This window comes from Kitasatospora sp. NPDC127116 (assembly GCF_042677365.1).
Lineage (GTDB): Bacteria > Actinomycetota > Actinomycetes > Streptomycetales > Streptomycetaceae > Kitasatospora > Kitasatospora lactacystinica.
The window spans coordinates 1-51542 of sequence record NZ_JBHXTL010000072.1 but is presented as its reverse complement, the minus strand read 5'-3'; the positions used below and the strand labels follow the sequence as shown (position 1 = coordinate 51542).

The 51542-nt window shown below is 73.6% G+C and carries 49 protein-coding genes, 1 tRNA gene, 1 rRNA gene and 1 pseudogene; 28 read left to right on the top strand and 24 right to left on the bottom strand.

Annotated elements, in window-relative coordinates; translation table 11 throughout:
* A 5S ribosomal RNA gene (gene rrf, locus ACFVHV_RS26585) occupies positions 1 to 83 on the top strand; the annotation flags it as partial.
* Between the two features lie 133 nt (positions 84 to 216).
* Here the strand turns inward: rrf and ACFVHV_RS26580 are convergent.
* Together ACFVHV_RS26580 and ACFVHV_RS26575 are read right to left on the bottom strand one after the other, a co-directional pair.
* Entirely contained in the window at positions 217 to 417 is a 201-nt protein-coding gene (locus ACFVHV_RS26580; RefSeq protein ID WP_359899878.1) for a DUF397 domain-containing protein, read from the bottom strand.
* Positions 418 to 429: 12 nt separating this feature from the next.
* Positions 430 to 1311, bottom strand: a complete 882-nt coding sequence (locus ACFVHV_RS26575) for a helix-turn-helix transcriptional regulator (RefSeq protein ID WP_359899876.1) — start codon at positions 1309 to 1311, stop codon at positions 430 to 432.
* A gap of 182 nt (positions 1312 to 1493) precedes the next feature.
* On the opposite strand from ACFVHV_RS26575, the gene ACFVHV_RS26570 reads away from it, so the two are divergent.
* The 6 genes from ACFVHV_RS26570 (at position 1494) to ACFVHV_RS26545 (ending at position 4311) form a co-directional block, all read left to right on the top strand.
* A complete protein-coding gene (locus ACFVHV_RS26570) occupies positions 1494 to 1859 on the top strand; it encodes an ATP-binding protein (protein WP_359899874.1) in 366 nt (121 codons plus the stop codon).
* Positions 1856 to 2107 (top strand): hypothetical protein, encoded by a 252-nt coding sequence (locus ACFVHV_RS26565; protein WP_359899872.1) that lies wholly within the window; start codon positions 1856 to 1858, stop codon positions 2105 to 2107. The genes ACFVHV_RS26570 and ACFVHV_RS26565 overlap by 4 nt, the downstream gene beginning before the upstream one ends.
* 44 nt (positions 2108 to 2151) lie before the next feature.
* Positions 2152 to 2496: a hypothetical protein gene (locus ACFVHV_RS26560; RefSeq protein WP_380354021.1), complete on the top strand. Its 345-nt coding sequence runs from the start codon at positions 2152 to 2154 to the stop codon at positions 2494 to 2496.
* A 43-nt stretch (positions 2497 to 2539) separates the two neighbouring features.
* On the top strand, positions 2540 to 3496 hold the full coding sequence (locus tag ACFVHV_RS26555) for a GNAT family N-acetyltransferase (protein ID WP_380354018.1): 957 nt from the start codon (positions 2540 to 2542) through the stop codon (positions 3494 to 3496).
* Positions 3497 to 3652: 156 nt separating this feature from the next.
* The gene (locus ACFVHV_RS26550) at positions 3653 to 3988 is read left to right on the top strand and encodes an antibiotic biosynthesis monooxygenase family protein (RefSeq protein WP_380354016.1); all 336 of its coding nucleotides are present in this window, start codon (positions 3653 to 3655) and stop codon (positions 3986 to 3988) included.
* A gap of 65 nt (positions 3989 to 4053) precedes the next feature.
* Entirely contained in the window at positions 4054 to 4311 is a 258-nt protein-coding gene (locus tag ACFVHV_RS26545; protein ID WP_359899864.1) for a hypothetical protein, read from the top strand.
* 134 nt (positions 4312 to 4445) lie between these two features.
* Here the strand turns inward: ACFVHV_RS26545 and ACFVHV_RS26540 are convergent, their stop codons facing one another.
* Positions 4446 to 5117, bottom strand: coding sequence for a DsbA family oxidoreductase (locus ACFVHV_RS26540; protein ID WP_380354013.1), 672 nt, complete (start codon positions 5115 to 5117; stop codon positions 4446 to 4448).
* A 121-nt stretch (positions 5118 to 5238) separates the two neighbouring features.
* Complete coding sequence (locus ACFVHV_RS26535) at positions 5239 to 6585, bottom strand: tetratricopeptide repeat protein (protein WP_380354012.1); 1347 nt, start codon at positions 6583 to 6585, stop codon at positions 5239 to 5241.
* Between the two features lie 51 nt (positions 6586 to 6636).
* Here ACFVHV_RS26535 and ACFVHV_RS26530 point away from each other — a divergent pair, with 51 nt between their 5' ends.
* The gene (locus ACFVHV_RS26530; protein WP_359899858.1) at positions 6637 to 7506 is read left to right on the top strand and encodes a hypothetical protein; all 870 of its coding nucleotides are present in this window, start codon (positions 6637 to 6639) and stop codon (positions 7504 to 7506) included.
* On the opposite strand, the gene ACFVHV_RS26525 is transcribed toward ACFVHV_RS26530, so the two are convergent.
* The gene (locus tag ACFVHV_RS26525; RefSeq protein WP_359899856.1) at positions 7476 to 7925 is read right to left on the bottom strand and encodes a MerR family transcriptional regulator; all 450 of its coding nucleotides are present in this window, start codon (positions 7923 to 7925) and stop codon (positions 7476 to 7478) included. The genes ACFVHV_RS26530 and ACFVHV_RS26525 overlap by 31 nt on opposite strands.
* Positions 7926 to 7995: 70 nt before the next feature.
* On the opposite strand from ACFVHV_RS26525, the gene ACFVHV_RS26520 reads away from it, so the two are divergent.
* Positions 7996 to 8985: an SDR family NAD(P)-dependent oxidoreductase gene (locus ACFVHV_RS26520; protein WP_380354009.1), complete on the top strand. Its 990-nt coding sequence runs from the start codon at positions 7996 to 7998 to the stop codon at positions 8983 to 8985.
* A 19-nt stretch (positions 8986 to 9004) separates the two neighbouring features.
* Here ACFVHV_RS26520 and ACFVHV_RS26515 read toward each other — a convergent pair whose 3' ends face one another.
* Complete coding sequence (locus tag ACFVHV_RS26515) at positions 9005 to 9232, bottom strand: hypothetical protein (protein WP_359899852.1); 228 nt, start codon at positions 9230 to 9232, stop codon at positions 9005 to 9007.
* Between the two features lie 120 nt (positions 9233 to 9352).
* Positions 9353 to 10069: a chitinase gene (locus tag ACFVHV_RS26510; protein WP_359899850.1), complete on the bottom strand. Its 717-nt coding sequence runs from the start codon at positions 10067 to 10069 to the stop codon at positions 9353 to 9355.
* A 235-nt stretch (positions 10070 to 10304) separates the two neighbouring features.
* On the opposite strand from ACFVHV_RS26510, the gene ACFVHV_RS26505 reads away from it, so the two are divergent.
* A complete protein-coding gene (locus ACFVHV_RS26505) occupies positions 10305 to 12278 on the top strand; it encodes a tetratricopeptide repeat protein (protein WP_380354006.1) in 1974 nt (657 codons plus the stop codon).
* A gap of 74 nt (positions 12279 to 12352) precedes the next feature.
* Here the strand turns inward: ACFVHV_RS26505 and ACFVHV_RS26500 are convergent, their stop codons facing one another.
* Positions 12353 to 12619 carry a DUF6011 domain-containing protein gene (locus ACFVHV_RS26500; RefSeq protein ID WP_359899846.1) on the bottom strand — a complete coding sequence of 89 codons (267 nt, stop codon included), beginning with the start codon at positions 12617 to 12619 and terminating at the stop codon, positions 12353 to 12355.
* Positions 12620 to 12679: 60 nt separating this feature from the next.
* Here ACFVHV_RS26500 and ACFVHV_RS26495 point away from each other — a divergent pair, with 60 nt between their 5' ends.
* A complete protein-coding gene (locus tag ACFVHV_RS26495) occupies positions 12680 to 13447 on the top strand; it encodes a TetR/AcrR family transcriptional regulator (RefSeq protein WP_359899844.1) in 768 nt (255 codons plus the stop codon).
* Here the strand turns inward: ACFVHV_RS26495 and ACFVHV_RS26490 are convergent.
* Positions 13431 to 13832: a helix-turn-helix domain-containing protein gene (locus tag ACFVHV_RS26490; protein ID WP_359899842.1), complete on the bottom strand. Its 402-nt coding sequence runs from the start codon at positions 13830 to 13832 to the stop codon at positions 13431 to 13433. The two genes, ACFVHV_RS26495 and ACFVHV_RS26490, sit on opposite strands and share 17 nt — an antisense overlap.
* A 101-nt stretch (positions 13833 to 13933) precedes the next feature.
* Between ACFVHV_RS26490 and ACFVHV_RS26485 the strand changes: the two genes are divergently transcribed.
* Entirely contained in the window at positions 13934 to 14782 is an 849-nt protein-coding gene (locus ACFVHV_RS26485; RefSeq protein WP_359899840.1) for an SDR family oxidoreductase, read from the top strand.
* A gap of 218 nt (positions 14783 to 15000) precedes the next feature.
* Positions 15001 to 16005 (top strand): EamA family transporter RarD, encoded by a 1005-nt coding sequence (gene rarD / locus ACFVHV_RS26480; RefSeq protein WP_380354002.1) that lies wholly within the window; start codon positions 15001 to 15003, stop codon positions 16003 to 16005.
* Here rarD and ACFVHV_RS26475 read toward each other — a convergent pair.
* Genes ACFVHV_RS26475 through ACFVHV_RS26465 form a run of 3 tightly spaced genes read right to left on the bottom strand, consistent with a single transcriptional unit; the run spans position 15995 to position 19223 of the window.
* On the bottom strand, positions 15995 to 16888 hold the full coding sequence (locus ACFVHV_RS26475) for an ABC transporter permease (protein WP_359899836.1): 894 nt from the start codon (positions 16886 to 16888) through the stop codon (positions 15995 to 15997). The two genes, rarD and ACFVHV_RS26475, sit on opposite strands and share 11 nt — an antisense overlap.
* On the bottom strand, positions 16875 to 17969 hold the full coding sequence (locus ACFVHV_RS26470) for an ABC transporter ATP-binding protein (RefSeq protein WP_380354000.1): 1095 nt from the start codon (positions 17967 to 17969) through the stop codon (positions 16875 to 16877). Before ACFVHV_RS26470 ends, ACFVHV_RS26475 begins: the two co-directional genes overlap by 14 nt.
* 3 nt (positions 17970 to 17972) lie before the next feature.
* On the bottom strand, positions 17973 to 19223 hold the full coding sequence (locus tag ACFVHV_RS26465) for an outer membrane lipoprotein carrier protein LolA (protein ID WP_380353998.1): 1251 nt from the start codon (positions 19221 to 19223) through the stop codon (positions 17973 to 17975).
* Positions 19224 to 19406: 183 nt separating this feature from the next.
* Between ACFVHV_RS26465 and ACFVHV_RS26460 the strand changes: the two genes are divergently transcribed.
* Positions 19407 to 21995, top strand: a complete 2589-nt coding sequence (locus ACFVHV_RS26460) for a bifunctional FO biosynthesis protein CofGH (RefSeq protein WP_380353996.1) — start codon at positions 19407 to 19409, stop codon at positions 21993 to 21995.
* Between the two features lie 161 nt (positions 21996 to 22156).
* On the top strand, positions 22157 to 23272 hold the full coding sequence (locus ACFVHV_RS26455; protein WP_380353993.1) for an ADP-ribosylglycohydrolase family protein: 1116 nt from the start codon (positions 22157 to 22159) through the stop codon (positions 23270 to 23272).
* Between the two features lie 106 nt (positions 23273 to 23378).
* On the opposite strand, the gene ACFVHV_RS26450 is transcribed toward ACFVHV_RS26455, so the two are convergent.
* The 3 genes from ACFVHV_RS26450 to ACFVHV_RS26440 form a co-directional block, all read right to left on the bottom strand.
* Positions 23379 to 23594, bottom strand: a complete 216-nt coding sequence (locus ACFVHV_RS26450; RefSeq protein ID WP_359899826.1) for a DUF397 domain-containing protein — start codon at positions 23592 to 23594, stop codon at positions 23379 to 23381.
* A complete protein-coding gene (locus ACFVHV_RS26445) occupies positions 23591 to 24454 on the bottom strand; it encodes a helix-turn-helix transcriptional regulator (RefSeq protein ID WP_359899824.1) in 864 nt (287 codons plus the stop codon). The genes ACFVHV_RS26450 and ACFVHV_RS26445 overlap by 4 nt, the downstream gene beginning before the upstream one ends.
* A gap of 627 nt (positions 24455 to 25081) precedes the next feature.
* The gene (locus tag ACFVHV_RS26440) at positions 25082 to 25822 is read right to left on the bottom strand and encodes a GPP34 family phosphoprotein (RefSeq protein WP_355268249.1); all 741 of its coding nucleotides are present in this window, start codon (positions 25820 to 25822) and stop codon (positions 25082 to 25084) included.
* A gap of 298 nt (positions 25823 to 26120) precedes the next feature.
* Between ACFVHV_RS26440 and ACFVHV_RS26435 the strand changes: the two genes are divergently transcribed.
* Positions 26121 to 28730, top strand: a complete 2610-nt coding sequence (locus tag ACFVHV_RS26435) for a D-alanyl-D-alanine carboxypeptidase family protein (protein WP_380353990.1) — start codon at positions 26121 to 26123, stop codon at positions 28728 to 28730.
* A gap of 143 nt (positions 28731 to 28873) precedes the next feature.
* On the opposite strand, the gene ACFVHV_RS26430 is transcribed toward ACFVHV_RS26435, so the two are convergent.
* On the bottom strand, positions 28874 to 30412 hold the full coding sequence (locus tag ACFVHV_RS26430; RefSeq protein WP_380353988.1) for a glycosyltransferase family 39 protein: 1539 nt from the start codon (positions 30410 to 30412) through the stop codon (positions 28874 to 28876).
* 177 nt (positions 30413 to 30589) lie between these two features.
* Here ACFVHV_RS26430 and ACFVHV_RS26425 point away from each other — a divergent pair.
* Positions 30590 to 30662 (top strand) — tRNA-Arg (locus ACFVHV_RS26425).
* A gap of 312 nt (positions 30663 to 30974) precedes the next feature.
* Positions 30975 to 33446, top strand: a complete 2472-nt coding sequence (locus tag ACFVHV_RS26420) for an FtsX-like permease family protein (protein WP_380353985.1) — start codon at positions 30975 to 30977, stop codon at positions 33444 to 33446.
* 92 nt (positions 33447 to 33538) lie between these two features.
* Here ACFVHV_RS26420 and ACFVHV_RS26415 read toward each other — a convergent pair whose 3' ends face one another.
* Positions 33539 to 34429 carry a carbon-nitrogen hydrolase family protein gene (locus tag ACFVHV_RS26415; protein ID WP_359899816.1) on the bottom strand — a complete coding sequence of 297 codons (891 nt, stop codon included), beginning with the start codon at positions 34427 to 34429 and terminating at the stop codon, positions 33539 to 33541.
* 124 nt (positions 34430 to 34553) lie between these two features.
* Positions 34554 to 35402 carry a phosphatase PAP2 family protein gene (locus ACFVHV_RS26410; protein ID WP_359899814.1) on the bottom strand — a complete coding sequence of 283 codons (849 nt, stop codon included), beginning with the start codon at positions 35400 to 35402 and terminating at the stop codon, positions 34554 to 34556.
* Between the two features lie 424 nt (positions 35403 to 35826).
* Between ACFVHV_RS26410 and ACFVHV_RS26405 the strand changes: the two genes are divergently transcribed.
* Both ACFVHV_RS26405 and ACFVHV_RS26400 read left to right on the top strand, forming a co-directional pair.
* On the top strand, positions 35827 to 36798 hold the full coding sequence (locus tag ACFVHV_RS26405; RefSeq protein ID WP_359899812.1) for a sigma-70 family RNA polymerase sigma factor: 972 nt from the start codon (positions 35827 to 35829) through the stop codon (positions 36796 to 36798).
* Between the two features lie 202 nt (positions 36799 to 37000).
* Positions 37001 to 37222 carry a hypothetical protein gene (locus ACFVHV_RS26400; protein ID WP_380353982.1) on the top strand — a complete coding sequence of 74 codons (222 nt, stop codon included), beginning with the start codon at positions 37001 to 37003 and terminating at the stop codon, positions 37220 to 37222.
* Between the two features lie 35 nt (positions 37223 to 37257).
* Here ACFVHV_RS26400 and mscL read toward each other — a convergent pair whose 3' ends face one another.
* The 5 genes from mscL to ACFVHV_RS26375 form a co-directional block, all read right to left on the bottom strand.
* On the bottom strand, positions 37258 to 37677 hold the full coding sequence (mscL, locus tag ACFVHV_RS26395) for a large conductance mechanosensitive channel protein MscL (protein WP_359899808.1): 420 nt from the start codon (positions 37675 to 37677) through the stop codon (positions 37258 to 37260).
* 30 nt (positions 37678 to 37707) lie between these two features.
* Entirely contained in the window at positions 37708 to 37992 is a 285-nt protein-coding gene (locus ACFVHV_RS26390) for a hypothetical protein (protein WP_359899806.1), read from the bottom strand.
* A gap of 358 nt (positions 37993 to 38350) precedes the next feature.
* On the bottom strand, positions 38351 to 38668 hold the full coding sequence (locus ACFVHV_RS26385) for an FmdB family zinc ribbon protein (RefSeq protein WP_359899804.1): 318 nt from the start codon (positions 38666 to 38668) through the stop codon (positions 38351 to 38353).
* Between the two features lie 126 nt (positions 38669 to 38794).
* A complete protein-coding gene (locus ACFVHV_RS26380; protein WP_380353979.1) occupies positions 38795 to 40168 on the bottom strand; it encodes an MFS transporter in 1374 nt (457 codons plus the stop codon).
* A gap of 406 nt (positions 40169 to 40574) precedes the next feature.
* Entirely contained in the window at positions 40575 to 42059 is a 1485-nt protein-coding gene (locus ACFVHV_RS26375) for a potassium/proton antiporter (protein ID WP_380353977.1), read from the bottom strand.
* Between the two features lie 239 nt (positions 42060 to 42298).
* On the opposite strand from ACFVHV_RS26375, the gene ACFVHV_RS26370 reads away from it, so the two are divergent.
* Positions 42299 to 45019 carry a penicillin acylase family protein gene (locus tag ACFVHV_RS26370; RefSeq protein ID WP_359899800.1) on the top strand — a complete coding sequence of 907 codons (2721 nt, stop codon included), beginning with the start codon at positions 42299 to 42301 and terminating at the stop codon, positions 45017 to 45019.
* A 63-nt stretch (positions 45020 to 45082) separates the two neighbouring features.
* On the opposite strand, the gene ACFVHV_RS26365 is transcribed toward ACFVHV_RS26370, so the two are convergent.
* A complete protein-coding gene (locus ACFVHV_RS26365) occupies positions 45083 to 45673 on the bottom strand; it encodes a 5-formyltetrahydrofolate cyclo-ligase (protein ID WP_380353975.1) in 591 nt (196 codons plus the stop codon).
* Between the two features lie 63 nt (positions 45674 to 45736).
* On the opposite strand from ACFVHV_RS26365, the gene ACFVHV_RS26360 reads away from it, so the two are divergent.
* From ACFVHV_RS26360 to ACFVHV_RS26330, 7 genes and pseudogenes are all read left to right on the top strand, one after another.
* Positions 45737 to 46672: a GGDEF domain-containing protein gene (locus ACFVHV_RS26360; protein ID WP_359899796.1), complete on the top strand. Its 936-nt coding sequence runs from the start codon at positions 45737 to 45739 to the stop codon at positions 46670 to 46672.
* 50 nt (positions 46673 to 46722) lie between these two features.
* On the top strand, positions 46723 to 47643 hold the full coding sequence (galU, locus tag ACFVHV_RS26355) for a UTP--glucose-1-phosphate uridylyltransferase GalU (RefSeq protein WP_359899794.1): 921 nt from the start codon (positions 46723 to 46725) through the stop codon (positions 47641 to 47643).
* Between the two features lie 34 nt (positions 47644 to 47677).
* A complete protein-coding gene (glp, locus tag ACFVHV_RS26350; RefSeq protein WP_359899792.1) occupies positions 47678 to 49015 on the top strand; it encodes a gephyrin-like molybdotransferase Glp in 1338 nt (445 codons plus the stop codon).
* A 127-nt stretch (positions 49016 to 49142) separates the two neighbouring features.
* Positions 49143 to 49583, top strand: a complete 441-nt coding sequence (gene moaC / locus ACFVHV_RS26345; RefSeq protein WP_380354026.1) for a cyclic pyranopterin monophosphate synthase MoaC — start codon at positions 49143 to 49145, stop codon at positions 49581 to 49583.
* Positions 49580 to 50128 (top strand): MogA/MoaB family molybdenum cofactor biosynthesis protein, encoded by a 549-nt coding sequence (locus ACFVHV_RS26340; protein WP_359899788.1) that lies wholly within the window; start codon positions 49580 to 49582, stop codon positions 50126 to 50128. Before moaC ends, ACFVHV_RS26340 begins: the two co-directional genes overlap by 4 nt.
* Positions 50125 to 50751 (top strand): GNAT family protein, encoded by a 627-nt coding sequence (locus ACFVHV_RS26335; protein WP_359899884.1) that lies wholly within the window; start codon positions 50125 to 50127, stop codon positions 50749 to 50751. Before ACFVHV_RS26340 ends, ACFVHV_RS26335 begins: the two co-directional genes overlap by 4 nt.
* Before the next feature lie 150 nt (positions 50752 to 50901).
* Positions 50902 to 51542, top strand: a pseudogene (locus tag ACFVHV_RS26330) (hypothetical protein); the annotation flags it as partial.

Below are 51542 nucleotides of genomic sequence, written 5' to 3'. Positions count from 1 at the left end.
ACATTCCGAACCCGGAAGCTAAGCCTTACAGCGCCGATGGTACTGCAGGGGGGACCCTGTGGGAGAGTAGGACGCCGCCGAACAATTATTCAGAAGAACCCCCATCCGGGATCCGGATGGGGGTTCTTCGCGTTTCCGGGACGGTCGAATGCCTCGGAACAGGCACTGCGATGAGGACCGCCCGCTCGCCGGAGCGGCGAGCGGGCGGGGCCGGGTTCAGACGAGGTGGTCGAACTCGCCGGCCTGGGCGCCGAGGAGAAAGGCGCGGAGCTTGGTGGTCGTGGTGGTCAGGACGACGGAGGGGTCGTCCGATTCGCGAACGTGGCGGAGATCGTCGGTGCCATGGGCTAGTTCCAGACAGGAATTGCCGGCATCGCCGCCACTGAACGATGACTTCTGCCAGGAGAATCCAGCCATCCGAGGTGCCTCTCAGGTATGTAGGGTGTAGAGGAGATGTTGAAGAATTCCCCAGGAGTTTCGCGAGCTGGTCGGCGCCGTTGCATCGACGGCTGGCAGTGAGATCTCGCTCAACTGTTGGAACTTCCATCCGTACGCCGCAATGGTCTCAGGGGAGCCATGGTGCTCGGCGCGCCCGGGCACATCCAGCAGGATGGTTGCGAGGTCAACGCATCCGGGGTCGCACAGTACGAAGGGGCCTGATTGGGGAGGCTTCCTCGTAGCCGTGAAGGGGAGGACCTGGATGGTGATGTTGGGGCGTTCGGCCAGGCTGACCAGGTGGTCCAGCTGAGCCCTCATGACTTCCACGCCAGGGAAGAGCATCCGCAGGGCCGCTTCATGGATGACGAATCGAAACTGCCGTTGCTCTTCGTTCTCCAGGATGCGCTGGCGATCTATGCGGAACTGGATGGCTGTCGCCAGATCCCAGCGCCCGTTGCGGTAGGCGTCCTTGTAGATGGCCTCGGCGTATTCGGGTAGTTGGAGCAGCCCGGGAATGTACAGGGTCTCGAAGTTGTCCAGACGGGCAGTTCGGTCTTCGAGCTCGGCGAGATCGAGCGATAGGTCGGGAACCTGGCCCTTGTACTTGCTCCACCAACCCTTGCCGCTACTGGCTCCAAGAGCGTGTAGCAGCCCGGCGTAGGTCTCATCCGTGCACCCATAGCCACCGAGCAAGACCGAGAGTCGCTCCGGGTCGAGTGCCGTTCGAGCCGCCTCGATGTGACTGAGCTGTGGGCCTGCGATGCCGATGAGGGCGCCGGCGTCCTTGACTGCCAGGCCCGCAGCCTCGCGCAACCTCCTCAGCTCAGCGCCGAACCGCCGCTGTCGCTCGCTGATTTGGGTCCTGAGTGCCAAGGGGGATTCCTTCCGTGTCGGGCCAGTCTCCACCCACACGAGTGAGCTTAGCCAAGTTGGGCGAGGTATCTCGGCGATCTGGTTGCACGCGTAACACCTATCGCCCTACTCTCAGTGTTGCACCGATCACATGACGGAGTGTCTGCTTCGTCGATTCCCCTCTTCCTCCCCTGGGGTGTCTCATGCGTGCTTGCAACCTTCCCGACTGGTCCAGCGCTCGTACCGAGCTCTCCGACCTGCTCACCTCCGCGGGGTGGCGACCGTCCGTCATCTCCGACGCCGAACTCGCCCTCCATGAAGTCTTCGTCAACGCCTGGCGGCACGGGGGCACCCTTGCACCCGTGGTCGTGCTGGCCCTCGCCGATCACCGCCTCCGGGTCTCGGTCGCCGACAACAGCCCGGTCCTCCCGGAGCCCCGCCTCCCCGATGACCTGCTCTCCCTCTCCGGCCGGGGCCTCTTCCTCGTCCAGGCCCTCACCCACCGCTTCGGCGCCGAGCCCCGCAAGCAGGGCAAGGTCGTCTGGTTCGAACTGGAGGCCTCCGCGTGAACCGCCGCCGCTACCCCATGCAGCCCACCGACCCCCGCATCCGGGCCTACACCGAGGACCAGGTCCGCAGCCTCCTCGGTGAACTCCAGGAGCGTGGCCGCGAGTTCGGCCTGGTCTTCCCGTCGGCCGGCACGGGCAGGACCCTGGACGGCCGGGTCCTCGTCCGCTTCAACGCGGCCCCCGCCTCCACTCTCTTCAACCTCCTCACGCTCCTCTTCGACGTCGGCCACGACCGCGATCGCCGGTGACCTCCGCGCGCAACCTTGCAAAGCCCGACGAACAGGAGCCCCCCATGTGCGTCCCCGACCCCGCCGCCGACCCCGCCGCCAGCCCCGCCGCCGACCCCGACGTCGTCAACGCCCTCGCTGCCGCCAACTACGCCGTGGCCGCCGCCTTCAACACGGTCTTCGGCGTCGCCGTCGCCCCGCCCGTCCCCGACGACTTCGACTGGCCCAAGCTCGAAGACTTCGTCCACCACCTGGGCTTCGCGGCCGACGACTCCGACACCGCCCTCAATCTCTACCGTCTGCTCTTCGCCGTCCAGTGCGTCGCCTACCGCGAGGCCGCCGGCCGTAACTCCCCCTGGCTGGCCACCCGTCTGAACCCCCGCGCCGACGCGATCCCCGGCCCGCGGTAGGCGGTGGCGCGGTGGCATCGGTCCGGACTGGCAGCATGTCCCCATGGAAGCAGTGGACCTGGGCGAGTTCGTCGTGCGGCGCGGCAGGGAGGCCGACGCGGACGCGTTGGTCGGTATCGACTCGGTCGCGCTCGAAGGCGACGAGGACCGGGCGGCGAGCATCCGCAGGTGGTGCCGGCAGGGCCCGATCAGCCCGCTGTTCGTGGCGGAAGGCGCGACCGGCCCGCTCGGCTACTGCGTCGTCGAGTACACGTTCTTCGAGCAGGGCTTCGTCACGATGCTGATGGTCGGACCGTCCGCTCGGGGCACCGGCGTCGGCCGCCGGCTGCTGGACGCCGTGGCGGCCTCCTGCGAGACCCCGAAGCTGTTCACCTCGACCAATGTCTCCAACCATCCGATGCGGCGACTGCTGCAGCGGGCCGGGTGGCGGCCGGTCGGCCTTCTCCACGGCCTCGACGAGGGCGACCCGGAACTGTTCTACCTCCACCGACCGCGGAGCGGCACGGCCGGATCTCCGTCGCAGAGCGGATTGCGACCCGGCCGGGTGGACGAGTTCACGGCGCGTCTCGACAGCGCCTGGGAGTGGTGGCACGCGGCCGTCGAGGATGCCCAGGAGGGCCGCTGGGTCCGCACCGCCCTCGAACGGCAGGTGATGGACGACCTCGCCGCCGCGACCGTCGGACTCGGATACCTGGACCCGTCCGTCGAACCGCCCCTGCGCAACCGGCTCTGCCGGATCGCCACCTGGGCGGGCGCGCTCCGGCTCGCCGCCGGGGCGGGCGGCTGGGACCTCGTCCCGGTCACCGGAGTGGTCCCACCCCGCCCGGCGGGGATGGCCGAACTGCTTTCCGCCGTCCACGCGGTGGGCGAGCAGGGCGAGGCCTGGCTGCGGCGGCTCTCCGCTGACGGACCGCCACCGCTCCGCGCGGTCAACGGGTTCGAGGCGTTCCTCTTCGGCCCGGGCTCGGTCGAGGACCTCCGCCAGTTCTTCTACGACTAGGACCCGCACCGGCCGGCGTGCGCCCCGGTGTTCCTCGTCGGAGGGACCCGAGCGGCTTGGCAAAGATCTGGATCCCTTGTGGATCCCGTTCGGCAAAGACGCTGGTACGCCGGGCGGGTCCCGCCCTACGGTGACGCCGTGAGCAATGATGCGAATGTGACTGCCGTGCCCGTCGAGGCCTTTGAAACCCCCTACTACGCGGCGGTCTTCACCGCGGTGTCGACCCAGGAGCGGGCCGGCTACAGCGAGACCAACGACCGCATGGAAGACCTGGTGAAGGACATCCCGGGGTACCTGGGGATGGACCACGCGCAGACTCCCGGCGGGCTGTCCATCACCGTCGGGTACTTCCGTGACGCCGACGCCCTCACGGAGTGGCGGACCAACGCCGAGCACCGCGCGGCGCAGAAGCGCGGGCGGGCCGAGTGGTACGAGCGCTACACGCTGCACGTGGCGAAGGTGGAGCGGAGCCACGGGTTCGTGCGGGAGTAGCTCCTCGGAGCCCGGCCGCAGTCGTCGGGTCCGGGACGGCGGGGCGAGGCCCATAACCTGGTGGTATGACGACTCCCTGGCCCGACGAGGCCACGTTCGCCCGCGGTGAGCGGGTGGCACTGACCACCCCGGACCCGCCGCGGCCCGAACTCGGCCACCTGGGCGGCGAGATCCTCGGCACCCGGGGCGTGGTCGTCGAATGCGTCGTCGAGGCCGATGACCGCGACGGTGGCCACGTCGGGCCCGTGTACCAGGTCGATACCGAGGACGGCCTTCCTTGGCGGCTGCGGCCGGAGTTCCTGAGGTCCCTCGACCGCGGGTAGTCCTTCGTCAGGTCGGTCCGTCCCCGGGACCGTAACCGCGGACGAACGGCATCGTGCCCGCCGGTACGGCGTTCGGGATCGCCTGGAGGCCGGCCCGCCGGAGCGGCCGGGCCGACCTCCCGCTCCGCGGCTGCTCAGTCCTTGGGCACGAGCGGCGTCAGCGGCAGGGCGACCCGGCTCTCCCAGGCCTGCTCCAGCGCCCGGCTGAACGTCTCCGCGGGCTGAGCGCCCGAGACGCCCAGCCGCCGGTCCAGGACGAAGAACGGCACGCCCGTCGCCCCCATGGCGCTCGCCGTGGCCTCGTCCTCGCGCACCGCCTCCGCGTACGCCTCCGGGTCGGCCAGGACCGCCGCGGCCGCCTCGCCGTCCAGCCCCGCGTCGACCGCCAGCTCGACCAGCCGGCCCGCCTCGAAGGCCGACCGCTCCTCGGCGAAGTTCGCCCGGTACAGGGCGTCCAGCAGCTGCCCCTGCCGGCCGTGCTCCTCGGCGAAGTGCAGCAGACGGTGCATGTCGAAGGAGTTCGCCGCGTCGCGCCCCTCGCGCAGGTACGGCAGGCCCTCGGCGTGCGCGTTCTCGGCGATCCGGGCCTCCGCCGCCTCGGCCTGCTCCAGGCTCATCCCGTACTTGGCGGCGAGCAGCGGCAGCACCGGACGGGCCTCGTGCGGCGCCCGCGGGTCCAGCTCGAAGGAGCGGTGGACGACCTCCACCTCCTCGCGGTGCGGGAACGCCGCCAGCGCCTGCTCGAACCGGGCCTTGCCGATGTAGCACCACGGGCAGTTGATGTCGCTCCAGATCTCCACGCGCACGGCGCCGCACTCCTTCCAGCCTCGCGCGGACCTCCCGCGCCTGCTCCTGCCGGAACGCCTCCGTCCACCTGGATATTTCTCTCACTGAAATATCCAGGTCGGTCGGCGGCGGCCTCCTGTCTCAGCGCCGATCCCAGGCCTCGCGCTGGGCGGACACCGTGGGGACGGCGGCGACGGCCTCGGCGTAGCGGCCCTGCCTGCTCAGGATCTCGGCAACCGCTCGGTGGGCCCCGTGCTCGGTGGACGACCGGAGCAGGTCGAGGGCCTCGTCCGCCCGGCCGTCCTGATCCAGCAGCCAGGCCAGCGTGGTGTCCCACTGGCCGGGCTCCCGCTCGCTCAGGGCCCGCGCCTCCGCGATGCCCTCGGCACGGCGCCCGGCCTTCGCGAGCAGGCGCAGCCGGGTGTAGCGCAGGACATCGGAATGCGCGCCGACGTACGCGGTGCCGAGGCCGTCGACGAGCTCCAGCGCCCGCTCCGGGCGGCCCGCCTTGATCAGCAGTTCGATCGCCTCGTGGAGGAGGTTTCCCCTGGCACGCTCGTACGTGGGCCGTCCGACGTCGACGGCCTCGTCGAGGCGTCCCTGGCGGGCCAGGAAGGCCATGAGGCGCCGACGGGCGTGCCGGCCGTTCGCTTCGACGGCCTCGTGCAGGACGGCTTCGGCCTCCTGGACCCGCCCCTGCTCCTCCAGCGCCTCCGCGCACCGGTTCCGGGTGAGCCGCGCGTGCTCGCCGGCGGCCAGCTCGCGGAGCCGGTCGATCCGGCCCTGGCCGGCGAGGAGGTCCGCGTACAGCCAGGCGATGCGCGGGACGACGGGCAGGACCGGGCCCAGCAGCCGGATCGCCTCGTCCGCCCGGCCCATGCGCTCCAGGGCTCGCCCGTACAGCGCCAGCACCTCCGACGGCTGGTGCCGGCACTCGCGCCGACCCCCGGCCGCGGAGCACCGGCAGTCCGCCGTGCCGCCCAGGGCCCGCTCGGCGCACGGGGCGAGCAGTTCCAGGACGCGGGCGTCACGGTTCTGCCCCCTGGTCAGATCGACCAGTGACTCCAGGATCCAGGGCTCCCCGAGGTGGGGTGTGAGCACCTCGATGGCCTCGTCCACCCGCCCGGCCTCCACCAGTGCCTCCGCGAACCAGCGGCAGTCGTGCGCCGACTTCAGGCCGGCCGCGTCCGGACGCACCAGCGCCAGCCCCTCCTCGATCCGGCCCTGCTGGACCATGATCGTGGCGGACTCCCGTACGGCGAACGGCCAGCCGACCGCGACGAACGGCTCCAGGACCGTCAGGGCCCGTTCGAACTCCCCCACCGCGCACAGCTCACCGACCGCCACCTCGGCGCAGAACCACTCACCGCGGTCCCGGGCGGTCTCGATCAGCAGATCCAACTGCCCCTGGCTGGCCAGGTATTCCGCCATGGCGGGCTCTATCCCGCCGTCGAACTGCCGTTGCCAGGCGAGATCGTCGAGATTCACCGGGCCAGGCTATGGGACGGGGCCGACATCCTGCCCGGAGATAATCGGCGGATGTCCGAAGCCTTCGTTGACCTGGGATTTGTCACGGCGCCCTCCGGGGTGGTGGTGCTGGCGATGGCCAGCTGGATCGACGAGTGGCCGAGGGTGGGAGAGCCGCTGTCGGTGCGGGCCGCGGCTGCGGCGGAGGCGGGTGGCGGGCACCTCCAGGAGTGGGAGTACGAGGCGGTCGCCGTTCCGGCCGCCGCCGACCGGCCGCTGGCGGTGCGGGCCACCACGGAGCCTTCGGCCTTCGACGAGGAGCCGACGATCGCGACGCTGGAGATCGCCCTCGGCCTGCCCTGGCCCGCGGCCGCGGACCCGGCGGTGCCGGTGCTGCTCGGGGACCTGCCGGTCGACCGGGGCGGCATGGCGGTCGGCGACGCCGTGGGGCTGGACGCCTGGACGGGGCTGGAGCACGAACCGGCCGACGGACTCGCCGACCTCTCCTTCTGGGGCCGGTACGGGAAGGACGCCCACGAGCGGTTCGGCGGCGAGCCGCTCTCCCCGCACGGCGGGGAGGACGGGCCGTACGGGTGGCTCGACCTCCCGGTCGCGGAGGCCGTCGCGCGGGAGGTCGAGATCAGCACCTGGCAGGGCGGCCTGCGCGGCAGGGGAGTGGCCACCATGGTGGAGAAGCACGTCGACTACCTCCGCTTCCGGCGGGCCGGCCTGCACCACCCGCTGCACGTGGGCGCGATCGAGGTCGGCGGTTGCCAGGTGCTCGGGATCGACTGGGACCCGGGCGACCACGCCGTCCGGCACCACGGTGGGCGGGACTGCGGCCAGGTCTTCCCGGTCACCCTCGAAGCCGACGGGGCCGGCGGCACGGTCCTGCGCTGGACCATCCCGCCCTACGACCTCGACGAGAGCGAGGACGACTGACCGGGAGCCGCCGGAGAGCCCGCCGTCGGGTCCCAGAGCCCGGCGGCCTCGCCGCGCTCCAGGTGGTCGGCGTAGACGGCGGTCTTCCAGGCGATCAGCGAGCGGCACTCCTCCAGCTCCCGGATCCGCTCGTCGACCCGTTGCCGGTGGGCGTCGAGCAGTCGCAGCCGTTCGGCCTCGTTGCCCGGCCCCTGCCGCACCAGGTCGGCGAAGCGGCGGAGGTCGGCGAGCGGCATGCCGGACTCGCGCAGCCTGATGCAGATCTCCAGCCACTGCACGTCGAGTACGGCGTACCGCCGGCGTCCGCCCGCCGTGCGCCGCACCGGGCCGACCAGCAGGCCCTCGCGCTCGTAGAAGCGCAGGGCGTGCACGCTGAGCCCGGTGCGCTCGGCCACTTCGCCGATGCTGAGTTCCGTCATGGCGTCAGAGCATAGGAGCGGACCCGCGGGGCTTGATCTAGACCGCGCTCCACTTCCTACCGTCGTCGCCATGACCACCACCAGCAAGGCCACCGCCGGCCGGCAGCAGCCGACCGGCTCGCCCTTCTCCTCCGCCGCCACCGCCGAGGACGTCCTGGCGGGCCTCGACCTCTCCGGCCGCACCGCCGTCGTGACCGGCGGCTACTCCGGCCTCGGCCTGGAGACCACCCGGGCGCTGACCGCCGCCGGGGCCACCGTGATCGTTCCGGCCCGCCGCCCGGACGTCGCCCGTGCCGCACTCGCCGGAACCGGCGGCCGGGTCGTCCCCATGGACCTCGCCGACCCCGTGAGCGTCCGTGCCGCCGCCGGGCTGATCCGCGAGGCCGCGGACCGCCTCGACCTGCTGCTGGCCGTCGCCGGCGTCATGGCCACCCCCGAGAGGCGCGTCGGGCCGGGCTGGGAGGGGCAGTTCGCCACCAACCACCTGGGACACTTCCTCCTCGCCTGCGAGCTGTACCCGCTGCTGGCCGCCGCCCCGGACGGCGCGCGCGTCGTCGTCAACAGCTCCGCCGGGCACGCCCTGACCGACATCCGCCGGCACGATCCGCACTTCCGCACCGGCTATGACAAGTGGCTGGCGTACGGCCAGTCCAAGACCGCCAACTCCCTGTTCGCCGTGCACCTCGACGCGCTCGGCCGGGGCGACGGCGTCCGGGCGTTCGCGCTCCACCCCGGGAAGATCATGACCGGGCTCCAGCGGGAGATGACCCGGCGGGAGCAGGTCGAGCGCGGCTGGGTGGACGACCGGGGCAACGTGATCGGCGCGGACTTCAAGTCCCCTTCCCAGGGCGCGGCCACCGGCCTGTGGGCGGCCACCTCCCCACTGCTCGACGGCCGCGGCGGGCTCTACCTGGAGGACTGCGAGGTCGCCCGCGTCAGCGGCCCGGACACCCCGATGGACGACGGCGGCGTCCGCCCGTACGCCCTCGACCCGGACGGGGCGGCCCGCCTCTGGGAGCTCTCGCTGGCCGCGACCGGCGCCACCCCGGTGCCGCGCTGAGGCGCCGGACCGGGCGCCGCTACAGGGACATCCAGCAGTACAGCTGCTCGCCGGCGGCCCGCGCCCGCCGGGCGAGGGCGATCAACTCCTCGGCCAGCGGCAACAGGTCGGACGGGTCGGCGCCGTCGGCGGCCTTCTCGGAGGAGCCGTCGCCGTCGAGCGGCGGCAGCCCGCCGTCCCCGAGCTCCAGCGCCCGGACGACCGTGGCCGCGTCGGCCGCGCGGAAGTAGTCGGTCAGCACACCCATCGCGGCCGCCCTTTCGTTCGACGTCGGGCGCCAGTGAAGCAGCCGGCACCGACAGGGAGTGGGAAGTCGGCCCGACCGACCTCCCACTCCGCAGGGCCCGCCCCCGCTCCCGGCGGGCCGTCAGCAGGAGATGTTGCCGCCGCCGACGTCGGTGCCCAGCACGCCGACGAACTGCTTGTAGAGGTTGATCCGGTCGTTGCGCTGGTCCGGGTTCTTGCCGTCGCACTCCAGCGCGCCGTTGATGGTGCGGATGGTCTCGCCGAAGCCCTTGTTGTTGACGACGGCGTCGTGCGCGGTCATCCGCCCGGCGCCGCTCTGGGTGTTCCAGAACCAGAGGGCGGTCTTCCAGGACGTCGCCGGGTTCTTCTCGACCTGGTACGGGTCGTGCAGCAGGTCGATGTGCAGGGCGTCGCCGGCCGCCTTGTAGTTGAAGTTCCAGCTCAGCTGGAGCGGCCCGCGCCCGTAGTACGCGGACTGCCCGGCCGGACAGCCGTACGACTGCGAACTGTCGCAGTAGTGCGGGTAGTTGGCGGTGTTCTGTTCGACGACGTACCGCAGGCCGCCGGTTTCGTGGCTGACGTTGGCCAGGAAGGCGGCCGCTTCGCGCTTGCGGGTGGCGGTGTCGCCGGTGGTGGTGAACTTGGGGAAGGCGCCCAGGGCGTCGGTGAGGCCCTGGTAGCTGTAGAAGGAGTTCCGGCTCGGGAACATCTTGTTGAACTGGGCCTCGCTGACCACAAAGGACCCGGCGGCGGAGGCGGGGGCGGTCTGGCCGGCGACGGCGAGGGTGCTCAGCACGGCGGCGGAGGCCGCCAGGGACAGGGTGCGCGAGAGCTTCATCGATCTCCTCGATTCCGGTAGCGGGATTGGCATTTCGCGTGCGAAGAGCCTCCGTCATCCTCGCGGTCGGAAAACGTCAAATATGGCTATCAGAGGTCTAAACCACTCGTACGGGTCGTATCCGGTCCGGTCGCTGGACGCCGCCCGCCGGCGGGGGCCCACCGGGTGTCGGTCGCACCGGATAGCCTCCTTCCGAGCGGGACGGCACCACCGGGGGAACGGGGAGCAGGGGCGAATGAGCGGGCACACCGACGACACGGGCGACGACCGCCTGGCCGCCGAGGGCGACGTCGCCCTCGCCCGGCTGGCGATCGACTCCGGCGACCTGGCCCACGCCGCCGACCACCTCGGCGACGCGATCCTCGCCGACCCCCAGCTGCCCGAACTGCACGAGGCACTGGCCGAGTTGTGCGCGGCGGCGGGCGGACCGGCCGCGGCCCGCGAGCTGTTCCCGCTGGACGGCCAGGTGTACCTCGGCACCGTGGCCTGCCGGGCCCACGTGGAGGCCGCCGCCGGGGACTGGGACACCGCCGTCGGCCTGCTCGCCTCCGCCGTCCAGCACGAGCCGGCCCGCCCCTGGGCGCACGCCGCCTGGCTCGCCCGCGAGGACCTGCCCGGCCTGGTCGACCCGGACGCCGTCGCCCAGGCGGTGGCCCGCGCCACCGGCGCGCTGCCCGACCCGCTCCCGGCCGAACCGGCCGGAGCCGTACGGCCGTTCCACGACTTCGTACAGGCCGTCCTGGCCCGGCACGAGGACCACGTGTCGCTGCTGGCGATGGCCTCCGGCCTGACCCGCCGGCTCGGCGACACCGACCGCGCCGTCGAACTCGCCGATCGGGCCCACCGGTTGGCCCCCGGCTACCTGACCGCAGTGATGCTCGGCAACGCCCTGCGCTCGGCCGGCCGGCCGGAACGGGCGCTCGCCGTCTGGGAGGCCGAGCTGGCCCGGGTCGCGCCGGACCGCGACGACTCCAGCAGCTACCTCGCCGTCGACGTCGCCGAGCTGTACGGCGCCCTCGGACGCCCCGCCGAAGGCCTGCCCTGGCTCGACCGGGTGCTCGCCGCCGAGCCCGACCACCCCAAGGCGGGCCCGGCCCGGTACGGGCTGCGCCACGCCCTCGACGGCGACCCGGCGCACCTGCTCGGCCTGGCCGACCACCACCGCTCCCACCCCGAGCACGAGTACGCCCAGGAACTGCTGGAACGGCTGAGCCACCGGGAGCCCTGGCTCGGCCTGGTCTCCGGCGCCACCGAGGCCACCGTCAACGTGCTGCACCAGGTGCTCGCCGCCCCCGACACCGGCCGCGACACCGAGATCGACTGCACGGCCTCCACCGTGGAGCCGCCCAGCTCGGTGCTGGCCGTCCGGCTCGCGCTGCCGCGCTCCACCGTCGACTACCGGGCCGTCGGCGAGCCCGACCCCCGGCTGCCGCTGACCGAACCCACCACCCGGATCTGGGCCTGGGACGGCACCGACCCGCGCCCGGCCGTCGCCCCGCCCGCGCCGCGGAGCGCCGAACTCGTCCGCGCCACCGCCGAGATCTTCTGGCCGACCGTCCCCGCCGCCTACGACCACGCCGTCCGGCTGGCCGGACTGCCGCTGGACGACCTGCTCGGCGTCCTGGTCCACCCGCCCGCGCCGCGCGAGGACGAACTCGGCCGCGCCCTGCTCGCCCACCAGCCCGAACTCTGGGTGCGGGCCGTCCAGGTCTTCGCCTGCCTCGGCATCGCCCACCACCGAACCGACCAGCCCTGGGCCGGCTCCGAGCGCCGCCGGGTGCTGCGCGACCTGCTGCTCGGGCCGGAGGACTGGGTGGTCGAGGCGGCCGGCTTCGCGCTGGTCGCGATCGGCTGGACCCAGCCGCAGACCCGGGCCGACGTCGCCGCACTGCTCCAGCAGCGGCTGCACCACGGCGCCCGGGCCCGCCGCACCCGGGCGGTGACGATCCTCCGCTCGCTGTCCGCGCTGGTGCTCGCCGCGCCCTGGACGTCCGACGAGGACCGCGCGCTCGCCCGGCACCTGATGGAGCAGGAGGACGCCGCCGACGCGGGGGCGGAGGCCGCACCGGAGGCGGCTGACCAGGCCGAGGCGGCGGAGCGCCCGGGGACCGCGGGGCAACCGGAGGCGGCGGAGCGGTCGGAGGCCGAGCGGGCCGCCGGGGAGGAGCCCCGTCCCGGCCGCCTGCGCCGCCTCTTCGGCCGGGGCTGAGGCAGGGGCTGAGACGAGGCCTGAGGCCAGGTCTGAGACGAGGTCTGAGGTGAGGTCTGAGGCCCGGGCCGGCCCTAACCCATCCCCGGCAGCGGTTCCTGGTCGACGTCGTACCGCGCGACCCGCTCCGCCGGGTCCCGGCACTCCGGTCCCAGCCGCAGCATCCGCGACTCGGGGTCGTGCAGCGGCCGGTGGCAGCGGCGGCAGGTCACCCGCGGGCGGAGGGTCTGCGCGGTGTCCGTCCCGGGAAGCGGCTCCGGGCCGGACGCGCCGGACGCGCGGGTCGGACCGGTCGAGCCGGGCAGGCCGGACGAGCCGGGAGGGTTGGTCGGGCTGGTCATGCTGAGACGGTAGCCGCCCACGCCGTCAAGGCCCCTGCCGGTGCGTGAAACGATGGCCCCATGGCGAGCGACCGCAGCAGCGCAGGAGACCCGGCACGCACCCTCGCCCTGCTCTGGGGGCTCACCGCCGAGGAGAAGCCCGGCCGGCGCGGGCCCCGGCAGGCGCGCTCGACCGGTGAGATCGCCACCGTCGCGATCGCCCTCGCCGACGCCGAAGGAGCGGACGCCGTCACCATGCGTCGGGTCGCGCAGGAGCTGGGGCTCTCCCCGATGGCGCTCTACACCTATGTGCCCGGCAAGGCCGAGCTGCTCGACCTGATGCTGGACACCGTCTACGCCACGATGCCCCGCAGCACCCCCGCCGACGAGGGCTGGCGCTCCCGGGTCACCGCCGTCGCGGACGACAACCGGGCGCTGCACCGCGCCCACCCGTGGGTCGCCGCCGTCTCCACCAGCCGTCCGCCGCTGGGGCCCGGCCTGATGGCCAAGTACGAGTACGAGCTGCGTGCCTTCGAGGGCACCGGGCTCTCCGACGTCGACCTGGACGCCGCGCTGACCCACCTGCTCGGCTTCGTCCAGACCTGCGCCCGGATGGCCGCCGACGAGCGCGCCGCCCGGCAGGACAGCGCGATGACCGACGCGCAGTGGTGGGCGGCCAACGCCGGGCTGCTCGCCCGGGTCTTCGACCCCGAGCGCTACCCGGTCGCCGCCCGGGTGGGTGCCGCGGCCGGTGCGGCGCACGGCGGCGCGTACAGCCCGGACCACGCCTACGCCTTCGGTCTGGCCCGGGTCCTGGACGGGCTCGACGCCCTCATCGCGGGGCGGTAGCCCGCCCGTCGTACTCCTGGCGGGCCGTCTCGACCTCCGGCACCCGCCGCTCCGACCAGTGCGCCAGCGCCGCGACCAGCTCCGCCGCCTCCCGCCCCAGCGGGGTGAGGCTGTAGTCGACCCGCGGCGGGATCACCGGGTGGGCCTCGCGCAGCACGAAGCCGTCCCGCTCCAGGGTCTGGAGGGTCTGGGCGAGCATCTTCTCGCTGACCCCGGTGACCTTGCGGCGCAGTTCGCTGAACCGGTAGCCGCGCTCGTTCAGCGCGCCCAGCACCAGCACGCCCCAGCGGCTGGTGACGTGCTCCAGCACGCCCCGGGACGGGCACATCCGGTCGAAGACGTCGGCGGGGGGCAGCCCGCCGGCCTTCAGCTCGCTTACCTTCATGTCAGTACCCTACTTCGAAGTGCGTACTTTCGAAAGGTTAGTGCCACCCCTAGGGTGAGTTTCGAGGCCAGAACCCCGCAGCAACCCCTGAGGAGCACACCATGTACGTCGTCACCGGTGCCACCGGCCAGCTCGGCCGTCTCGTCGTCGAGGGCCTGCTGGCCGAGGTCCCCGCGAGCGAGGTGGCCGTCGCCGTCCGCTCCGCCGAGAAGGCCGCCGACCTGGCCGCCCGCGGCGTGACCGTCCGGGTGGTCGACTACGACAAGCCGGAGACCCTGGCCGGCGCCTTCGCCGGGGGCGACCGGGTGCTGCTGATCTCGGGCAGCGAGGTCGGCCGCCGGATCCCGCAGCACCGGGCCGTGGTGGAGGCCGCCAAGGCCGCCGGGGTCGCGCTGCTCGCCTACACCAGCATCCCGGGTGCGGCCACCTTCCGGCTGGCCGACGAGCACAAGGCGACCGAGGAGCTGATCCTCGCCTCCGGCCTGCCGCACGCCTTCCTGCGCAACGGCTGGTACACCGAGAACTACCTGGGCGACGCGGCCGGCACGGTGGCGCGCGGCGTGGTGCTCGGCAGCGCCGGGCAGGGCCGGGTCGCCACCGCCCCGCGCGCGGACTACGCGGCCGCGGCGGTCGCCGTCCTGGTCGGCGAGGGGCACCGGGGCGAGGTGTACGAGCTGAGCGGCGACGCCGCCTGGAGCCTGCCCGAGCTGGCCGCCGAGCTGGCGAAGGCCTCCGGCCGGCCGGTCGAGCACCGGGACGTCACCCCGGCCGAGCACCTGGACGCGCTGGTCGGCGCGGGCCTGCCGCAGGGCTTCGCCGAGGCCCTGGTGGACGTGGACGCGGGCATCGCGCGCGGCGAGCTGGCCGGCACCCCGGGCGACCTGGCCCGGCTGATCGGCCGTCCGACCGTCCCGCTGGCCGAGTCCGTCCGCGCGGCCCTGAACTCCTGAGGCACCCGCGGGCCGGGACCGCCGCGCCGCCGGAGTTCTCCTCGAACCCCTGAGGCGCCGCGGCCCCGGACTCCCGCGCCGCCGCTGCGGCCCCCGGAGCGGCGGAGCCGTCCGGCCCGCGAGCAATGTCATGACCAAAATCCGGAAACGGAGATGACAGCCCGCCCTCCCGCCCGCTACCGTCGCCTCGACACACGCGCGCGGGAAGGCACTCGGCCATGGCGGGAACAGACCAGCAGGACTACGGCCGGGGCCTCTGGTCCGGCGTCGCCGCCTACGGCATCTGGGGGCTCTTCCCGCTGTTCTGGCCGCTGCTGGAACCGGGTGCCGCCGACGACATCCTGGCCAACCGGATGGTCTGGTCCCTGGTCGCGGTCGTCCTGCTGCTGATCGCCCAGCGGCACTGGGGCTGGATACGCCCGCTGCTGCGCCAGCCCCGCCGGCTCGCCATGCTGGCCGGCGCGGCCGCCGTGATCTCGGTCAACTGGGGCGTCTACATCTGGGCCGTCAACGCCGGGCACGTGGTCGAGACCAGCCTCGGCTACTTCATCAACCCCCTGGTCACCATCGCCTTCGGCGTCCTGGTGCTCAAGGAGCGGCTGCGCACCGCGCAGTGGACGGCGGTGGGCATCGGCGCCGCCGCCGTCGCGGTGCTGGCCGTCGCGTACGGGCAGCTGCCCTGGATCGCGCTCACCCTGGCGCTCTCCTTCGCGACCTACGGCCTGCTGAAGAAGCAGGTCGGGCTGAGCGGGCTGGAGAGCCTGGCCGCCGAGAGCGCCTTCATGTTCCCGTTCGCCCTCGGCTACCTGGTCCACCTGGAGGTCAGCGGGCGCGGCACCTTCGGGCACACGGTGGCCGGCTCGTACGGCTGGGGGCACTCCGGGCTGCTGATGCTCAGCGGGGTGATCACCGCGATCCCGCTGCTGCTCTTCGGCGCGGCCGCCGTCCGGGTGCCGCTGACCGTGCTCGGGCTGCTGCAGTACCTGGCGCCGGTGTTCCAGTTCCTGATCGGCGTCGCGGTGTTCCACGAGTCCATGCCGCCCGCCCGCTGGGCCGGCTTCGGCCTGGTCTGGGCCGCGCTCGCGCTGCTGACCTGGGACGCGCTGCGCCAGGTGCGGGCCGACCGCGCGGTGCGGGCCGCGGCACGGCCGCAGCCCGCACCCGCCGAGGCGGCCGCACCCGCCGAGGCGGCCGCACCCGCCGAGGCGGCCGTCACACGCTGATGTCCCGGCTGGTGAAGCGGGACCAGGCCGCCGAGCCGAACACGGCGACGTAGGCGGCCTGGAGGCCGAGGTCCTTCAGCACGCCGTCCCAGTACATCGGCGCCCGCAGCAGGTCCGCGAAGCTCAGCCAGTAGTGGGAGAACAGGAACGGGCTGACGGCGTGCAGCTGCGGGAAGACGTCCAGGATCTGGACGGTGACCACCAGCCCGACGGTGGCGGCCATCGCCGCGATGCCGCTGCCGGTGAGGGTGGAGACGAACAGCCCGATCGCCACCAGCCCGGCCAGTGAGGCCGCGACCACCAGGGCCACCAGCAGCGCGCGCAGCAGCGCGTCGCCGAGGCCGATGGTGTCCCCGGAGAGCAGCGTGACCCGGCCGAGCGGGAAGAGCGCGGCGCCCGCGGCCAGCGCCGTCACCGCGACGGTCGCCGTGGCGGCCGCGCAGAACACCAGCCCGGCGGTGAACTTGGCGGCCAGCAGCCTGGTCCGCCCGGCCGGGGCGACCAGCAGGTAGCGCAGCGTCCCGGCGGCCGCCTCGCCCGCCACCGAGTCCCCGGCGACCACGCCGACCGTCATCGGCAGGAAGACCGGCAGCGCCACCGCGAGCGCGGTGAAGACCAGGAAGAGCCCGTTCTGCGTGGTCTGCGCGATGAAGCTCGGACCGCCGCCGCCCTCGTGCGGACTGTCCGTGTTGAGCTTGACCACCACCCCGATCAGGACCGGCAGTGCCGCCAGGATGCCCAGCAGCACCTTGGTGCGCATCCGGCGGAAGGTCAGGTGCAGCTCGCTGCGGAACAGCGCCAGGAACCCGGCCGCCGTCTGCGGCCGGCGGCCGGTGCCGGTCGGCGGCGCCCCGGCCCGCGACAGTGCCTCAGCCCGCGACATCGAAGCCCTCCCCGGTCAGCGCCACGAAGGCGTCCTCCAACGTGCCCCGCTCCAGCCCGAAGCCGTGCACCCGCACCCCGGCCTCGACCAGCGCCGCGCACAGCCTGGGCAGGGCCTCCTCGCCCAGGACGCCCGGCTCGCCGTCCACCCGGTCCTCGCCCGGCACCAGGGCGGTGACCCGGTGGGCCGCCAGCACCTCCGCGGCCCGCGCCACGTCCGGGGTCCGGACCACCAGCCGGCCCTGCGCCCGGGCGGCCAGCTCGGCGACGGTGCCCTGCACCACCAGCCGGCCCCGGGACATCACCGCGGCGTGGGTGCAGACCTGCTCGATCTCGTCCAGCAGGTGCGAGGAGAGGAACACCGTGGTGCCCTCCGCCGCGACCTCCCGGACCAGCGTCCGGATCTCCCGCATGCCCTGCGGGTCCAGCCCGTTGGTCGGCTCGTCCAGCACCAGCAGTTCGCGCGGCTGCAGCAGCGCGGAGGCCAGGCCCAGGCGCTGCTTCATGCCCAGCGAGTACGCGCGGGCCTTCTTGCCCGCCGCGGCGCCCAGGCCGACCCGCTCCAGTGCCGCCTCGACCCGCTGCCGGCGGGTGCGCGGGTCGGCGGTCGGGTCGGCGGCGTCGAAGCGCACCAGGTTGTCCCGGCCGGAGAGGAAGCCGTACAGGGCCGGGCCCTCGATCAGCGCGCCCACCCGGGGCAGCACGGTGGCGACGGACTGCGGCATCGGCTCGCCGAGGACGCTGGCCGCGCCCGAGGTGGGGGCGATCAGGCCCATCAGCATCCGGATGGTGGTGGTCTTGCCGGAGCCGTTGGGGCCCAGGAAGCCGAAGACGGACCCGCGCGGCACGGCCAGGTCCAGGCCGTCCACGGCGAGCTGGCCGCCGCGGAAGCGCTTGGTCAGGCCGCGGGTCCGGATGACGTCGTCGGCGGCCTCACGCGGGGCCGGAGCGGCCGGGGAAGCGGCGGAGACGGGGGAGGAGGCGGGGGAAGCGGATGGAACGGGCGCGGGGGCCGGACGCGGCACCGCGCCCGTACCCCCGGCCGACTCCGTAACGTCCCCCGTTACGGGAGCCTTGGTCATCCGTCAGTTCACCCCGGCGGCGTGCTGGAGGACCGGCAGGGTCACCGCGCCGGCCAGGACCCGGCCGTCGTCGGTGAGCAGGACGTTGAGCACCTTGGTGCTCACCAGGGTGCCGCCGGCGACCGGCTTGCCGAGCGACTTCACCATCGCCTGCGGGTTCAGCGACTGCGCCGCCCCGTTCCCGCGGCCGCCGTGCTTGCCGCCCTTGGCGTCGGCCTTCGGCGCCCCGTCCGCCGCGTCGGGCAGCCGGGTGGAGACGACCGTCGTCCAGCCCTCGCCGATCACGTCGACGCCCTCGGGCGCCCCGGTGCCGCGGTGCTCCCGGGCGTCGCCCGGCGCGCCCTCGGCCACGTCCCCGGCCTTCTGCTCCGTCACCTTGGCGCCCTTGGGGGCGGAGAAGTCGAAGGTCTTGTCGGCCGGCTTGGCGAAGGACACCTGGGTGAAGCGGACGTTCAGCACGGTGCTGCCGTCGACGGACTTCACCGCCACCGCCAGCGGCACCCCGTTGTCGGCGGCCACCGCGATCCGGACCTCGGCCAGCGTCGAACCGGACTGGGTGGGCTTCACGCTCAACTCGTAGGCGTTCTGCCCGGCCACCTTGGCCGTCCCGGCGACGGTCACCGAGGTGGTGCCGGCGCTCCCGGTCAGGAACTGCTTCGCGGCCTCCTGCGGGGTGGTCGGCAGCTCGGACAGCGGCGCCTTGCCGTGCTGCTCGGCGGCGGCCGCCCGCCCGGTCATGTGCACCGCGGAGTTGGACGAGCTGTCCCAGGCCCAGGCCTGGTCGCCGTTGCGGACCAGGGTGTAGCCGGCCATGTTCTCCAGCACGTCCACCCGCTGGCGGTCCGGGCCGTCCACCGCGACCCGCAGCGTCTGGTCCCCGCCGAGCAGGCCGAGCAGCTTGGACTGCGGGTCCGCGGTGGAGCCCCGGCCGTCACCGCCGTGCCCGCCGACCGCCCCGCCGAGGCCGCCGGCCGCGCCGAGCAGCTGGCCGGGCACCCCGAGGTCGGTGCTGATCGACACCGTCCCGGACAGCGTCTGGGTCTCCGACCCGAGCACCTTGGCGACCAGCTGCTCCGACGTCAGCGTCGGCAGGTCGGGCGCGCCGTCGGCGGCCAGCGCCGGGACCAGCCCCACCCCTGCGGCGATCACCGCGACCACCGCCACCGGCACCCCGGCGCGCATCAGGACGCGTCGCCGGGAGCGGTACGGCGCACCGCCGTCCAGATCGTCCCCCGCCGCCTTTTCGTTGGTCATGGCGTCCTCAACTCCTCCGCGAACACGTGTGATTGGCCTTGCCCGTCCATTAGAGGCCGCCGCGGCGCCGCCGTCATCGCCCTGTGGGGCCAGATCGGGTTGACCTTCTTGGGTACGCCGACCCTGAGACGGCCTCAGGGTTGTCTCCACCCGCGGTACCACCGCCTGGCGTAGGGTCGCGCCATGGACGGAACCGCCATGGACGCCAGCACCCCGCCGACCGAGAACGCGATGCGCCGAGCCCTGCGCCGCGCCCGGGACGGCGTCGCCCTCGACACGACCGAGGCCGCCGTGCTGCTCCAGGCCAGAGGCGACGACCTGCTGGACCTCTGTACGAGTGCCGCCAGGGTCCGGGACGCGGGCCTCGAAGCCGCCGGCCGTCCCGGCGTCATCACCTACTCCAAGAGCGTCTTCATCCCGCTCACCCGGCTCTGCCGCGACAAGTGCCACTACTGCACCTTCGTCACCGTCCCCGGCCGGCTGCGCCGGGAGGGCCACGGGATGTACATGTCCCCGGACGAGGTGCTGGACGTGGCCCGCCGGGGCGCCGAACTCGGCTGCAAGGAAGCCCTGATCACGCTCGGCGACAAGCCCGAGGACCGCTGGCCGGAGGCCCGCGAGTGGCTGGACGCGCACGGCTACGACGACACCATCGCCTATGTGCGCGCCATGTCGATCCGCATCCTGGAGGAGACCGGCCTGCTGCCGCACCTCAACCCCGGGGTGCTGAGCTGGACGGACTTCCAGCGGCTCAAGCCCGTCTCCGCCTCCATGGGCATGATGCTGGAGACCACCGCCACCCGGCTGTGGAGCGAGCCCGGCGGCCCGCACCACGGTTCCCCGGACAAGGAGCCGGCCGTCCGGCTGCGGGTGCTGGAGGACGCCGGGCGCAGCTCCGTCCCGTTCACCAGCGGCCTGCTGATCGGCATCGGCGAGACGTACCAGGAGCGCGCCGAGTCGCTGTTCGCGCTGCGCAAGGTCTCCCGCGCCTACCACGGCGTCCAGGAACTGATCCTGCAGAACTTCCGGGCCAAGCCGGACACCGCGATGCGCGGCATGCCGGACGCCGAACTGGACGAACTGGTGGCCACGGTGGCGGTGGCCCGGCACCTGATGGGCCCGGCCGCCTGCCTCCAGGCCCCGCCCAACCTGGTGGACGGCGAGTACGAGCGGCTGATCGCGGCCGGCATCGACGACTGGGGCGGGGTCTCCCCGCTCACCCCGGACCACGTCAACCCCGAGCGCCCCTGGCCGCAGATCGAGCGGCTGGCCGAGCGCTCGGCGGCGGCCGGCTTCGAACTGCGCGAGCGCCTCGCCGTCTACCCCGAGTACGTGCGCCGCGGCGAACCCTGGCTGGACCCGCGGGTGCTGCCGCACGTCCGCGCCCTGGCCGACCCCGCCACCGGCCTGGCCGACCCGGACGCGGTGGTCCGCGGCCTGCCCTGGCAGGAGCCCGAGGACCTGCCGGAGTCGTACGGCCGCACCGACCTGCACGCCACCATCGACACCGAGGGCCGCACCGGCGACCGCCGGGCCGACTTCGAGGACGTGTACGGCGACTGGGAGGTGCTGCGCGAGCAGGTGCTCGCGAAGGGCGCGCCCGAGCGCCTCGCCGGAGACCTGCGGGAGGCCCTCGCGGTGGCCGCCGACGACCCGACCGGACTGACCGACGACCAGGCGCTGGCCCTGTTCCACGCGGACGGCCCGGCCCTGGACGCGCTCTGCCGGATCGCCGACGACGTCCGCCGCGACACGGTCGGGGAGGACGTCACCTACTGCGTCACCCGGAACATCAACTTCACCAACGTCTGCTACACCGGCTGCCGCTTCTGCGCCTTCGCCCAGCGCCGCACCGACGCCGACGCCTACACCCTCTCCCTGGAGCAGGTCGCCGACCGGGCCGCGCAGGCCTGGGAGGTGGGCGCCACCGAGGTCTGCATGCAGGGCGGCATCCACCCGGACCTGCCCGGCACCGCCTACTTCGACATCGCCCGCGCGGTGAAGGAGCGGGTGCCCGGCATCCACGTGCACGCCTTCTCGCCCATGGAGGTCGTCAACGGCGCGACCCGCACCGGGCTGTCGATCCGGGACTGGCTGCAGCGGGCCAAGGAGTCGGGCCTGGACAGCATCCCCGGCACCGCCGCCGAGATCCTGGACGACGAGGTCCGCTGGGTGCTCACCAAGGGCAAGCTGCCGGCCGCCACCTGGGTCGAGGTGGTCACCACCGCGCACGAACTGGGCCTGCGCTCCTCGTCCACGATGATGTACGGGCACGTGGACACCCCGCAGCACTGGCTCGGCCACCTGCGGCTGCTCGCCGGGATCCAGCAACGGACCGGCGGCTTCACCGAGTTCGTGACCCTGCCGTTCATCCACACCAACGCGCCCGTCTACCTGGCCGGCATCGCCCGGCCCGGCCCGAGCGCCCGGGACAACCGCGCGGTGGTCGCGATGGCCCGGCTGCTGCTGCACCCGCACATCCCCAACATCCAGACCAGCTGGGTCAAGCTGGGCGCCGAGGGCGCGGCCGAGATGCTCCGCTCGGGCGCCAACGACCTCGGCGGCACGCTGATGGAGGAGACCATCTCGCGGATGGCCGGCTCGGCGTACGGCAGCTACAAGTCGGTGCGCGACCTCCAGGCGATCGCCGAGGCCGCGGGCCGCCCGCACCGCCAGCGCACCACCACCTACGGCGAGGTGCCGGCCGAGCGGCGGGCCGCGGCGCTGGCCTCGGACGGGCACCTGCCGGAGCTGCTGCCGGTGCTGGACTGAGACCCGTGCCGTCCCGGCCGCCGCCCGCACGGCGGCCGGGACGGGGGCACCGAACTCCCGGGGAGGGGCCGATTCGATCGGCTCTTCGAATACAGTGCCAGGGCGCGCTCCCGGCCGAGCGACGCGCGGACCCCACACCCGAGGAAAGGCGCCCCGTCGTGATGCCACTGTGGTCACGCGCCCAGCAGCAGGACTACCGCAGCCGGGTGCGGGGCTGTCTGCTCGGCGGTGCCGTCGGGGACGCGCTCGGCGCCGGCGTCGAGTTCGAGTCGCTGGAGAAGATCCGGGCCCAGCACGGCCCGCAGGGCGTCACCGGCTACGTCCCCGCGTACGGGCGCACCGGCGCCGTCACCGACGACACCCAGCTCAGCCTCTTCACCGTCGACGGGCTGATCCGCGCCCACATCCGGCGCGACACCGGCAGCTGGCACCCGCCCACCGACCTCCACCTGGCCTACCTGCGCTGGGCCGCCACCCAGCGCGACTGGGGCCCGGACGAGCGCCGCCCCGACCTCGGCTGGCTCGGCCGCGAGGAGTGGCTCTACGCCCAGCGCGCCCCCGGACAGGGCTGCCTGCCGGGCCTCAGCGGGGTCCACGCCGAGCGGCTCGGCACCCTGGAGGTCCCCAAGAACCCGCACTCCAAGGCCTGCGGCACGGTGGTGCGGGCGGCGCCCTTCGGGCTGCTCACCACCTGGGAGCCGGGCCTGGTGTTCCAACTCGCGGTGGAGTGCTCGGTGCTCACCCACGGCCACCCCACCGGATACCTCGCGGCGGGCGCGTTCGCGGTGATCGTCCAGTCCGTCGCCCGCGGCGGCACCCTGGAGGAGGGCGTCCACCTGGCGCTCGCGCTGCTCTCCGAGCGGCTGGCGCACGAGGAGACCACCGCCGCGCTGCGGGCCGCCCTGGACGCGGTGCGGGCCGGCGAGCCGTCCGCCGACCGGGTCGAGGCGCTGGGGGAGGGCTGGGTGGCCGAGGAGGCGCTGGCGATCGGCGTCTACTGCGCCCTGGTCGCCCACGACGTGCGCTCGGGCCTGCTGCTCGCGGTCAACCACTCCGGGGACAGCGACTCCACCGGCGCGATCTGCGGCAACCTGCTCGGGGCGCTGCACGGAGACACCGCGCTGCCGCCGGGCCTGCTGGCCGGGCTGGAAGGGCGCGGGGCGATCCTCGAACTCGCCGACGACTTCGTGCTGGAGCTGGTGCACGGCACCGAACTGCACGACCGGCGGACCCCGGAGGGCGCCAACTGGGCCACCCGCTACCCGGTGACGGGCTGAGCGACCCGGGACCCCGGAACGGGAGTTGCCCGTAGCGGTGGCCGCCGCCGAGGGCGACGGCCACCGCTACGGGCAACTGGTCCGAGTGCGGAACCGGGCGGGAGGATCAGTCCGGGAGGCCGCCGAAGGCACCGTCCCCCACCGCCGAGGCGAAGGCGTTCCAGGCATCGGCCGAGAAGCGCAGCTGGGGCCCCCTGGGGTCCTTGGAGTCCCGGACGGCCACCTCCCCCGCGCCTGGGACGGCGATCTCCACACAGGCGCCTTGGCCCCCGCTGTGACTGCTCTTGCGCCAACGGGTTCCGTACTCGGACGGGGTGATCATTCGTGGAATTCCTTCTCGATGTCGGCTATCAGCGACCGGCTCTCCGCGACACCGAGTGCGGCCGCTCTCAGGTAGTCGTACAGACCGGTATAGCGGCGCACGTCCGCCTCCTTCTCCAGGTACAGATCGCTCGTCACACCTTCGAAGTAGACAACTGTGGAATCGGCTGACTCCGGGAACTCCAGCAGCGAGAATGTCCCGGTCATGCCGGGATGGGCGCCGTGCGAGAACGGGATCACCTGGATGGTGATGTTCGCGCGCTGGCTGAGCTCCAGCATCTGTTGCAACTGCTGGGCCATCACGGCCTTGCTGCCGACCTCGCGGCGCAGCACCGCCTCGTCTATGACGGTCCACAGGCTGCCCAGCTGGTTCTCGCCGTGGATGCGCTCCTGGCGCTTCATCCGGACCTGCACCCGGCGCTGCACGGCGACCGCGTCGGTGTCCGGCTGGGTGCCCTCGACCACGGCCTGGGCGTAGTGCTCGGTCTGCAGCAGGCCGGGGACGAAGGAGGACTCGTACGCGCGGATCGAGGAGGCCTCGGCCTCCAGTCCGATGTAGACGCTGTACGGGGTCGGCATGTCGTTGAAGTCGTGCCACCATCCGCGCTGGCGCGACTCCTTGGCCATCTCCATCAGGCTGGCGCGCAGCTGGTCGTCGGGCACGTTGTAGACGTCGCAGAGGTCGCGCACATCGCGCTGGCTGATGCTGCGGCGGCCGTTCTCCAGCCGGCTGATCTTCGACTGGGAGACCATCAGCCGGCCGGCGACCTCCTCGGCCGTCATGCCCAGGCCCTCGCGGAGCTTGCGCAGCTCCGAACCGAGGCGCCGGCGGCGCACGGTGGGATTGACGTTGGCGGACACTTCGACCTCCGGCCGGACCTCTGGTGCTCGTTGGAGCGGCAGCCCTCGGAACACTTCGGACATTGGGACCAACCCCCCTGACTTGGAGCAGCATGTCACCTTGGGCCAGGTCGGCGCCGGGGAATCACAGCAGCGCGGTAGCACAGATCATCGGAAAAGCACTTCCGCGAGACAGCGAAAGCCCCCAGGTGGTAATGCGGCTCGGACGACTCGGACAGGTACTGCGGAGGCCGCCCCCGGACCGGCCCGCACCTGCCCCGGCAGGTGCGGGGGCGGGCGGTTGCCGGGCGTCCGGGGACGGCGAAGGGGCGGTCGCCGGGCGACTCGCGTCGCGGGGCGACCGCCCCTCGGTGCTGTTGGTGGTGCCGGTGGTGCCGGTGGCACCGGTGGTGCGTCGGGGCGCTCAGCGCCTTCGGGCGGTGCGAGGGGGACGGTGTGCGCCGCCGGGTGCGCGGCCGGTGGTGTCGGGCGCCGTGGTGGCTGCCCGCCGGGCCGTGCGGACCGCTGCGGCCGTCGAAGCCCTCCAGGACTTCCCGGCCCTCGTGCCCTCCCGGGGTCTGCTGCCCTCCCCGGTTCTGGTGCGCCCCCGGGGTCCGGTGCACCCCCGGGGTCCGGTGCCCTCCCGGGTCAGCGGACGCCGACCCGGGAGGCGGGGACCCGCCCGCCCGAACCCCGGCCCGCCGTACGGGCGCCGGGGCGGCCGGCAGCGGCCCCGGAACCCTGGGAAGAACGGTTCTGCTGCGCCGGCAGGCCGTTCTGCACGTCCATCACGGCGTGCGCGACCATCCCGCCCAGCGGGTCGTACCGGATCAGGTCGCGCAACCGCGACCGCGAGGACCGGCCCTCGTTGCCCGGGTACAGGTGCTTGCCCAGCCCGACCGAGTGGGCGAGCGCGGCGAGCGCGGCCGTCCGCGGATCCGGCGGAACACCGGTGCGGATCGCGGTGTCCAGCCGCTGCTTGATCGCGGCGTTGGTGCAGTCGTCGGACGCCTGGTACCGGGTCGTCGGCAGCACCCCGCACACCTGGCCCGGCACGGCCGTGACCATGCCGCAGCGCTCCAGGTGCGCCAGATAGGTCTGCCGCAGCCCCAGCCGGGGCCCGCCGATCCAGTGCGCCGCGCGGACCGGACTGCCGCGTCGGCGCAGCAGTTCCAGTGCGTGGTCAAGGGTCGGGTCGCCGGTCGGTCGTGCGAGCACGACGGCGATCCGGTCTCCCTCCGGTACGATCCGTCCGGCCAGGGACAGCTCGACGAGCTGCGCCCCGGCGAGTCCGAGGTCGAGGGTCTGCGGCTGCGCCGTGGTACCCGTGGTCGGGTCCAAAGCGAGCAGCAAGAGTTCCTCGGGAACAGTTCTGCGGCTCTTGCCCATCCAAGCCTCCCCGCGTGGATGAGAGACAGGGTGACGCCTCTCACACGGGCTTGTCGAGTACGCCTCCGAATCGTGACCTTGCGGTGAAGGTGCGGAACCGGCGGCGGCGGGCCTTGCGTCTGATCGGTGAACAGGCCGCGGCGCGACCGGGTGGCGACAATAAGCGCCGGTCGGGCGGGGTGTGTGCGGCCGGAACGGCCGCCGGTGGCGGAGACTGTACAGGTACACGGGGCGGGGCGTCGGCTTCCCGAAATCGGGTTCGCCGGTGCCCCGCCGGGCGTTGAGGAGGCTGGGATACGTGGGCGAGTCCCCCGACAGGGTGCTGAGGGACGGCGACGAGCGGCAGCGCGACCGCGAGCGCGAACGGACCGGTACGGCGGCGTCGGCCGCCGGGCCGGCCGAGGGCGGCTCCGGTACGGCTGCTGACGGGCCGTCGGCAACGGCCGCCGACGAGGCGACCGCCGAGACCTCCTCCGACACCTCCTCGGACAGCCCCGCGGAGGCCTCCGGCGAGGCGGCCCCGAAGGCGCCCGCCGACGCTCCGGAGGCGGCGCCCAAGGGCGGCTCGACCGTACAGCTCCGCGTCCGGGATGTGGACAGCCGGACGACGATGCTGCGGCTGCCGGTGGACAACAGCACCACCGCGCTGCGGCTGCCCGACGAGCTGGTGAAGGCCGCCGGCAAGGGGAGTTCCGAAGGTGGGGAGGGGGAGAAGGCGACGTCGCCGGAAACCGCGGAGGAGACCGAGCCCGCCGGGCGTCCGGTCGCCGCCGACCCGCGTCTCGCCATGCGGACGGGTGCCACGGCGGCCGGGAAGGCCGGGCGGAAGGCGGCCGAGCCGTCCGGGGAGACCGGCTCCGAGGGCGGCTCCGAGGGCGGCCCGGGGTCCTCGGCCGCACCGGCCGGGACCGCGGACGAGGCGGAGAAGGCGGCCGACGAAGCGGCCGACGAAGCGGCCGACGAAGCGGCCGACGAAGCGGCCGACAACGCCGACAACGCCGACAACGCCGACAACGCCGACAACGCCGACAACGCCGACAACGCCGACAACGCCGACAACGCCGACAACGCCGACAACGCTCGTAACACGGACAACGCCCGCAAGGCCGACGGCACCGACGGGGCCGGCGGCGCGGAGCGGACCGGGAAGGCCGAGCAGACCGGCTCCGCCGAGAAGAGCGAGCAGACCGAGAAGACCGGGAAGACCGGGGACGCCGGAACCGAGGACGACCCGGAGGACACCGGGGACGCCGAGGACGCCGACGCCGAGGACGCTCCCGCCATCGGCTCCGTGACCCTCGCGCTGACCAGGACCGGGCAGCCCGGTCAGCGGCCGGACCGGGCCGAGAAGCTGGAGAAGCCCGCGCCGCCGCGCGCCTCCGCCGCGGGCACCGCCGCCCCGGCCGGCACCGTGCCGGAGCCGAAGCCCGAGCCGCGTCCGGAGCCCGGGCCCGTTCCCGAGCCGGAGCCGACCCCCGGCCCGACGCCGCTGCCGAAGCCGGCCCCCGTGCCCGCGCCCGTGCCGGCCCCGAAGCCGCTGCCGGAGCCCGACCCGCGGCCGGTGCCGCCGGTCCCGCCGCTGCCCAAGCCCGAGCCGCTGCCCGCCCCGGAGCCGCTGCCGTCGCCGGAGAACACCGCCGAGGCGATGGAGGTCCTGGCCTCCCTCAACGCCCGCCCGGTCTCACCGCTGCGGCGCGCCCTCAAGCGGGTGACCATCTGGACGGTCTTCCTCGCCGTGGTGCTCGGCGCGCTCGCGGTGGCCCAGCTGCTGCGCCCGCTGCCCGACCCCAAGCTGAAGATGACCGCCGCGGGCAGCTACAGCTTCTCCGGCGACGTGCTCGACCTCGCCTGGCCGGCCAAGGGCCAGTCCGCCGCCGAGGTGGTCGGCGTCGGCAGCCTCGGCAGCTCGGGCCAGGAGACGCCGTCCTCGATCGCCAGTGTCACCAAGGTGATGAACGCCTACCTGATCCTGCAGAAGTTCCCCCTGAAGAAGGGGGAGAGCGGCCCGAAGATCACCGTCGACAAGCAGGCCGCGCAGGAGTCCGGCAACGTCGACGAGTCCCGGGTGACGCTCACCGAGGGCCAGGTGCTCACCGAGTACCAGGCACTGGAACTGCTGATGCTGCCCTCGGCCAACAACGTGGCCCGGCTGCTCGCCCGCTTCCACTCCGGCTCCGAGGCCGAGTTCGTCAAGCTGATGAACGACACCTCGGCCAAGTTCGGCATGGCCAACACCATCTACGCCGACCCGGCGGGTTTCAGCGCGGACACCAAGTCCACCGCCAAGGACCAGCTGAAGCTGGCCGAGCAGGTCATGCAGGACGAGATCTTCCGGCAGATCGTCTCCACCCCGGAGACCAACTTCAACAACGCGAAGATCTCCAACACCAACAACCTGATCAACCCGAAGACCGGCGTCATCGGCGTCAAGACCGGCTCCAGCACCCCGGCCGGCGGCTGCCTGATGTGGGCCGCCTACAAGGAGATCGGCGGTGTGCAGCGGCTGATCCTCGGCGTCACGCTGGGCCAGCAGGCCACCTCGCCCAACCCGGGCGACGGCATCCTGCCGACCGTGCTGAAGGTCAGCGGCAAGCAGATCCAGGCCGCGCAGAACGGCGTGACCGGCCAGGTCGTGGTGAAGAAGGGGGACGTCGTCGGCTCGGTGGAGGACGGGCTCGGCGGCAAGGTCGCGGTCGTCGCGACCAAGGACCTGGTGGTGGCGGGCTTCCCCGGCATCTCCGGCACGGTCACCCTGGACACCTCGAAGATCGACCACAGGGGGACGGCCGGCATGGAGGTCGGCGTGCTGCGGGTGGGCGCGGGCGACGGCAAGGCGGAGGTCCCGGTGGCCCTCCAGTCCGACCTGAACCCGCCGTCCATCCAGTCCCGGCTGCTGCGCACGCTGTGAGCCGTCGAGCCGTCGAGCCGTCGAGCCGTCGAGCCGCTGGGCCGCCGAGTTGCTGAGCCACTGAGCCGCTGAGGCATCGAAGGAGGAAGGGGAGCCGGTCCGCACCGGCTCCCCTTCCTCCTTTTCCTCCTTCTCCGCCGGGGCTAGGCGTCCCGGTCGAGCAGCGCGAGCGTGAGACCGCCGAGCGGCGTCACCCGGTCCGGGTCGCCGTACTGGGCGCGGAGCACCTGCGCCTGGTCCGTGGGCATCGCGCCCAGCGGGTCCTGGGTGTCGCCGAGGACCAGCAGCCAGATCCGGGACACCCCGCCCAGGCAGTCCGCCGGCTGCGGGCAGGGCATCGGCGAGAGCTCCCCGGCGTCGTCGGCGCTCTGCGCGACGAAGACCGGATAGGGGCGCACGTCCGAGGGCAGGTAGTAGTCGACGCCGGGCCAGGCCAGCGCCCAGGACTGGTCGCCCAGCGGGGCCGCCATCCCGTCCCCGGAGCGGTAGCCGGCCGAGATCTCCCGGGCCGCCGCCTTGAACGGCTCCTCCGAGCCGTTGTGCGAGCCCACGTACCGAACCTCGGGCTGCCGCGGCAGCGACGCCACGGCCGGTACCGCGAGCAGCCCGACCGTCAGCAGCCCGGCCGCCGCGACGGCCCCCCGGGGGGCCCGGCCGCGTCGCCGGGCCAGGGCCGCCGCCGCGCCGTACAGCGCCCCGGCGCCGCCGCCGGCCAGCACCGCCCAGGCGGGCACCGTGAACAGCAGGTACCGCCCGAGGAAGTACGAGGTGTCGGTCAGGCGGGACACCAGCCAGACGCCCACCACCGGCAGTTCCGCGAGCAGCAGCGCCTGCCAGGCCCGGATCCGCCGGCCGGGCAGCGCCAGTGCCAGCAGCGCCAGCGGGACGAAGGCGTAGAACACGACGTCCGAGCCGAACAGGCGCTCCCCGAAGTAGGCGAGGCCGCGCAGGGAGGGGGTCGGTATCCAGCCCAGCTGCCGGTCCGACTGCCGGCTGCCCAGCAGCACCACCGGCAGCACCGGCAGCGCCGCCACCGCGACCGCCACCGGGTAGTGCCACAGCAGTCGCCGGTCCGTCTCCGGTCGGGTGCGCCACAGGTGCAGCGCCAGGAGCGCCACCTGCCCGGCGACCGTGCTGAAGGACACCAGGTGCCCGGCGCCGGCCAGCGCCATGGCCACGCAGTACGGCGCCCAGCGCCGCCAGGTCGGCCGCTCCAGCGCCCGCAGCAGGAAGTACGAGGCCGCCGCGATCGCGCAGGTAACCAGCGCGTAGGAGCGCGCCTCCTGGGCGTAGCGGGAGATCTCCGGGGGGACGGAGAACAGCAGTCCGGCCCCGACCGCCGCCACCCTGCTGCCGAACAGCCGCTCGGCGGTGAGCGCCACGAACGCCGCCGCCCCGGCCATCGCCAGCACGGAGGGTATTCGCAGCGAGACCGTCGAGTCGCCGAACACCGCCGTCCAGCCGTGCATCAGCAGGTAGTACGCGCCGTTGCTGGCGTCGACGTGCTGGAGCAGCCGCAGCAGGTCCCCCAGGGAGCGGGTGGCCACCGTCCAGGTCGCCATCTCGTCCCGCCACAGGTCCGGCGTCCCCAGCCGGTACCCGCCCACCGCCAGCATGACCACCGAGGGCCACACCCACACCTGCCCCAACAGCCGGCCCACCGGGTGCACAGCAGGTTTCATCAGGTCCTTCGTCTCCTTAGCGAGGCGTTCCGGGGCGGATCCCACCCTGCCCGGCAGGCTACTTGAACCGCCCTGACGCCCCGTCGGCCGCCCGTACCCCGCCCGCACCCCCTCCGTCACCCCGCGCCCCACCCCTGATCCGGTACGCTGTGAGCGGCCTGGTAGCACCCGGGCCGCGCCTCAGTAGCTCAGGGGATAGAGCACGGCTCTCCTAAAGCCGGTGTCGCAGGTTCGAATCCTGCCTGGGGCACAGCGAACAAGCAGGTCACAGGCCCTCCGCCCACTCCGGGCGGGGGCCTGCGGCGTTCCCGGGCCCGGCGCCGCCCGCTGGCTCGCCGCCCGCTGCCCGCCGCCGACCGCCGGGTGCGACCGGCGGCGGGCGGACCGGCCGGCGTCAGGGGCGGCGTACCTCTCCGGGAGGAGACGGCGGAGGCCGCCGTGCGCCCACGGTTTGATCATGAAACAGACCTCGTGCCGACGGGGCGCGGCCGCCGCGCTCCTAGGCTCGTCGAGACCCCTGCCGGAGCACCGTTCCCGGTCAGGGCGGACGAGCCGGGGAACCATGACGACCTACCGATACACCGTGGCCGAGCTGCGCGGCCAGCTGCGCCAACTGCTCCTGAGCGGCGCCGCGATCGCCCTGGGGGTGGCCTTCCTGATCGCCTCCGTCAGCGGCAGCGGGGCGCTGGTGGACTCCTACAGCCAGACCGCGGCCGCCGAGGTCGGCCCCGGCGACATCCAGGTGACCGGGAAGGCCGCGGCCGGCGGGCTGGACGCGGCCGCCGCCGAGCGGGTGCGGCAGACCCCCGGGGTGGCCGCGGTGGCCCCTCGGCTGACCGGCAGGAGCGCCGTGCTGGCCGCCGACGGGCGGCCGCTCGACCGGACCGCCGCGGTCAGCGCCGTCGCCGAGGACCCGGCGCTGCGATGGCAACTGCTCAAGGACGGCCGCTGGCCCGCCGGCCCCGGCGAGGTGCTGCTCGACACCGGGACCGCGCACCGGCTGGACGCCGCCGTGGGCGCCGAGGTCCACCTGACCCGGGCCGACGGCACCGCCGCCACCGCCCGGCTGGTCGGCACCCTGGACGAGCGGGGCGCCCCGAGCCTCGCCGGAGCCCCGATCATCGGCGTCCCGGCGAGCGCGGTCGCCGGCTACGCGACCGGCGTCACCACCGACCGACTCGACGTCAGGGCCACCCCCGGCGCCTCCCGGACCGGGACCGTCGACGCCCTGCGCGCCGCCCTCGGCGCCGACGCCCAGGTGCACACCCGCGCGGCCTCGGTCACCGAGGCGACCCGGCAGAGCAGCACCATGTACGGCGTGGTGCTGGTCGCCGCGCTCTCCTTCGTCCTGATCGCGCTCGCGGTGGCGCGGATGGTGGTCGGCAACACCTTCACGGTCGTGCTCGCCCAGCGGACCCGCCAGCTCGCCCTGCTGCGCTGCGTGGGCGCCGACCGGCAGCAGCTGCGCCGGCTGATCCGCCGCCAGGGACTGCTGCTCGGGGCGGGCGCCTCGGCGGCGGGCGTGCTGCTGGGGGTCGCCCTCGGTGCGCTCGGCACGGCCGTGGTCGGCGGGCTCGACCTCGGACCGGTGCACCTGTCGCTGATGCCCTCCCCGCTGACCTGCCTGCTGGCCGGACTGTTCGGCGTGCTGCTGACCCTGCTGGCCGTACGCGGCCCGGCGAAGGCCGCCGCGGCCGTGCCGCCGATCGCCGCGCTCGGCGGCACCCCCGCGCCGGCCGGCGGGGCGGCCAGGGCGCGGGCCGCGGTGTGGACCTCCGGGCTGCTGCTCGCGGGCACGGTGCTGCTGGTGGCCGGGGCGCTGACCCCGCCGCCGCTGTCGCTGCTCGCCGTCACCGTCGGTGCCATCGCCAACTTCTTCGGGGTGCTGCGGCTGTCCCACCGGGTACTGCCCGCGGTCGTCGCCGTACTGGGCCGCCCCGCCCGCAGGCTCGGCGGGACGGCCGGCCGGCTCGCCACCCAGCAGCTGCGGCTCAACCCCGGCCGCACCGGGGCCACCGGCTCGGCGCTGCTGCTCGGCGTGACCGTGATGGTCGGCGCGGTCACCGCGCTCGACATCACCTCGCAGTCGCTGGTGCCGGTGATGTCCGCGCGCCAGCCCGGCGTCTTCTCGGCGGCCGCCACCGGCGGCGGCGCCCTGCCCGCCGGGGCACTCGGTGCCCTCGGCGCCGACCACGGGCTGACCGTCACCCCGGTCCGCTCGGCCACCGTCGACCTCGACGGCCGGCCCACCGTGGTCGCCGCCGTCGACCCCACCCGGCTCAACTCCTCGACGGACGACGTGGACCGGGCCCGCGCACTCACCGAGGGCACCGCGCTGAGCGGACTCGGCGAGACCGGGGTGCGGCGGGCCGGCGGCGTCGAGCTGAGGCTCCAACCCGGCCGCAGCAGCCTGCCGTTCACCCTGCAGAGCGGCGCCACCCTGCTGGTGACGCCCACGACCCTGGACCGCCTCGCTCCCGGCGCGCCCGTCACCACGGCCTGGATCTCCCCGGCCGCCGCCGGCGACGACCGGCCGACCGCCCGCCGGGCCCTGGACCGCGCCCTCGCCGACCACCCGCAGGTGACCGTCGCCGACACGGCCGCCCAGGCGGACACCCTGCGCTCGCTGCTGGACCGGCTGAAGACCGTCAGCATGGCCCTGCTGTCCTTCTCCGTCGCCATCGCCGGCCTGGGCGTCGCGGCCACCCTGATGCTCAGCATCAGCGAACGCTCCCGCGAGATCGGCATGCTGCGCGCGATCGGGATGTCGCGCGAGCAACTGCGCCGGATGCTCACCCTGGAGGCGCTGCTGCTCTCCCTGGCCGGCGCGCTGGTCGGCACCGGCCTGGGCGTCGCCTACGGCTGGGCGGCCGCCCGCTCGATCACCTCGACGCTGGGAACGGTCGGCACCCCGCCGGTCCTGCCGGTGCTGGCCGCCCTGACCCTGACCGTCCTGGTCGGCCTGGCCGCCGCGGTGCTGCCGGCCCGCCGGGTCGGCCGGATGACCGCGGTGGCGGCGATGCGCGCCTCCTGACCGGGCCGTGGCCGGTGCGCCGGAGCCGACCGCGCCCCCGTGCCCCGACGCTCCCGGCCGGGGTGGCCGGCCGGGGTGGCCGCCGAGGTGCGTCAGGCCAGGGTGAAGCGGGCTCGGGGGGCCTGCGGGCGGGCGGTGGCGAGGGCGAGGTCGGCGAGGAGGGACTCGGTTTCGCGGGTGCGGCGCAGGACGTCCGGGTCGAGGTCGACGACGACGAGTTCGCGCCGGTCCTCGCTCGCTTCGGCGATCAGCCGGCCGTCCGGGCCCCAGACCGCGCTGCCGCCGCAGGTGTGCCAGCCGCCGGTGCGGCCGATGTGGTTGGCGAGCACCGTGTAGAGGGTGTTGTCGAGCGCGCGGGCCGGGAACCAGGTGCGGGACTCGTGGTGGCCGTGTCCCATGCTGAACAGCGCGCCGACCAGGTACGCGTGGCAGCCGTCGAGCGCGGCGGCCCGGGCGTGCTCGGGGAAGCCGGAGTCGTAGCAGACGCCGAGCCCGAGCCGCCAGCCGTCCAGCTCCAGGGTGCAGCCGGCCGTCCCGGGGCGGTAGTGCTCGCGTTCGGTCATGAACAGGTGCTGCTTGTCGTAGCGGGTGACGAACTCGCCGTCCGGGCCCAGGACGAGGGCGGAGACGCGCAGGTCGGCGCCGTCCCGTACGGCGGCGCCGACGATGGCGGCGGTGCCGGTCTCGCGGCAGGCCTCGGCGATCGGCGTGAGGCGCGGATCGCCGGTCTGGACGGCGTACTTGACGGGGTCGGCGCTGATCAGCTCGGGCTCGTACCCGGAGAGGACCTTCTCCGCGAACAGCACCAGCCGGGCGCCGGCCCGGGCGGCCTCGCGGATCAGTTCGGCGGCCTGGGCGACGTTGGCGGGTATGTCACCGGCCACGGCCTGGGCCTGGACGGTGGCGATCCGCAGCGGGCGCACGGGGTAACCGGCGGGCGCGGCGGAGGAGATGGGGGCGGTGGGGGCGGTGGTGTCGGGCATGGCCGCCACGCTAGCGCGGTGGTCGGCGGTGGTCGGCGGTGGTCGGCGGTGGTCGGCGGTGGTCGGCGGTGGTCGGCGGTGGTGGCCGGTGGTGGCCGGGAGCGGGCCGTGGGGTGACGAGGCCTCAGCGGACGGTCTCGTCGGCCCGGCCGGACGGGTCGCCCGGGACCTCCTCCGGCGGGCCGTGCGGCCCGTCCTCGTCCAGCGGGGCGGCCGTGCGCGAGGAGCGCCCGCCCGACACGACGACCCGCTGGACCCGGTCCCTGGTGCGCCAGTTGACCCGCCGTACGTCCCGGGCCAGGGCGCCGGGGCGCCAGACCTGGATCACGGCGGTCACGGTGCCCAGCACGATGCCGGCGGCCAGCCAGCCGGCCAGGACGTCGCTGGGCCAGTGCACCCCGAGCGCGATCCGGGTCCAGCCGATGGTCAGCACCGTGGCCGCCGCCACCAGGCAGGCGGCGGTGCGGCCGCGCCGGCCGACCCGGTACCAGAGCAGGCCGACCAGGACGGCGCAGGTGATCGCCGAGGCCATGGCGTGCCCGGAGGGGAAGGCCGGGCCGTCGGCGTGCGAGACCGGATCGGTGAAGGAGGGGCGGCTGCGGCCGAAGGCCAGCTTCAGCGCCCACTGGGCGCCCCAGCCGACCAGCGCCTGGGCGGCCACCCAGCCGGCCAGCACCCGTGCGCCGATCAACCAGAGCCACCCGGCGGCGATTCCGAGCAGCATCCGCATCGTGACGGTGCCGCCGATGTCCGAGAGCGTCTGCACGGAGGCGGTCCACACCCGGTGTTCCCGGGCGTAGGTGTGCAGTTCGCCGATCCACTCCTGGTCGAAGCGGACCAGCGGGTGCCACTGGCCGGTCACCGGAGCGGCCAGCAGGCCGAACAGTGCGGCACAGCCCAGCGCGAGCGCGGTGTCCCGAAGGAGACTGCGGTTACGCGCAGTGAGGCGGTTCGTGCCGTTGGTCAGGTGCATGACTGACACCTTCCCAGTGTCCCGTGCCGGGCAAGAGCCGGAGTGATAGCGATTCGGCATCGTTTGTGAGGAGGACCTGCGTGTGCCGGGGTGCGTGCGGCCGCGGAAAGCGGGGAACGCGGGGAACGTCGGCGGCCGTTCGCGGGTTCAACGGGTGGGCGGCGGCAGCGTGTCGGTCGAGTGAAGACATCGCTCCCGGGATAGTTGGCCGATGGTACGGGACGCGTCCGACCGGTCACTCAGCGTTCGAGGCCGGGGTGAAAACCGGCAGGATACTGCATCGCCGGGAAGAATCTGAGTGACTTGGGAATGTTGTCCGGATTCTGTTCGTTGGATCGTTACGTGTGTGCCTCCAGGGGCCCGCACTTCTTGCCCTCACGAGGCAGGCAGGCAGACCTCGGCAATACCAGCAAAGGGAGCAAGCATGGCCACCCGTGCCGTCGTTCGCGACAGGGCCGACCGGAGTCGCGCGGCCCGCCCGACCAACCTTGAGGCCGACCGCGACCTGGTCGGCATGTACCTCGACGAGATCGCCAGGACACCCCTGCTCGATGCCGCCGAGGAGGTCGAGCTCTCGCTGCGGATCGAGGCCGGCGTGTACGCCCAGCACCTGATGGACGAGGGCGGACTCCCCGACGGCGTCACGCGCGAGGAGCTGGAGACGATAGCCGCCGACGCCGAGCGCGCCAAGGACGTCTTCATCCGGTCCAACCTCCGGCTCGTGGTCGCCGTCGCCCGTCGCTACCCGCGCAGCGGCCTGCCGCTGCTGGACCTCATCCAGGAGGGCAACGCGGGCCTGGTGCGCGCCGTCGAGAAGTTCGACTACGCCAAGGGCTTCAAGTTCTCCACGTACGCGACGTGGTGGATCCGGCAGGCGATCACCCGGTCCATCGCCGACCAGTCCCGCACCATCCGGCTGCCCGTGCACCTGGTGGAGGAGCTCGGGCGGATCCGGCGGGTGCAGCGGGAGAAGTCCAAGGAGCTGGGCCGTGAGGCGGAGCCGGCCGAGATAGCGGCCGAGCTGGACACCACCGAGGCCCGGATCAAGGACGTGCTGGACTGGGCGCGCGACCCGGTCAGCCTCAACATGTCGGTCGACGACGAGGGCGAGACCCAGTTCGGTGACCTCGTCGAGGACACCGGGGCCACGTCCCCCGAGGACGCCGTGATGGTCATGCTCCGCCGTGAGGAACTGGACGACCTGATCGGGCGGTTGGACGACCGCACCGCCTCGATCATCCGCTCCCGCTACGGAATGGAGGACGGCCGCGAGCGCACCCTCACCGAGGTGGGCAAGCAGCACGGCCTCACCCGCGAGCGGATCCGCCAGATCGAGAAGCACGCGCTGGCCGAGCTGAAGAAGATCGCCGACCACGCGGGCTTCGAAGCCGCCTGACAGGCCACCCGACAGGCCACCCGACAGGCCACCCGGGCAGTTCCGCCTGGCAGGCCGCCCGACAGCCCGTCCGACGGGCCGGCCGGGCCCGCTGGCCGAGCCCTCATCCGGGCCCTGGCGCGGAGCGTTCCGCACCGGGGCCCGAGGCGTGCCGCGGGGCTCTTAGGCTGGAGGGGAGGGACGAGTGGACGGAGTGGACGGCGTGAGCGAGCAGGGGCAGGAAAAGGGCCAGGAGCGGGACCGGGCGCAGGAGCCCCGGGAGGCTGCGGTCGCCAAGGCCCGGCTGGTCTTCCGGGACCCGTTGGACCAGCAGTCCAGCGACGACACCGATGCGGGCTGGGGTGCCCGCCCCGGGACGGGGGAGGGTGGTGGACGGGGGCTGGACTGGTACCTGAGCCAGCGCCCGCCGCACCACGGGGGCTGAGGAACGGGGACCGTGCGCCGACCGGCACCCGTCGGTCAGCGCAGCGGCGCGACCAGCGCGTCGCGGATCTCGGTCAGCAGGGTGACCTCCTTGGCTTCGAGGTCCGCCGCCTTCTCGGCGAGGGTCTTGCGGTGGGCCGCCAGCTTGTTCATGGGCACGATCAGAACGAAGTAGACGACCGCCGCGGTGATCAGGAACTGGATTGCGGCGCTGAGCACCGATCCCCACAGGATGAGGATTCCGGACGTGACCTCGCCGGTCGGGCTCACCTCGCAGGGCCCCTTGAGGCAGGAACTGTAGGACGCGAGGTCCTTCGTCCCGAAGACGCCGACGAGTGGATTGATCACGCCCTTGACGAAGGCGTTGACGATGTTGGTGAAAGCCGCGCCGATGACCACGGCCACGGCGAGGTCGATGACATTTCCACGCAGCAGGAATTCCTTGAAGCCCTTCATGCCGCCTCGAACGACGAAGTCGCCCCCCGGTTACGGGTGATCTTCCGCAGTCCCGGATTGACAACCCGTCCGGCCCAGCGCGCCCCCCTGGGGCGGCGGCAGACCGGCCCGCGCGGGCCCCAGCGCCAGCGCCGCCGCCACCGCGAGCAGCACCAGGACGGGCACCCCGGCCCGCCGTCGCACCGCACTGCGCCAGCGGTGCCACCCGCCGCACCCGCGCCGGATCGGCGGGAAGCCCGGCAGCTCCTGCCGGGGCGGCACGGCGGGCGCGGGCAGCGGGAGGGGTAGGGGCAGGGAGAAGTTCGCGGTCGTCATCGACGCACCTCCGGAGTGTCGGCGGCCCGGCCCCTCGCGGACCGGATGCCCACACGATGAGCGTTTCCGGCGAACTCGGACAGCAATTTCCCCAGGCCTGTGGACAACCGGGCCCTGTGGACAACTTCGTTCACCCGCACGAGTTGCTCCGGCCCGTCCGGGGTGACGGAAAGCCCATGGGGCCGCAGCGGGGCAAGAAGGGGAGGAGGGGGGAAGCGGGGGAAGAGGGGAAAGCGGGGAGGCCGACGGCCGGAGCCGACGGGAACGCGGAAAGGCCCGCCGTCCCCGCGTGGAAGCGGGGCCGACGGGCCTCTCCGAGGTCTGCGGGCCGTCCCGGGCCGATGGCCCGGTGCCGAGGTCAGCTCGCGGCGGGAGCCGGGCTGGACGACGACGAGGAGCCGGAGCTCGACGACGAGGACGAAGCCGAGGAGGACGTGGACGTGGCGGACGACGTCGAGGGGGTCGACGACGACCCGGCGCCCACCGTGCTGCTGGAGGACGAGCGGCTGTCGGTCCGGTAGAAGCCGGAGCCCTTGAACACGACGCCCACGGCCGAGAAGACCTTGCGGAGTCGTCCCTGGCAGTCGGGGCACGTGGTCAGCGCCTCGTCGGTGAACTTCTGCACCGCCTCCAGGCCGTTGCCGCACTCGGTGCACTGGTACTGGTACGTGGGCACTTGTCTTCCTCCTGGCACTCTCGCCTGATGAGTGCTAACGATGGTCAATGATGCGGCATTCCGCGGGATCAGTCCAGCGACTCCGGTGTGAGATGGGCCGGGCCCGGCCACCGGACCGCCTCCCGCTCAGCCCTTGGCCGCGCCCACCAGCCGTCCGGCACCGCCGTGCTCCGCCGGGACGTCGCCCGAACCCCGGGCCGGAGCGGTGCCCGCGACGGCCGCCCCGGGTCCCGGTGCCACCAGCAGGTGCCGCAGCGAGAGCAGCACGATCAGCCCCAGTCCGGCCCCGGCCACCGGCACCAGGAACCCGGTCGAGGGCCCGTGCCCGTCGACAAGCCGGCCCGCCGCCATCGAGCCGACGGCCAGCCCCAGCCCGATCGCGCCGGTCAGCCAGGTGAAGGCCTCCGTCTTGGCCCCGTCCGCGACCAGCGTCTCGACCAGGGTGTAGCCGCTGATCAGGGTCGGCGCGATGGCCAGTCCGCAGACCAGCCCGGCGACGGTCAGCGCGACCAGGTTGGGCATCGCCCACAGCACCGAGCAGCCCAGCACCAGCAGGGTGTAGCTGATCAGCATCCGCTGCTGCACCGGCCGCCGCCAGGCGATCACGCCGTACAGCACGCCGGCCAGCATCGAGCCGCCGGCGAAGATCCCGTACACGGTGCCGCCGGCGTCGTGCTGCCCGACCGAGTCGGCGAAGGCGTTCACCGACACCTGCATGCCGCCGAACACCGCGCCGACCCCGAGGAAGGTCCCGGCCAGCAGGCGGACGCCGGGGGAGGCGAGCGCCGAGGCGCGCTTGGTGCCGGGCTGCGGCACGATCCGGGCCGGGGCGGTGCGCCGCTGGGCGGCGAAGGCCAGGCCGCCGACGAGGGTCAGCGCGGCCTCGGCGACCAGGGCGGTGGCCGGGTTGGCGAGGGCGGCGATGCCGGAGGCCAGGATCGGGCCGATCACGAAGGTGAACTCGTCCGTCACGGACTCGAAGGCGAAGGCGGTGCTCACCCGGGCCGCGGAGGCGTCGGAGGCGCCGTCCGCGGTGAACGTGGCCACCCAGCGGGCCCGGACCATCGCGCCGACCTGCGGAACGCTCGCACCGGCCGGGACGGCGGCCAGGAACAGGCTCCAGGCGGGCGCGTGACCGAGCGCGAGCGCGATCAGCGCGCCGACCGCGGCCGCGTGCACCAGGACGGTCGGGACGAGCACCGCGGCCTGGCCGTAGCGGTCCGCGAGCCGCCCGGTCTGCGGCCCGACCAGGGCCTGGGCGACGGCGGCGACCGCGGTGACCGTACCGGCGGTGCCGTACGAGCCGTGGGTCCGGGTGACGAGCAGCAGGATGCCCATGCTGAGCATCGCGTACGGCAGCCGCGCGACGAGGGCGGGGGACAGGAACGTCCAGGCCCCGGGCGTGCGCAGCAGCTCGCCGTACCCGACGCGGGCGGGGGCCGGAGCTGCGGGGGTGGCCGCGTGGTCCGCGGCGGTGTCGACCGTTCGGCGCGCCGTCACGGTCGGTCCTTCCTGCTGCCTGGTAGCGCGGCAGGGCATGGTGTGGCCCCGACGGCGCCGAGAGTCGTCCTCTCGCGCGTCGACCGGGGTAGATACCGGGCCGGTCCGGCGTGGTGGCCGGGAGCCGGACCGCGGCCGCCGAGCGGTCGCGCCAACTCTGCGTCAGGCAGAAATTGGGGGTGGTCTAGCGGTGGTTATACGGATGATCGAACCATCGTATCAGTTACGCGCGTAGATACCCTCGGCCGACCCTCGGCCGACCCTCGGCCGACCCAGGCCCCTCCGGCCTGCCCCAGCCGTGACGGGCCGGAGGAGCCGGGCGGGCCGGGCGAGCCGGAGCGGCCGTGACGGCCCGCCCCAGCCGGTTTCGAGCAGTGAAGGGGCCGAGCCGAGCCGACCCCCGCGCTCACCGCCCGTTCAGCCACCCCGCGAGCTTGCCGCCCTTGTCCACGGCCCGCAGCCGCCGCTCCGCCGCCTCGCCGACCTCGTCCGTGGTGACCACCAGCAGTTCGTCCCCGCCGCGCAGCACCGTCGCCTTGTCCGGCACGAAGGAGTTCCCCTCCCGCACGACCAGGGTGACAGCGGCCCCCTTGGGCAGCCGCAGTTCGCTGATCTCCACGCCCGACATCTTCGAGGTGGGGGAGAGCGCGACCGACAGCAGGTGCCCGTGCAGCTTCTCCAGCGGGGCGGACTCGATGCCCAGGTCCTGGCCCATGTCGCCCTCGTCGATCCGCAGCCGCTTGGCCACCCACGGCAGGGTCGGCCCCTGGAGGAGGGTGAAGACGACGACGAGGATGAAGACGATGTTGAAGACGTCCTCGGCCCGGTGCGCGCCGGACACCACCGGGATGGTGGCCAGCACGATGGGCACCGCCCCGCGCAGTCCGGCCCAGCTCAGCAGCGCCTGCTCGCGGGCCGGCACCTTGAACGGGGTGAGCGAGACCATCACCGACAGCGGTCGTGCCAGGAACACCAGCACTCCGCCGATCACCAGCGCGGGCACCACCGCGTCGCCCATGGTCTCGGGCGTGACGAGCAGCCCGAGCAGCACGAACATGCCGATCTGCCCGATCCATGCCAGTCCGTCGGCGAAGCCCCGGACGGCGGGGCCGTGCGGCAGCTTGGAGTTCCCGAGTATCACCGCGCTGATGTAGACGGCGAGGAAGCCGGAGCCGTGCAGCAGCGCGCCGCCGGCGTACGCGAGCACGGTGAGCGCCATCACGGCGATCGGGTAGAGGCCCGAGGAGGGCAGTGCGACGTGCTTGAGCCCGTAGGAGCCCATCTTTCCGACGGCGAGGCCCACCGCGGCGCCGATCGCCAGTTCGGCGGCGATCGTGCCGATCAGGACGTACCAGGTGTCCAGTTCCCCGGTGGTGGCGAAGGCGACGACCAGGATGACCACGGGCGCGTCGTTGAAGCCGGACTCGGCCTCCAGCAGGCCGGTGAGCCGGTGCGGCAGCGGGACCATCCGCAGCACGGAGAAGACGGCGGCCGCGTCGGTCGAGGAGACGATGGCGCCCAGCAGCAGTGAGGTGCGCCAGTCCAGGCCGACCAGCCAGTGCGCGCCGGCGGCGGTGGCGAAGACACTGATGCCGACGCCGACGGTGGCGAGCACGGTCGCGGCCGGCATGACCGGCTTGATCTCCCGCCAGCTGGTCTTGAGGCCGCCCTCGGCGAGGATCACCACGAGTGCCGCGTAGCCGAGCACCTGGGTGAGCTCGGCGTTGTTGAACGTGACGCCGATCCCGTTCTGTCCCAGCGCCACGCCGATCCCGAGATAGATCAGCAGGCTGGGCAGCCCTGATCGGGTGGAGAGGCGGACGGCGCCCACCGCGAACAGCAGGATCACGGAGGACTCAAGCAGGAGCTGGTTCAGATGGGAGACGTTCACGCAGGGGCACCTCGGGCAGGCATGGGCGGGCGGGGTGTCTGGTGGTGCTGTGGGGTGACCCGTTAAGAAGTCGTCAATGCTCCTCTTGCGGATCGTTACGCAGTCTAACATTTTGCCATATCTTTAGCTTGGTCCCCCGTTCACGGTGCCCGGCCGACTCGGCCTAATGTGGTGCCCTGTCACGGCCGCAGGCCCTGGACACGCCCGCCCGCCCCGAAGTCAGGACCGCAAGGACCCAGATGCCCCGCTCGAAGAAGTTCCGGCGCGCCCGTCTGATCGTGATCGTGCTGGTCGTGCTGCTGGTGGCCGGCACCGGCTACGGCGGCTACCGCGGGGTCTCCGCGGTCCGCGCCTCCTTCCCGGAGGTCGACGGCAGCGTCAAGGTGCCGGGCCTGAGCGCGCCCGTCGACGTCAAGCGGGACGCCAACGGCATCCCGCAGCTGTACGCCGACACCGACGAGGACCTTTTCCGTGCCCAGGGCTACGTCCAGGCGCAGGACCGTTTCTGGGAGATGGACGTCCGCCGGCACATCACGGCCGGCCGGCTCTCCGAGATGTTCGGCGACGGCCAGGTCGACACCGACGCGTTCATCCGCACCATGGGCTGGCGGCAGGTGGCGCAGAAGGAGTTCGACACCAAGCTGTCGCCGGAGACCAAGAAGCACCTCCAGGCCTACTCGGACGGCGTGAACGCGTGGCTCGCCGAGCACCCCGGCGGCGCGAAGGCCTCGCTGGAGTACGGCCTGCTCGGCGTCGTCAACGGCGGCTACCGGCCCGAGCAGTGGTCCCCGGTCGACTCGGTGGCCTGGCTCAAGGCGATGGCCTGGAACCTCTCCGGGAACCTCCAGGAGGAGATCGACCGCTCGCTGCTGGCCCAGGACTTCGGCCCCGACAAGATCGCCGAGCTGTACCCGGACTATCCGTACGCCCGCAACGGCACCATCGTGAAGACCGGCGCCGTGACCGGCGACAACTACCGTCCCGCCGACGGCTCCCCGCTGTCCGGGACGGCCGCCGGAACGGCCGCCACCGCCCAGGGCGCGGCGGCCACCAAGGCGATGCTGCAGGGCCTGACCGACCGGGTCGACTCGATGCCGCAGCTGCTCGGCCGCCCCGGCCAGGGCATCGGCTCCAACTCCTGGGTGGTCGCCGGCTCGCACACCACCACCGGCAAGCCGCTGCTGGCCAACGACCCGCACCTCGGCCCCGGCCTGCCCTCGGTCTGGTACCAGATGGGCCTGCACTGCCGGACCGCCTCCCCGGCCTGCCAGTTCGACGTCTCCGGCTTCACCTTCGCGGGCATGCCCGGCGTGATCATCGGACACAACAAGGACATCGCCTGGGGCTTCACCAACCTCGGCGCCGACGTCACCGACCTCTACCTGGAGAAGGTCACCGGCCCGGAGACCTACCAGGTGGACGGCAAGGACGTGAAGTTCGACCTCCGCAAGGAGACCATCAAGGTCGCCGGCGGGGAGGACCGCACCATCACCGTCCGCACCACCCAGACCGGCGCCCCGCTGATCTCCGACCAGAGCAGCGAGCAGCAGAACGTCGGCAAGTACGCACCCAACGGCCAGTCCGCCCCGGACCGCGGCACCAGCGGCTACGGCGTCGCCCTGCAGTGGACGGCGCTCAGCCCCGGCAAGACCATGGACGCCGTCTTCGAACTGGACAAGGCGAAGAACTGGGACGAGTTCCGCGCCGCCGCCAAGGACTTCACCGTCCCCGCGCAGAACCTGATCTACGCCGACGCCAAGAACATCGGCTACCAGGCCCCGGGCAGCATCCCGGTCCGCGGCAAGGGCGACGGCACCCTCCCCTCGCCGGGCTGGGACTCCGCGTACCAGTGGAAGGACCCGATCCCCTTCACCGCGCTGCCCTGGAGCCTCAACCCCTCGGCCGGCTACATCGTCACCGCCAACCAGGCCGTGGTGGACCCGAGCTACAAGTACAACCTGACCAAGGACTGGGAGTACGGCACCCGCGCCAAGGAGATCACCGACCAGATCGAGGGCCTGCTCAAGAACAACGGCAAGATCTCGCCGGACGACATGCAGACCCTCCAGCTGGACAACACCAGCGTGATGGCCAAGACGCTCGTCCCGCTGCTGCTCAAGCAGCCGATCAGCGACCCGTACGTGCGCGAGGCCCAGGACCTGCTGAAGGACTGGAACTTCCACCAGGACGCCGACTCGGCCGCCGCCGCCTACTACAACGGCGTCTGGCGCCAGCTGCTGATCCTGGCCTTCGGCCAGAAGTTCCCGGCCGACCTGCGGGCCAAGGACAACTGCCTGCTGGTCCGCCAGCAGGACGACCCGACCAAGCCGGACAGCTCCACCAAGATCGTCACCGAGTGCGGCACCCGCGAGCCGGGCAAGGCCCAGCCGGACGGCGGCGACCGCTGGACCGAGGTGGTCCGCCAGCAGCTGGAGAAGCCCGACAGCTCGTGGTGGACGTACATCGACGACCAGCACAAGGAGCAGAAGGGCCTGAACAACCTGCTCCAGGAGGCGATGAAGAACGCCCGCCAGGAGCTGACCTCGCTGCTCAGCAAGGACGTCTCCACCTGGAGCTGGGGCCGCCTGCACAAGCTGGAGCTGCGCGAGCAGACCCTCGGCACCGACAACTCCTCGATCGCCTCCGGCGCGGTGCACAAGCTGCTCAACCGCGGCCCGTACCGGCTCTCCGGCGGCTCGGCGGCGGTCGACGCGGCCGGCTGGAACGCGGCGGCCGGCTACCAGGTGGACTGGATCCCGTCGATGCGCATGGTGGTCGACCTGAACGACCTCGACTCCTCGCGCTGGATCAACGTCGGCGGCGCCTCCGGCCACGCCTTCCACGACAACTACAACGACCAGACCGACCTCTGGCTCAAGGGCAAGCTGCTGACCTGGTCCTACTCGCCCGACGCGGTCGAGAAGGCCACCAAGCACAAGCTGGTCCTCACCACCGGCTGACGCCCGGGCGGCCCGGCCACCGGCGGCCCCGTTCCCCCCGAGGGAGCGGGGCCGCCGCCGTTCTCACCCCAGCCTGCGCACCCCCGAGGGCAGCACCGCCAGGTCCACCGGCCGGTCGTGCGGCTCGGCCGGCACCCGCTCCAGCAGCTCGTGCTCGTACAGCAGCACCGCCAGCACCGGCCGCGCGCCCGCCCGCGCCAGCCGGGCCAGCACCCGGTCGTAGCTGCCGCCGCCCCGGCCCAGCCGCAGCCCGGAGCGGTCCACCGCCAGGCCCGGCAGCAGCACCACCGCGGCCCCCGTCACCGCCTGCGGCCCGAGCCGCGGGCCGACCGGCTCCAGCAGCCCGCGTCCGGCCGGGGCCAGCGCGTCGGGCCCCGCGTACTCGGCCCAGTCCAGGTCGTTGTCCGCCAGCAGCACCGGCAGCAGCACCCGCACCCCGCGCGCCCGCAGCGCGTCCAGCAGCGGCCGCGTCCCGGGCTCGGCGCCCACCGAGACGTAGGCGGCCACCGTGGCGCCCGCGGCGGCCAGCTCCCCGGCGTGCGCGGCCAGCGCGCCGGCGGCCTCCGCGCGCTCCTCGGCGGCCAGTTCGCGCCGTTGCGTCAACAGCCGTGTCCTGAGGCCGCTCTTCTCGTTGGGCATCCGATCCTCGTTCATCCGATCCTCCTGGCCTGCGCACCGTCGACGCGCAGAGCCTGACACGCGAAAGGGCACCCCCCATTGACCACCCCGCTGCTGGTCCAGGCCCTGGCCGCACTGAGCGTCCCCGCACTGGCCGGCGCCACCGCCCTCGGACTGCGCGGACGGCGGGAGCGGGCCGGGGCCGCCGCCGGGGCCCAGCGGCTGCGCGGGCGGATCGCCGAACTGGAGGAGCGCTGCGCCGAGCTGGAGCGCACCGCCTCCTGCGACCCGCTCACCGGTGTGTGGAACTACCGCCACCTCCAGCTCACCCTGGACCGGGAGATCGAACGGGCCCGCCGCGCCGAGCACACCGAGCAGGCCGACGGCCCGCGCCCGCTCGCCGTGCTGATGCTGGCCATCACCGGCTTCGACGCGGTCGTCGCCGAGCACGGCCGGGGCCGGGCGGGCGCGGTGCTGCGCGACCTCGCCCAGCGGCTCGCGATGGAGATCCGCCGGGCCGACACCCTCGGCCGCTACGGCGGCGAGGAGTTCCTGGTGGTGCTGCCGGACACCGGGGCCGAGGGCGCCGCGCAGGTCGCCGAGCGGCTGGTCTGGTCGGTCCGCCGGCACCTGCTGCTGGACTGGTCCTCCGGCCCGCGCGAGTCCCGCCAAGCCGCCGGCAACGGCCTGACCGCCGCCGCCGGCATCGCCGTGCTGCCCGAGGACGGCACCCACGCGGCCGTCCTGCTGCGCGCCGCCGACTCCGCGCTCGCCGCGGCCCGGGCGGCCGGCGGCGACTGCTGGCGGCTCTCGTCCCGGCAACTCGGGGAACCCGACCGCCCGGGAACCGATGGCCCCCGAACCGACCGTTCCGAGCAGGCCGGTTGCCCGTCCGATCACGGACCGGATGCCGAACGTGACCGTTCGGGAAAGGCGGGTAGTCTGTCGGCCTGTGTCGGCCGGGACCCCCTCGCCCAGCCGGTCGCGACCCATACGCCAGCCACTGTGGCCGGGCCCCGCGACGTGCTGTCCTAGCCGCCGCCTGCGCTCGGCCGGGCGAAAACGTGCCTGAGTAAGGTAAACGCATGACGACGACCAACTCCCGAGTTCCGGTAACCAAGGCCGTGGTACCCGCGGCCGGACTGGGCACCCGCTTCCTCCCGGCGACCAAGGCCACCCCGAAGGAGATGCTCCCGGTCGTCGACAAGCCGGCGATCCAGTACGTCGTGGAGGAGGCCTCCGCCGCGGGCCTGTCCGACATACTGATGGTCACCGGCCGCAACAAGCGCGCCCTGGAGGACCACTTCGACCGCGCCTACGAGCTGGAGGAGCTGCTGGTCCGCAAGGGCGACGAGCAGCGCCTGGCCCGGGTGCGCGAGTCCGTCGAGCTGGCCAACATGCACTACGTCCGCCAGGGCGACCCGAAGGGCCTCGGCCACGCCGTCTCGGTCGCCGAGCAGCACGTCGCCGGCCAGCCCTTCGCCGTCCTGCTCGGCGACGACCTGATCGACCCGCGCGACCCGCTGCTCTCCCGGATGATCGAGGTGCAGCAGCAGCTCGGCGGCTCGGTCGTCGCCCTGATGGAGGTCGACCCCTCCCAGATCCACCTCTACGGCTGCGCCGCCGTCAAGGCGAACGGCTTCGGCGAGGACGTCTTCCAGGTGACCGACCTGGTCGAGAAGCCCGAGCCCGGCGAGGCCCCGTCCGCCTACGCCGTGATCGGCCGCTACGTCCTCGACCCGCTGGTCTTCGACGTGCTGCGGGAGACCCCGCCCGGCCGCGGCGGCGAGATCCAGCTGACCGACGCCCTGCGCGAGCTGACCAACCGCGAGGCCGCGGACGGCGGCCAGGTGCACGGCGTGCTCTTCAAGGGCCGTCGCTACGACACCGGCGACCGCGCCGACTACCTGCGCGCTATCGTCCGTCTGGCCGCCGAACGCGAGGACCTGGGCCCGGAGTTCCGCTCCTGGCTGCGGGAGTTCGTCGGCTCCGAGATGCAGGCCTGACGCAGGACCGACCACGACAGAGAGCGAGCCGCCGATGACCGGGTCCACCGAGCCCAGCACCACGCCCAGCGCCTGCTGCGACGCCGGAGCGGACCCGGCCCCGGCGGCCCCCCGCCTCTGGACGGTGGACGAGCACCTCGCCGACGTGCTGGCCGCGGTCGGCCCGCTGCCCGCGATCGAGCTCCAGCTGCTCGACGCCCAGGGCTGCCGGCTCGACGAGGACGTGATCGCCGACGGCGACCTGCCGCCCTTCGACAACAGCTCGATGGACGGTTACGCGGTCCGCACCGCCGACACCGAGGGCGCCACCGACACCTACCCGTCGGTGCTCTCGGTGGTCGGCGACATCGCGGCCGGCGCCGACGAACTGCCCAGGGTCGGCCCCGGCCAGGCCGCCCGGATCATGACCGGAGCCCCGCTGCCGCCCGGCGCCCGGGCCGTCGCCCCGGTCGAGTGGACCGACGGCGGCACCGGCACCGGGGTGGCCGCCGCCGCGATGACCGCGCCGGTCCCGGACGAGGAGGTCCGGGTCCTGCGCCCGGTCGCCGAGGGCGCGCACATCCGCCGCCGCGGCAGCGACGTCACGGCCGGCACCCGGGTGCTGGAGGCCGGCACCCGGCTCGGTCCCGCCCAGCTCGGCCTGCTCGCCGCGATCGGCCGGCCCACCGTGAAGGTCCGCCCGCGGCCCCGGGTCGTGGTGCTGTCCACCGGCAGCGAGCTGGTCCAGCCCGGCGAGCCGGTCGGCCCCGGGCAGATCGCCGACTCCAACAGCTTCACCCTCACCGCGGCCGCCCAGGAGGCCGGCGCCATCGCCTACCGGGTCGGCGCCGTCCCGGACGAGGCCGAGCGGCTGCGCGCCGTCCTGGAGGACCAGCTCGGCCGGGCCGACCTGATCGTCACCAGCGGCGGGGTCAGCGTCGGCGCGTACGACGTGGTCAAGGAGGTCTTCGAGTCCTACGGGGGCGTCGACTTCCGGCGCCTGCGGATGCAGCCCGGCAAGCCGCAGGGCTTCGGCCGGATCGGCGGCGCGGCCGGGGTGCCGCTGCTCGCCCTGCCCGGCAACCCGGTGAGCGCCTACATCTCCTTCGAGCTCTTCGTCCGTCCGGTCATCCGCACCATGCTCGGCGCCGCGCAGGTGCACCGCCCGGTCGTCCGCGCGCTCTGCCCGGCGGCGCTGCGCTCCCCGGCGGGCCGGCGGCAGTTCCTGCGCGGCCGCTACTCGGCGGCGGACGGCACGGTGGAGCCGGTGGGCGGCGCAGGGTCGCACCTGGTCGGCGCGCTGGCCCGGGCGAACTGCCTGATCACCGTCCCCGAGGACACCACCGCGCTGCCGGCCGGCAGCGAGGTGGACGTGGTGTTGCTGGACTCCTGATCGGCTCCCCGGACCGGGGAACGGTACGGTAGCGCGGTATTCGACCTGCGCGCCCCTGGAGTTCCCCGTGACGACACCTCCCCCCGGCGACCGCCTCACCCACGTCGACGACCAGGGCGCCGCCCGGATGGTCGACGTCTCCGAGAAGGCCACCACCGCGCGCACCGCGGTGGCGGCCGGCCGGGTGCGGGTCTCCCCGCGGGTGGTCGAGCTGCTGCGCGGCGAGGGCGTGCCCAAGGGCGACGCCCTCGCGGTGGCCCGGATCGCCGGGATCATGGGCGCCAAGAAGACCCCGGACCTGATCCCGCTCTGCCACCCGATCGCGGTCTCCGGCGTCAAGGTCGACCTCGCCGTCGCGGACGACGCGGTCGAGATCACCGCCACCGTGCGGACCGCCGACCGCACCGGCGTCGAGATGGAGGCGCTGACCGCCGTCGCGGTGGCCGGGCTGACCGTCGTCGACATGGTCAAGGCGGTGGACAAGGGTGCCACGATCGAGTCCGTCCGGGTGCTGAGCAAGACCGGCGGCAAGAGCGGCGACTGGTTCGCGCCGGAGGTGGACGCGTGACGGCGCCGGCCGGCGCGGTGCCCGCCGGGAGGGCGCTGGCCGTCACGGTGTCCAACCGGGCCTCGGCCGGGGTCTACGCGGACCGCGGCGGCCCGCTGCTGGTGGCCGGCCTGACCGCGATGGGCTTCACCGCCGACGGCCCCCGGGTCGTCCCGGACGGCGAGCCGGTGGAGGCCGTGCTGCGGGAGGCCGTCGCGGCCGGTTACGACGTGGTGCTGACCACCGGCGGCACCGGCATCTCGCCGATGGACCTCACCCCCGAGATGACCGCCCGGGTGATCGACCGGGCGGTCCCCGGCATCGCCGAGGCCATCCGTGCGTACGGCCGGGAGAAGGTGCCGACCTCGGCGCTCTCCCGCGGGCTCGCCGGGCTCGCCGGACGTACCCTGATCGTCAACCTGCCGGGCTCGACCGGCGGCGTCAGGGACGGCCTGGCCGTCCTGGAGCCGCTGCTCGCCCACGCCGTCGACCAGCTCGGCGGCGGGGACCACCCCCGGCCCGACGCCCCAGCGACCGGGGCTCCAGCATCCAGGAGCGGGCACTGAACGCCGGCTGGCCGGTAGAACTCCACGAGGGGGACGTCGTGCTGCGCCCCATCCGGGCGCGCGACCAGCGCGAGTGGCAGGAGGTGAGCCGCCGCAACCGGGACTGGCTGCGCCGCTGGGAGGCCACCGTGCCGCCCGGCCCGGCGGGTCGGGTGAGCGGCCCCCGGCCGACGTACCGGCAGATGGTCCGCTTCCTGCGCGGCGAGGCCTCGGCCGGCCGGATGCTGCCCTTCGTCGTGCTCCACAAGGGCCGCCTGGTCGGCCAGTTGACCGTCGGCGGGATCACCTGGGGCTCGATGTGCTCGGCGAACATCGGGTACTGGGTGGACGAGGACGTGGCCGGCCGCGGCATCATCCCGACCGCCGTGGCGCTTTCGGTGAACCACTGCTTCCGTACGCTCGGGCTGCACCGGATCGAGGTCTGCATCCGCCCGGAGAACGTCCCGAGCCGGCGCGTGGTGGAAAAGCTCGGCTTCCGCTCGGAGGGAATCCGGCCGCGCTATCTCCACATCGACGGCGACTGGCGCGACCACCTCGTCTACGCGCTGACCGACGAGGAGGTCCCGGAGGGGATGCTGGAGCGCTGGCGGGCGCTCAGTTCCGGGCGCGAGCGCAGTAATTGAATACATGTTCGAAAGAAATATCGATATGGCATCGGAGGGGCACCGGACCCCCACAAATAGCGGCAAAATAGTCGGAGAATCAGCTTGATCACACGACACGCCGCGCCAAATTGCTGCCAGGCCTTCCCCGGCGCCCGTACGGTGTGAATCGTGAGCAGTAGCGGCCTTATCTACGCCGTCATCGTAGGGGCCTGGGCCGCCTATCTGGTGCCGATGTGGCTCCGCAGGCAGGACGAACTCAACGAGGCGCGCCCGACGGAACGCTTCAGCACCGCCATCCGCCTGCTGGCCGGGCGTTCGGGGCTGGAACGGCGGGCGGCCCGGGCCCTGGGCGACGAACCGCGTGACGGCGAACAGAGCGACGACGGTCCTCCCGAACGGGACGGGACCTCCTCCGGCGACCCCGCGCGGGAGCCCGAACCCCCGGTGCGGCGCCCGGCCGAACGGCCGGCCCCCGAGCCGCGGGCCGGCACCGAACGCCGGGCGCGGCTGCTGGCCCGCCGGCGCCGGATGGTCACCGCCCTCTTCTTCTCCTTCGCGCTCGGCGCGGTGGTCGCCGCGGTGGCCGGACTGGCCTTCCTCTGGGTCCCGGCGGTCCCGGCGGTCCTCCTCACCGTGTACATCGGCCACCTGCGCAAGCTGGAGCGCCAGCGGTACGAGGTGAAGCTCGACCGGGTCCGGGCCGCCCAGGCGGCCGAGCGGCTGCGCAAGCGCGAGCAGCAGCGCGCCGAGGCCGCGGCGCCCGGCGCCGCCCCGGCCGAGGCCCCCGCCGCCGCGGAGCCCGCCCCGGC

What these genes read in the sequence shown, in the direction of transcription:
- ACFVHV_RS26545 (WP_359899864.1), top strand. Translation starts at nt 4,054, where the DNA reads ATGACGACTCCCTGGCCCGACGAGGCCACGTTCGCCCGCGGTGAGCGG.
- rarD (WP_380354002.1), top strand. Translation starts at nt 15,001, where the DNA reads ATGGCGGGAACAGACCAGCAGGACTACGGCCGGGGCCTCTGGTCCGGC.
- ACFVHV_RS26505 (WP_380354006.1), top strand. Translation starts at nt 10,305, where the DNA reads ATGAGCGGGCACACCGACGACACGGGCGACGACCGCCTGGCCGCCGAG.
- ACFVHV_RS26465 (WP_380353998.1), bottom strand. Translation starts at nt 19,223, where the DNA reads ATGACCAACGAAAAGGCGGCGGGGGACGATCTGGACGGCGGTGCGCCG.
- galU (WP_359899794.1), top strand. Translation starts at nt 46,723, where the DNA reads ATGACGACGACCAACTCCCGAGTTCCGGTAACCAAGGCCGTGGTACCC.
- ACFVHV_RS26370 (WP_359899800.1), top strand. Translation starts at nt 42,299, where the DNA reads ATGCCCCGCTCGAAGAAGTTCCGGCGCGCCCGTCTGATCGTGATCGTG.
- ACFVHV_RS26525 (WP_359899856.1), bottom strand. Translation starts at nt 7,925, where the DNA reads ATGACGGAACTCAGCATCGGCGAAGTGGCCGAGCGCACCGGGCTCAGC.
- ACFVHV_RS26510 (WP_359899850.1), bottom strand. Translation starts at nt 10,069, where the DNA reads ATGAAGCTCTCGCGCACCCTGTCCCTGGCGGCCTCCGCCGCCGTGCTG.
- ACFVHV_RS26520 (WP_380354009.1), top strand. Translation starts at nt 7,996, where the DNA reads ATGACCACCACCAGCAAGGCCACCGCCGGCCGGCAGCAGCCGACCGGC.
- ACFVHV_RS26475 (WP_359899836.1), bottom strand. Translation starts at nt 16,888, where the DNA reads ATGTCGCGGGCTGAGGCACTGTCGCGGGCCGGGGCGCCGCCGACCGGC.
- ACFVHV_RS26470 (WP_380354000.1), bottom strand. Translation starts at nt 17,969, where the DNA reads ATGACCAAGGCTCCCGTAACGGGGGACGTTACGGAGTCGGCCGGGGGT.
- ACFVHV_RS26450 (WP_359899826.1), bottom strand. Translation starts at nt 23,594, where the DNA reads ATGATCACCCCGTCCGAGTACGGAACCCGTTGGCGCAAGAGCAGTCAC.
- ACFVHV_RS26405 (WP_359899812.1), top strand. Translation starts at nt 35,827, where the DNA reads ATGGCCACCCGTGCCGTCGTTCGCGACAGGGCCGACCGGAGTCGCGCG.
- ACFVHV_RS26515 (WP_359899852.1), bottom strand. Translation starts at nt 9,232, where the DNA reads ATGGGTGTGCTGACCGACTACTTCCGCGCGGCCGACGCGGCCACGGTC.
- ACFVHV_RS26495 (WP_359899844.1), top strand. Translation starts at nt 12,680, where the DNA reads ATGGCGAGCGACCGCAGCAGCGCAGGAGACCCGGCACGCACCCTCGCC.
- ACFVHV_RS26440 (WP_355268249.1), bottom strand. Translation starts at nt 25,822, where the DNA reads ATGGGCAAGAGCCGCAGAACTGTTCCCGAGGAACTCTTGCTGCTCGCT.
- ACFVHV_RS26455 (WP_380353993.1), top strand. Translation starts at nt 22,157, where the DNA reads ATGCCACTGTGGTCACGCGCCCAGCAGCAGGACTACCGCAGCCGGGTG.
- mscL (WP_359899808.1), bottom strand. Translation starts at nt 37,677, where the DNA reads ATGAAGGGCTTCAAGGAATTCCTGCTGCGTGGAAATGTCATCGACCTC.
- ACFVHV_RS26460 (WP_380353996.1), top strand. Translation starts at nt 19,407, where the DNA reads ATGGACGGAACCGCCATGGACGCCAGCACCCCGCCGACCGAGAACGCG.
- ACFVHV_RS26390 (WP_359899806.1), bottom strand. Translation starts at nt 37,992, where the DNA reads ATGACGACCGCGAACTTCTCCCTGCCCCTACCCCTCCCGCTGCCCGCG.
- ACFVHV_RS26570 (WP_359899874.1), top strand. Translation starts at nt 1,494, where the DNA reads ATGCGTGCTTGCAACCTTCCCGACTGGTCCAGCGCTCGTACCGAGCTC.
- glp (WP_359899792.1), top strand. Translation starts at nt 47,678, where the DNA reads ATGACCGGGTCCACCGAGCCCAGCACCACGCCCAGCGCCTGCTGCGAC.
- ACFVHV_RS26560 (WP_380354021.1), top strand. Translation starts at nt 2,152, where the DNA reads ATGTGCGTCCCCGACCCCGCCGCCGACCCCGCCGCCAGCCCCGCCGCC.
- ACFVHV_RS26365 (WP_380353975.1), bottom strand. Translation starts at nt 45,673, where the DNA reads ATGAACGAGGATCGGATGCCCAACGAGAAGAGCGGCCTCAGGACACGG.
- ACFVHV_RS26580 (WP_359899878.1), bottom strand. Translation starts at nt 417, where the DNA reads ATGGCTGGATTCTCCTGGCAGAAGTCATCGTTCAGTGGCGGCGATGCC.
- ACFVHV_RS26490 (WP_359899842.1), bottom strand. Translation starts at nt 13,832, where the DNA reads ATGAAGGTAAGCGAGCTGAAGGCCGGCGGGCTGCCCCCCGCCGACGTC.
- ACFVHV_RS26410 (WP_359899814.1), bottom strand. Translation starts at nt 35,402, where the DNA reads ATGCACCTGACCAACGGCACGAACCGCCTCACTGCGCGTAACCGCAGT.
- ACFVHV_RS26500 (WP_359899846.1), bottom strand. Translation starts at nt 12,619, where the DNA reads ATGACCAGCCCGACCAACCCTCCCGGCTCGTCCGGCCTGCCCGGCTCG.
- ACFVHV_RS26415 (WP_359899816.1), bottom strand. Translation starts at nt 34,429, where the DNA reads ATGCCCGACACCACCGCCCCCACCGCCCCCATCTCCTCCGCCGCGCCC.
- moaC (WP_380354026.1), top strand. Translation starts at nt 49,143, where the DNA reads ATGGTCGACGTCTCCGAGAAGGCCACCACCGCGCGCACCGCGGTGGCG.
- ACFVHV_RS26420 (WP_380353985.1), top strand. Translation starts at nt 30,975, where the DNA reads ATGACGACCTACCGATACACCGTGGCCGAGCTGCGCGGCCAGCTGCGC.
- ACFVHV_RS26485 (WP_359899840.1), top strand. Translation starts at nt 13,934, where the DNA reads ATGTACGTCGTCACCGGTGCCACCGGCCAGCTCGGCCGTCTCGTCGTC.
- ACFVHV_RS26530 (WP_359899858.1), top strand. Translation starts at nt 6,637, where the DNA reads ATGTCCGAAGCCTTCGTTGACCTGGGATTTGTCACGGCGCCCTCCGGG.
- ACFVHV_RS26430 (WP_380353988.1), bottom strand. Translation starts at nt 30,412, where the DNA reads ATGAAACCTGCTGTGCACCCGGTGGGCCGGCTGTTGGGGCAGGTGTGG.
- ACFVHV_RS26555 (WP_380354018.1), top strand. Translation starts at nt 2,540, where the DNA reads ATGGAAGCAGTGGACCTGGGCGAGTTCGTCGTGCGGCGCGGCAGGGAG.